55 protein-coding genes and 1 tRNA gene (1 of these 56 cut by a window edge) are annotated in these 55,112 nt (G+C 73.2%); 32 read left to right on the top strand and 24 right to left on the bottom strand.

The genetic code is table 11. The features are described 5' to 3' along the window. On the bottom strand, positions 1–645 hold part of the coding region annotated (locus ACFYT9_RS30830; protein WP_389169033.1) for a homocysteine S-methyltransferase family protein (this coding region is incomplete at its 3' end). 668 nt of the annotated region lie to the left of the window's left edge; 645 of 1,313 annotated nt are visible. Positions 646–899: 254 nt separating this feature from the next. Here ACFYT9_RS30830 and ACFYT9_RS30825 point away from each other — a divergent pair. The 6 genes from ACFYT9_RS30825 (at position 900) to ACFYT9_RS30800 (ending at position 8,275) form a co-directional block, all read left to right on the top strand. Beyond that, entirely contained in the window at positions 900–1,664 is a 765-nt protein-coding gene (locus ACFYT9_RS30825) for an IclR family transcriptional regulator (RefSeq protein ID WP_387274935.1), read from the top strand. Positions 1,665–1,941: 277 nt separating this feature from the next. Beyond that, positions 1,942–2,700, top strand: a complete 759-nt coding sequence (locus ACFYT9_RS30820) for an MIP/aquaporin family protein (protein WP_387274937.1) — start codon at positions 1,942–1,944, stop codon at positions 2,698–2,700. A 79-nt stretch (positions 2,701–2,779) separates the two neighbouring features. Continuing rightward, positions 2,780–4,306, top strand: coding sequence for a glycerol kinase GlpK (gene glpK, locus ACFYT9_RS30815; RefSeq protein WP_376601357.1), 1,527 nt, complete (start codon positions 2,780–2,782; stop codon positions 4,304–4,306). A gap of 16 nt (positions 4,307–4,322) precedes the next feature. Further along, a complete protein-coding gene (locus tag ACFYT9_RS30810) occupies positions 4,323–5,930 on the top strand; it encodes an FAD-dependent oxidoreductase (RefSeq protein WP_387274939.1) in 1,608 nt (535 codons plus the stop codon). A 118-nt stretch (positions 5,931–6,048) separates the two neighbouring features. Further along, positions 6,049–7,110: an LLM class flavin-dependent oxidoreductase gene (locus ACFYT9_RS30805; protein WP_387274941.1), complete on the top strand. Its 1,062-nt coding sequence runs from the start codon at positions 6,049–6,051 to the stop codon at positions 7,108–7,110. A gap of 142 nt (positions 7,111–7,252) precedes the next feature. Beyond that, complete coding sequence (locus ACFYT9_RS30800) at positions 7,253–8,275, top strand: PAC2 family protein (RefSeq protein WP_389169030.1); 1,023 nt, start codon at positions 7,253–7,255, stop codon at positions 8,273–8,275. A 66-nt stretch (positions 8,276–8,341) separates the two neighbouring features. Here ACFYT9_RS30800 and mshC read toward each other — a convergent pair whose 3' ends face one another. The 4 genes from mshC to ACFYT9_RS30780 form a co-directional block, all read right to left on the bottom strand. Continuing rightward, entirely contained in the window at positions 8,342–9,571 is a 1,230-nt protein-coding gene (gene mshC / locus ACFYT9_RS30795; RefSeq protein ID WP_376602180.1) for a cysteine--1-D-myo-inosityl 2-amino-2-deoxy-alpha-D-glucopyranoside ligase, read from the bottom strand. Between the two features lie 158 nt (positions 9,572–9,729). After that, the gene (locus tag ACFYT9_RS30790) at positions 9,730–10,536 is read right to left on the bottom strand and encodes an SCO1664 family protein (RefSeq protein ID WP_387274943.1); all 807 of its coding nucleotides are present in this window, start codon (positions 10,534–10,536) and stop codon (positions 9,730–9,732) included. Continuing rightward, positions 10,533–11,123 (bottom strand): DUF3090 domain-containing protein, encoded by a 591-nt coding sequence (locus ACFYT9_RS30785; protein WP_376602182.1) that lies wholly within the window; start codon positions 11,121–11,123, stop codon positions 10,533–10,535. The genes ACFYT9_RS30790 and ACFYT9_RS30785 overlap by 4 nt, the downstream gene beginning before the upstream one ends. 67 nt (positions 11,124–11,190) lie before the next feature. Further along, positions 11,191–11,880, bottom strand: a complete 690-nt coding sequence (locus tag ACFYT9_RS30780; RefSeq protein WP_376602183.1) for a histidine phosphatase family protein — start codon at positions 11,878–11,880, stop codon at positions 11,191–11,193. Positions 11,881–11,965: 85 nt separating this feature from the next. Here ACFYT9_RS30780 and corA point away from each other — a divergent pair, with 85 nt between their 5' ends. Then, entirely contained in the window at positions 11,966–12,958 is a 993-nt protein-coding gene (gene corA / locus ACFYT9_RS30775) for a magnesium/cobalt transporter CorA (RefSeq protein WP_389169048.1), read from the top strand. Positions 12,959–12,983: 25 nt separating this feature from the next. Here the strand turns inward: corA and ACFYT9_RS30770 are convergent, their stop codons facing one another. After that, a complete protein-coding gene (locus ACFYT9_RS30770) occupies positions 12,984–13,769 on the bottom strand; it encodes a ferritin-like domain-containing protein (protein ID WP_376602184.1) in 786 nt (261 codons plus the stop codon). A 229-nt stretch (positions 13,770–13,998) separates the two neighbouring features. Further along, positions 13,999–15,048 carry an LLM class F420-dependent oxidoreductase gene (locus tag ACFYT9_RS30765; RefSeq protein WP_389169027.1) on the bottom strand — a complete coding sequence of 350 codons (1,050 nt, stop codon included), beginning with the start codon at positions 15,046–15,048 and terminating at the stop codon, positions 13,999–14,001. A 153-nt stretch (positions 15,049–15,201) separates the two neighbouring features. Between ACFYT9_RS30765 and ACFYT9_RS30760 the strand changes: the two genes are divergently transcribed. Then, complete coding sequence (locus tag ACFYT9_RS30760; RefSeq protein WP_376602186.1) at positions 15,202–16,179, top strand: aldo/keto reductase; 978 nt, start codon at positions 15,202–15,204, stop codon at positions 16,177–16,179. Continuing rightward, complete coding sequence (locus ACFYT9_RS30755) at positions 16,176–18,416, top strand: helix-hairpin-helix domain-containing protein (RefSeq protein ID WP_389169025.1); 2,241 nt, start codon at positions 16,176–16,178, stop codon at positions 18,414–18,416. The genes ACFYT9_RS30760 and ACFYT9_RS30755 overlap by 4 nt, the downstream gene beginning before the upstream one ends. A gap of 80 nt (positions 18,417–18,496) precedes the next feature. Here ACFYT9_RS30755 and ACFYT9_RS30750 read toward each other — a convergent pair whose 3' ends face one another. Continuing rightward, entirely contained in the window at positions 18,497–19,186 is a 690-nt protein-coding gene (locus ACFYT9_RS30750) for a hypothetical protein (RefSeq protein ID WP_389169023.1), read from the bottom strand. A gap of 47 nt (positions 19,187–19,233) precedes the next feature. Here ACFYT9_RS30750 and ACFYT9_RS30745 point away from each other — a divergent pair, with 47 nt between their 5' ends. Continuing rightward, a complete protein-coding gene (locus tag ACFYT9_RS30745) occupies positions 19,234–19,422 on the top strand; it encodes a DUF5703 family protein (protein ID WP_376605950.1) in 189 nt (62 codons plus the stop codon). Positions 19,423–19,489: 67 nt separating this feature from the next. Here the strand turns inward: ACFYT9_RS30745 and ACFYT9_RS30740 are convergent, their stop codons facing one another. The 3 genes from ACFYT9_RS30740 to ACFYT9_RS30730 form a co-directional block, all read right to left on the bottom strand. Further along, a complete protein-coding gene (locus tag ACFYT9_RS30740) occupies positions 19,490–20,395 on the bottom strand; it encodes a chaplin (protein ID WP_389169021.1) in 906 nt (301 codons plus the stop codon). Between the two features lie 154 nt (positions 20,396–20,549). After that, positions 20,550–20,783 carry a chaplin ChpH gene (chpH, locus tag ACFYT9_RS30735; RefSeq protein ID WP_015032475.1) on the bottom strand — a complete coding sequence of 78 codons (234 nt, stop codon included), beginning with the start codon at positions 20,781–20,783 and terminating at the stop codon, positions 20,550–20,552. Positions 20,784–20,936: 153 nt separating this feature from the next. Beyond that, complete coding sequence (locus ACFYT9_RS30730) at positions 20,937–22,262, bottom strand: M20/M25/M40 family metallo-hydrolase (protein WP_389169020.1); 1,326 nt, start codon at positions 22,260–22,262, stop codon at positions 20,937–20,939. Between the two features lie 242 nt (positions 22,263–22,504). On the opposite strand from ACFYT9_RS30730, the gene ACFYT9_RS30725 reads away from it, so the two are divergent. Both ACFYT9_RS30725 and ACFYT9_RS30720 read left to right on the top strand, forming a co-directional pair. Beyond that, positions 22,505–22,592: transfer RNA gene (locus ACFYT9_RS30725), tRNA-Leu, on the top strand. A gap of 90 nt (positions 22,593–22,682) precedes the next feature. Further along, entirely contained in the window at positions 22,683–23,594 is a 912-nt protein-coding gene (locus tag ACFYT9_RS30720) for a pseudouridine synthase (protein ID WP_389169018.1), read from the top strand. Here the strand turns inward: ACFYT9_RS30720 and ACFYT9_RS30715 are convergent. From ACFYT9_RS30715 to ACFYT9_RS30700, 4 genes are all read right to left on the bottom strand, one after another. Then, entirely contained in the window at positions 23,578–24,207 is a 630-nt protein-coding gene (locus tag ACFYT9_RS30715) for an MBL fold metallo-hydrolase (RefSeq protein ID WP_376604456.1), read from the bottom strand. The two genes, ACFYT9_RS30720 and ACFYT9_RS30715, sit on opposite strands and share 17 nt — an antisense overlap. Continuing rightward, positions 24,204–25,292, bottom strand: a complete 1,089-nt coding sequence (locus ACFYT9_RS30710) for an S-(hydroxymethyl)mycothiol dehydrogenase (protein ID WP_389169016.1) — start codon at positions 25,290–25,292, stop codon at positions 24,204–24,206. The genes ACFYT9_RS30715 and ACFYT9_RS30710 overlap by 4 nt, the downstream gene beginning before the upstream one ends. Before the next feature lie 137 nt (positions 25,293–25,429). Further along, the gene (locus tag ACFYT9_RS30705) at positions 25,430–26,887 is read right to left on the bottom strand and encodes an amino acid permease (RefSeq protein WP_387274960.1); all 1,458 of its coding nucleotides are present in this window, start codon (positions 26,885–26,887) and stop codon (positions 25,430–25,432) included. A 253-nt stretch (positions 26,888–27,140) separates the two neighbouring features. After that, entirely contained in the window at positions 27,141–27,842 is a 702-nt protein-coding gene (locus ACFYT9_RS30700; protein WP_376604570.1) for a FadR/GntR family transcriptional regulator, read from the bottom strand. Positions 27,843–28,082: 240 nt separating this feature from the next. Between ACFYT9_RS30700 and ACFYT9_RS30695 the strand changes: the two genes are divergently transcribed. Together ACFYT9_RS30695 and ACFYT9_RS30690 are read left to right on the top strand one after the other, a co-directional pair. Next, on the top strand, positions 28,083–28,625 hold the full coding sequence (locus ACFYT9_RS30695; RefSeq protein WP_376604572.1) for a gluconokinase: 543 nt from the start codon (positions 28,083–28,085) through the stop codon (positions 28,623–28,625). Positions 28,626–28,694: 69 nt separating this feature from the next. Then, the gene (locus ACFYT9_RS30690) at positions 28,695–30,092 is read left to right on the top strand and encodes a GntP family permease (RefSeq protein WP_376604574.1); all 1,398 of its coding nucleotides are present in this window, start codon (positions 28,695–28,697) and stop codon (positions 30,090–30,092) included. A gap of 125 nt (positions 30,093–30,217) precedes the next feature. Here ACFYT9_RS30690 and ACFYT9_RS30685 read toward each other — a convergent pair whose 3' ends face one another. Next, a complete protein-coding gene (locus tag ACFYT9_RS30685; RefSeq protein WP_376598154.1) occupies positions 30,218–31,873 on the bottom strand; it encodes an FAD-binding dehydrogenase in 1,656 nt (551 codons plus the stop codon). Positions 31,874–31,967: 94 nt separating this feature from the next. On the opposite strand from ACFYT9_RS30685, the gene ACFYT9_RS30680 reads away from it, so the two are divergent. From ACFYT9_RS30680 to ACFYT9_RS30660, 5 genes are all read left to right on the top strand, one after another. Then, a complete protein-coding gene (locus ACFYT9_RS30680; RefSeq protein WP_389169013.1) occupies positions 31,968–32,600 on the top strand; it encodes a TetR/AcrR family transcriptional regulator in 633 nt (210 codons plus the stop codon). Positions 32,601–32,647: 47 nt separating this feature from the next. Next, positions 32,648–33,412, top strand: coding sequence for a glucose 1-dehydrogenase (locus ACFYT9_RS30675; RefSeq protein WP_387275007.1), 765 nt, complete (start codon positions 32,648–32,650; stop codon positions 33,410–33,412). A 91-nt stretch (positions 33,413–33,503) separates the two neighbouring features. Then, positions 33,504–34,139 (top strand): NUDIX hydrolase, encoded by a 636-nt coding sequence (locus ACFYT9_RS30670; protein WP_387274969.1) that lies wholly within the window; start codon positions 33,504–33,506, stop codon positions 34,137–34,139. Between the two features lie 35 nt (positions 34,140–34,174). Further along, on the top strand, positions 34,175–34,567 hold the full coding sequence (locus ACFYT9_RS30665) for a YidH family protein (RefSeq protein WP_376598149.1): 393 nt from the start codon (positions 34,175–34,177) through the stop codon (positions 34,565–34,567). Further along, positions 34,567–34,896 (top strand): DUF202 domain-containing protein, encoded by a 330-nt coding sequence (locus ACFYT9_RS30660; protein WP_387274973.1) that lies wholly within the window; start codon positions 34,567–34,569, stop codon positions 34,894–34,896. The genes ACFYT9_RS30665 and ACFYT9_RS30660 overlap by 1 nt, the downstream gene beginning before the upstream one ends. Positions 34,897–35,121: 225 nt before the next feature. Here the strand turns inward: ACFYT9_RS30660 and ACFYT9_RS30655 are convergent, their stop codons facing one another. Further along, positions 35,122–36,051, bottom strand: coding sequence for an NADP-dependent oxidoreductase (locus ACFYT9_RS30655; protein ID WP_389169010.1), 930 nt, complete (start codon positions 36,049–36,051; stop codon positions 35,122–35,124). 152 nt (positions 36,052–36,203) lie between these two features. On the opposite strand from ACFYT9_RS30655, the gene ACFYT9_RS30650 reads away from it, so the two are divergent. The 3 genes from ACFYT9_RS30650 to ACFYT9_RS30640 all read left to right on the top strand — a co-directional run bounded on the left by ACFYT9_RS30650 (position 36,204) and on the right by ACFYT9_RS30640 (position 39,541). Then, on the top strand, positions 36,204–37,115 hold the full coding sequence (locus ACFYT9_RS30650) for an MBL fold metallo-hydrolase (RefSeq protein ID WP_387274977.1): 912 nt from the start codon (positions 36,204–36,206) through the stop codon (positions 37,113–37,115). Positions 37,116–37,294: 179 nt separating this feature from the next. Continuing rightward, a complete protein-coding gene (locus ACFYT9_RS30645) occupies positions 37,295–38,320 on the top strand; it encodes a phosphotransferase family protein (RefSeq protein ID WP_376598143.1) in 1,026 nt (341 codons plus the stop codon). A gap of 6 nt (positions 38,321–38,326) precedes the next feature. Continuing rightward, positions 38,327–39,541, top strand: coding sequence for an acyl-CoA dehydrogenase family protein (locus tag ACFYT9_RS30640; protein WP_389169008.1), 1,215 nt, complete (start codon positions 38,327–38,329; stop codon positions 39,539–39,541). Between the two features lie 4 nt (positions 39,542–39,545). Here the strand turns inward: ACFYT9_RS30640 and ACFYT9_RS30635 are convergent, their stop codons facing one another. After that, positions 39,546–40,139, bottom strand: coding sequence for a TetR/AcrR family transcriptional regulator (locus tag ACFYT9_RS30635; protein ID WP_376598139.1), 594 nt, complete (start codon positions 40,137–40,139; stop codon positions 39,546–39,548). Positions 40,140–40,223: 84 nt separating this feature from the next. Further along, on the bottom strand, positions 40,224–41,000 hold the full coding sequence (locus ACFYT9_RS30630) for an SDR family oxidoreductase (RefSeq protein WP_376598137.1): 777 nt from the start codon (positions 40,998–41,000) through the stop codon (positions 40,224–40,226). Positions 41,001–41,197: 197 nt separating this feature from the next. On the opposite strand from ACFYT9_RS30630, the gene ACFYT9_RS30625 reads away from it, so the two are divergent. From ACFYT9_RS30625 to ACFYT9_RS30605, 5 genes are all read left to right on the top strand, one after another. Next, on the top strand, positions 41,198–42,454 hold the full coding sequence (locus ACFYT9_RS30625; protein WP_389169045.1) for an exo-beta-N-acetylmuramidase NamZ domain-containing protein: 1,257 nt from the start codon (positions 41,198–41,200) through the stop codon (positions 42,452–42,454). Between the two features lie 76 nt (positions 42,455–42,530). Continuing rightward, the gene (locus ACFYT9_RS30620) at positions 42,531–43,868 is read left to right on the top strand and encodes an erythromycin esterase family protein (protein WP_389169005.1); all 1,338 of its coding nucleotides are present in this window, start codon (positions 42,531–42,533) and stop codon (positions 43,866–43,868) included. Between the two features lie 155 nt (positions 43,869–44,023). Further along, a complete protein-coding gene (locus ACFYT9_RS30615; protein ID WP_389169044.1) occupies positions 44,024–45,238 on the top strand; it encodes a serine-threonine protein kinase in 1,215 nt (404 codons plus the stop codon). A 129-nt stretch (positions 45,239–45,367) separates the two neighbouring features. Further along, positions 45,368–45,979 carry a hypothetical protein gene (locus ACFYT9_RS30610; RefSeq protein ID WP_387274985.1) on the top strand — a complete coding sequence of 204 codons (612 nt, stop codon included), beginning with the start codon at positions 45,368–45,370 and terminating at the stop codon, positions 45,977–45,979. A gap of 226 nt (positions 45,980–46,205) precedes the next feature. Next, positions 46,206–46,940 carry a 3-keto-5-aminohexanoate cleavage protein gene (locus ACFYT9_RS30605; protein WP_389169003.1) on the top strand — a complete coding sequence of 245 codons (735 nt, stop codon included), beginning with the start codon at positions 46,206–46,208 and terminating at the stop codon, positions 46,938–46,940. On the opposite strand, the gene soxR is transcribed toward ACFYT9_RS30605, so the two are convergent. Continuing rightward, positions 46,941–47,420 (bottom strand): redox-sensitive transcriptional activator SoxR, encoded by a 480-nt coding sequence (gene soxR, locus ACFYT9_RS30600; protein WP_387274987.1) that lies wholly within the window; start codon positions 47,418–47,420, stop codon positions 46,941–46,943. A gap of 106 nt (positions 47,421–47,526) precedes the next feature. Here soxR and ACFYT9_RS30595 point away from each other — a divergent pair, with 106 nt between their 5' ends. After that, positions 47,527–47,988 carry a MaoC family dehydratase gene (locus ACFYT9_RS30595; RefSeq protein ID WP_376598127.1) on the top strand — a complete coding sequence of 154 codons (462 nt, stop codon included), beginning with the start codon at positions 47,527–47,529 and terminating at the stop codon, positions 47,986–47,988. A 61-nt stretch (positions 47,989–48,049) separates the two neighbouring features. Here ACFYT9_RS30595 and ACFYT9_RS30590 read toward each other — a convergent pair whose 3' ends face one another. The 3 genes from ACFYT9_RS30590 to ACFYT9_RS30580 form a co-directional block, all read right to left on the bottom strand. Further along, positions 48,050–48,682 (bottom strand): TetR/AcrR family transcriptional regulator, encoded by a 633-nt coding sequence (locus tag ACFYT9_RS30590; protein ID WP_389169001.1) that lies wholly within the window; start codon positions 48,680–48,682, stop codon positions 48,050–48,052. A 98-nt stretch (positions 48,683–48,780) separates the two neighbouring features. Then, a complete protein-coding gene (locus tag ACFYT9_RS30585) occupies positions 48,781–49,071 on the bottom strand; it encodes a YiaA/YiaB family inner membrane protein (protein ID WP_376598123.1) in 291 nt (96 codons plus the stop codon). Between the two features lie 104 nt (positions 49,072–49,175). Continuing rightward, positions 49,176–50,327: an acyl-CoA dehydrogenase family protein gene (locus ACFYT9_RS30580; RefSeq protein WP_389168999.1), complete on the bottom strand. Its 1,152-nt coding sequence runs from the start codon at positions 50,325–50,327 to the stop codon at positions 49,176–49,178. 99 nt (positions 50,328–50,426) lie between these two features. Between ACFYT9_RS30580 and ACFYT9_RS30575 the strand changes: the two genes are divergently transcribed. From ACFYT9_RS30575 to ACFYT9_RS30565, 3 genes are all read left to right on the top strand, one after another. After that, positions 50,427–51,092: a TetR/AcrR family transcriptional regulator gene (locus tag ACFYT9_RS30575; RefSeq protein ID WP_387274993.1), complete on the top strand. Its 666-nt coding sequence runs from the start codon at positions 50,427–50,429 to the stop codon at positions 51,090–51,092. 18 nt (positions 51,093–51,110) lie between these two features. Continuing rightward, on the top strand, positions 51,111–51,806 hold the full coding sequence (locus ACFYT9_RS30570; RefSeq protein WP_389168998.1) for an ArsR/SmtB family transcription factor: 696 nt from the start codon (positions 51,111–51,113) through the stop codon (positions 51,804–51,806). Positions 51,807–52,163: 357 nt separating this feature from the next. Further along, on the top strand, positions 52,164–53,156 hold the full coding sequence (locus ACFYT9_RS30565) for a DMT family transporter (protein ID WP_387274997.1): 993 nt from the start codon (positions 52,164–52,166) through the stop codon (positions 53,154–53,156). Here ACFYT9_RS30565 and ACFYT9_RS30560 read toward each other — a convergent pair. Next, the gene (locus ACFYT9_RS30560; protein ID WP_389169042.1) at positions 53,106–53,723 is read right to left on the bottom strand and encodes a TetR/AcrR family transcriptional regulator; all 618 of its coding nucleotides are present in this window, start codon (positions 53,721–53,723) and stop codon (positions 53,106–53,108) included. The genes ACFYT9_RS30565 and ACFYT9_RS30560 overlap by 51 nt on opposite strands. Before the next feature lie 330 nt (positions 53,724–54,053). On the opposite strand from ACFYT9_RS30560, the gene ACFYT9_RS30555 reads away from it, so the two are divergent. Then, positions 54,054–54,992: a DMT family transporter gene (locus ACFYT9_RS30555; RefSeq protein WP_389168996.1), complete on the top strand. Its 939-nt coding sequence runs from the start codon at positions 54,054–54,056 to the stop codon at positions 54,990–54,992. The last annotated feature ends 120 nt before the right edge of the window (positions 54,993–55,112 follow it).

The raw sequence follows: 55,112 nt of genomic DNA, 5'->3' as shown, positions 1-55,112 counted from the left end.
GAGCATGGTGCCGGTGGTCTCGACGGTGACGGAGACGATGAGCGGCACGTCGGCGCCGAGCGCTTCGAGGGCGCGGCGGGCGCCGATGACGGAGGCCTTGGTCTGGAGGAGGTCCTGGGTGGTCTCGACGATCAGCGCGTCGGAGCCGCCCGCGAGCAGGCCCTCCGCGTTCTGCTGGTAGGCGTCGCGCAGCACGGTGTACGGGGCGTGGCCGAGGGTCGGCAGCTTGGTGCCGGGGCCGATGGAGCCGAGGACCCAGCGCTGGCGGCCGTCGGCGGCGGTGAACTCGTCCGCGACCTCGCGGGCGACGCGGGCGCCGGCCTCGGAGAGCTCCAGGACGCGGTGGGCGATGTCGTACTCGCCGAGGGCCGCGTGGTTGGCGCCGAAGGTGTTGGTCTCGACGCAGTCGACGCCCGCGGCGAAGTACTCGCGGTGGACGTTGGCGACGATGTCGGGCCGGGTGAGGCTGAGGATCTCGTTGCAGCCCTCGAGGTTCTCGAAGTCCTCCAGGCTGGGCTCCTGCGCCTGCAGCATGGTGCCCATGGCTCCGTCGGCGACGACGACGCGGGTGGCGAGGGCCTCACGGAGGGCGGCGGCGCGGCTCCGGCTGTCGGCGGAGACGGAAGGGGTCGGCAACGAGGCCATGAAGGAGCTCCCTGGGATGCGACGGCTGTCGGCTTTGCACCCTTGGCGCAGGTGCACGGGGTCAGCGTAACCGCGGATCGGCCGGGTGGGCACGGCGTCCCACGTGGCGGACGGCATCCTTTGTGCGAGGACTCCCGGTAAGGCCCCTTCTTCGAGGACACTGTCAGGTGCGAGGCAAGGTCGGCATGGACCGATAGTGTTCAGCATTGTCGAACGTCGGTATGTGTGCGTACGTGAGGGAGAAGGGCCGGGCGATGGCGAAGAACATCCAGTCGCTTGAACGGGCGGCGGCGATGCTGCGACTGCTCGCGGGTGGCGAGCGCCGGCTCGGACTGTCCGACATCGCGTCCTCGCTGGGGCTGGCCAAGGGCACCGCCCACGGGATCCTGCGCACCCTCCAGGCGGAGGGCTTCGTGGAGCAGGACGCGCCCTCGGGCCGGTACCAGCTGGGGGCCGAGCTGCTGCGGCTCGGCAACAGCTACCTGGACGTGCACGAGCTGCGGGCGCGGGCGCTGGTGTGGACGGACGACCTGGCGCGGTCCAGCGGGGAGAGCGTGCACCTGGGGGTGCTGCACCAGTCGGGCGTGCTGATCGTGCACCACGTCTTCCGGCCGGACGACAGCCGGCAGGTCCTGGAGGTGGGGGCGATGCAGCCGCTGCACTCCACGGCGCTGGGCAAGGTGCTGTCGGCGTACGACCCGGTGGCGCACAGCGAGGTCGTGGAGGTGGAGCGGGAGCCGTTCACGCCTCGCACGGTCACGGGGCTCGCGGAGTTCGAGTCGCTGCTGGACATGACACGGGCGCGCGGCTGGGCGGCGGACGTGGAGGAGACCTGGGAGGGCGTGGCGTCGGTGGCGGCACCCATCCACGACCGGCGCCGGATGCCGGTGGGCGCGGTGGCGGTCACCGGGGCGGTGGAGCGGGTCTGTCCGGCCGGGGAGCTGCGCCCGGAGCTGGTGGCGGCGGTGCGGGACTGCGCCCGGGCGGTCTCCCGGGACCTGGGGGCGGGCCGCTTCTGAGCCCGCGCCGAGGGGGCCGGTGACCTGGCCCGTACGGAGAGCGAACCCGTCGGTAACGATCGCGTTATCGGCGGGTTTTTCGTTTCCCAGACCCTTGACGTGCTGTTAACCCCAGGGCAAAACTTCCGTTCATCGGTCGGCATTGTCGAACACCTACCGGCAATACGCGTTAGAGTGTGGCAGTGCCAAGGGCCGTGGACGCCCTCACACGAGGGCGCGGACCACCGGGGCGAACCGGGGTTCGCCATCCCCTGGACGAAGGACAAAGGAGTCGCGGGTGTCCAGCTCCGACATCTTCCTCGGCGAGACCATCGGTACCGCCGTACTCATCCTGCTCGGCGGCGGAGTCTGCGCCGCCGTCACGCTCAAGAGCTCCAAGGCCCGTGGCGCGGGCTGGCTCGCGATCACCTTCGGGTGGGGCTTCGCCGTCATGACGGCGGTCTACATGACCGCTTCCCTCTCGGGAGCCCATCTGAACCCCGCCGTCACCGTCGGCATCGCCGTCAAGGACGGCGCGTGGGGTGACGTGCCCGTCTACATCGCCGGCCAGATGCTGGGCGCGATGATCGGCGCCGCCCTGGTCTGGGTCGCCTACTACGGCCAGTTCCGGGCCCACCTCACCGACCCGGAGACGCTCGGCGAGAAGCCCGCCGAGGGCCCCGGCCCCGTGCTCGGCATCTTCTCCACCGGCCCCGAGATCCGGAACACCTGGCAGAACCTCGCCACCGAGATCATCGGCACGGTCGTGCTCGTCCTCGCCGTGCTCACCCAGGGCCTCAACGACAGCGGCAAGGGCCTCGGCGTCCTCGGCGCCCTGATCACGGCCTTCGTCGTGGTCTCGATCGGCCTCTCGCTGGGCGGCCCGACCGGTTACGCGATCAACCCGGCGCGCGACCTCGGCCCCCGCATCGTGCACGCCCTGCTGCCGCTGCCGAACAAGGGCGGCTCCGACTGGAGCTACGCCTGGATCCCGGTCGCCGGTCCGCTGATCGGTGGAGCCCTCGCGGCGGGTATCTACAACATCGCGTTCGCCTGACCCGTACGCCGTACCCGTCACGCCGAAGAGCACGCCGAAGAGCACGAGCCGTCCTTCCCAGACTTCCCAGGAGCACACCGTGACCGACGCCCACACCGCCGGCCCCTTCATCGCCGCCATCGACCAGGGCACCACCTCGTCCCGCTGCATCGTCTTCGACAAGGACGGCCGGATCGTCTCGGTCGACCAGAAGGAGCACGAGCAGATCTTCCCGAAGCCGGGCTGGGTCGAGCACGACGCCACCGAGATCTGGACCAACGTCCAGGAGGTCGTCGCCGGCGCCATCGACAAGGCCGGCATCACCGCCGCCGACGTCAAGGCCATCGGCATCACCAACCAGCGCGAGACCACGCTGATGTGGGACAAGCACACCGGCGAGCCCGTCCACAACGCGCTCGTCTGGCAGGACACCCGCACCGACGGACTCTGCAAGGAGCTCGGCCGCAACGTCGGCCAGGACCGCTTCCGCCGCGAGACCGGCCTCCCCCTCGCCTCCTACTTCTCCGGCCCGAAGGTCCGCTGGCTGCTCGACAACGTCGAGGGCCTGCGCGAGCGCGCCGAGCGCGGCGACATCCTCTTCGGCACCATGGACTCCTGGGTCATCTGGAACCTCACCGGCGGCACCGAGGGCGGCGTCCACGTCACCGACGTCACCAACGCCTCCCGCACCCTCCTGATGAACCTCCACGAGATGGCCTGGGACGAGCGCATCCTCCAGTCCATCGACATCCCGGCCGCCGTCCTCCCCGAGATCCGCTCCTCCGCCGAGGTGTACGGCACGGTCAAGGGCGGCGTCCTCGACGGCGTCCCGGTCGCCTCCGCACTCGGCGACCAGCAGGCCGCGCTCTTCGGCCAGACCTGTTTCGCCGAGGGCGAGGCCAAGTCGACGTACGGCACCGGCACCTTCATGCTGATGAACACCGGCGACAAGATCATCAACTCCTACAGCGGCCTGCTGACCACGGTCGGCTACCAGATCGGCGACGCCAAGCCGGTCTACGCCCTGGAGGGCTCCATCGCCGTCACCGGCTCGCTCGTCCAGTGGATGCGCGACCAGATGGGCCTGATCAAGTCGGCCGCCGAGATCGAGACCCTGGCCTCCTCCGTCGAGGACAACGGCGGCGCCTACTTCGTGCCCGCCTTCTCCGGCCTCTTCGCCCCGTACTGGCGCTCCGACGCCCGCGGCGTGATCGCCGGCCTCACCCGGTACGTCACCAAGGCGCACATCGCCCGTGCCGTCCTGGAGGCCACCGCCTGGCAGACCCGCGAGATCACCGACGCCATGACGAAGGACTCCGGCGTCGAGCTGACCGCGCTCAAGGTCGACGGCGGCATGACCTCCAACAACCTGCTGATGCAGACCCTCTCGGACTTCCTGGACGCCCCCGTGGTGCGCCCCATGGTCGCCGAGACCACCTGCCTCGGTGCCGCCTACGCCGCCGGCCTCGCCGTCGGCTTCTGGCCGGACACCGACGCGCTGCGCGCCAACTGGCGCCGTGCCGCGGAGTGGACCCCGCGCATGGACGCCGACAAGCGCGACAGCGAGTACAAGAACTGGCTCAAGGCCGTGGAGCGCTCCATGGGCTGGCTCGAAGAAGAGAAGTGACGAGGAGTAGACCGAGATGACCACCCCGCAGACCGTTCCCGCCCTCGGAACCCACCCGGCCGCCGGCTCGCTTCCGACCCGCGCCGAGACCAGAGAGCAGCTTGCCAAGGCGACGTACGACCTCCTGGTCATCGGCGGCGGCATCCTGGGCATCTCCACCGCCTGGCACGCCGCGCAGTCCGGTCTGCGGGTGGCCCTGGTGGACGCCGGCGACTTCGCCGGCGCCACCTCCTCGGCCTCCTCCAAGCTCCTCCACGGCGGCCTGCGCTACCTGCAGACCGGCGCCGTGAAGCTCGTCGCCGAGAACCACTTCGAGCGGCGCGCCGTCTCCCGGCAGGTCGCCCCCCACCTGTCCAACCCGCTCACCTTCTACCTGCCCGTCTACAAGGGCGGCCCGCACGGCGCCGCCAAGCTGGGCGCCGGCGTCTTCGCGTACTCCGCGCTCTCCGCCTTCGGCGACGGCGTCGGCCACCTCCTCTCCCCCGCCAAGGCGGCCCAGGACGTGCCCGAGCTGCGCACCGACAACCTCAAGGCCGTCGCCGTCTACGGCGACGACCAGATGAACGACGCCCGCATGGCGCTCATGACGGTCCGCGCGGCCGTCGACGCCGGAGCCGTCGTCCTCAACCACGCCGAGGTCACCGGGCTCCGCTTCACCAAGGGCCGGGTCACCGGCGCCGAGCTCCGGGACCGCATGTCCGGCGAGGAGTTCGGCGTCACCGCGCGGCTCGTCCTCAACGCCACCGGCCCCTGGGTCGACCACCTGCGCCGGATGGAGGACCCCAACGCGGCCCCCTCGATCCGCCTCTCCAAGGGCGCCCACCTGGTCCTCAAGCGGACCGCCCCGTGGAAGGCCGCGCTCGCCACCCCGATCGACAAGTACCGCATCACCTTCGCCCTCCCCTGGGAGGACATGCTCCTGCTCGGCACCACCGACGAGGCGTACGAGGGCGACCCGGGCGAGGTCGCGGTCACCGAGAAGGACACCGCCCAGATCCTGGACGAGGCCGCCTTCTCCATCCGCGACCAGCAGCTCGACCGCTCCCTGATCACCTACGCCTTCGCCGGTCTGCGGGTGCTCCCGGGCGGTCCCGGCGACACCTCCAAGGCCAAGCGCGAGACCGTGGTCACCGAGGGCCGCGGCGGGATGCTGTCGGTCGCCGGCGGCAAGTGGACCACCTTCCGCCACATCGGCCGCACCATCATGAAGAAGCTGGAGGCGCTGCCCGGCCACCCCCTGGGCGAGGACTACGAGTCGGTCTCCACGCTCCCGAAGCGGCTGCCGCTCCCCGGCATCGCCAACCCGAACGCGGTCGCCCACCGGCTGCTCGTCGACGGCCCGGCCCCCGGCCCCCGGATGGCCGCCGACACCGCCAAGCACCTGGCCACCCACTACGGCTCGCTCTCCTTCGACATCGCCCGGATGGCGAACGAGAACCCCGAGCTGGCCCGCCGGATCCACCCGGACGCCCCGGAGATCTGGGCCCAGGTCGCCTACGCCCGCGACCACGAGTGGGCGGAGACCGCCGACGACGTGCTGCGCCGCCGCACCACCCTGACCATCCGCGGCCTCGCCACCGACGAGATCCGCGCCGGGGTCGACGCGATGCTGCGCGCGAAGTAGCCGCCACGAGCCGAGGGGCGGTCTTCTCCGGGGAGGGAGAGGCCGCCCCTCTCGCGCGCCCGCGCGCGTGCCACGCGGCGGCCACAGCCCCGCAACACTCGGCGCGCAGAGTGGGGGCATGAAGTTTCAGGTGCTCTCCATCGTCCCCCACTCCCCGCACCCGCTGACCGGTGAACTCCCCACCGCGGCCGACCGGCTGGAACAGGTCGTGGCGCTCGGCGAGGCGGCCGAGCGGCTGGGCTTCGACGCCTACGCGATCGGCGAGCGGCACGCCGGACCGTTCCTCTCCTCGGCGCCGTCCGTGCTGCTGGCCGCGCTCGCCGCCCGCACCTCCCGGATCCGGCTCCTCACCGGGGTGACCGTGGTCGCGATCCTCGACCCGGTCCGGGTCGCCGAGGACTTCGCGACCCTCGACCAGCTCTCCCGGGGCCGGCTCGAACTCGTCGTCGGCAAGGGGGCGGAGGCCGGCCACTTCGACCTGTTCGGTCTGGACGAGGAGCGGCAGTGGGAGCTCCAGAAGGAGAAGTACGAACTCCTGCGCAGGCTCTGGACGGAGGAGGGCGTCGACTGGGAGGGCGACTCCCGGCCCCCGCTGCGGAACGTCACCACGATCCCCCGCCCGTACGCCGGTCCGCCGAGGATCTGGCACGGCTCGGCCACCAGCCTGCACTCCCCCGAACTCGCCGCCCGCCACGGCGACCCGCTCTTCACCGCCAACGCGATCCAGCCGCGCGAGGCGTACGCGCGGCTCATCGCCCACTACCGGGAGCGGTTCGAGGCGTACGGGCACGACCCGGCGCACGCGCGCGTGGCGGCCGGTTCGGGCGGGCTGCTGATCGCGGACACCCCCGAGCAGGCCGTACGCCGGTTCAAGGAGCTGTACGAGGCGAAGGTGGCGCAGAGCTTCCGGCCGCACCTGGAGGGCAGGGCCGGCTACAACACCCCCTTCCGGACCGTCGAGGAGGCGATCGCGGACGGCCCGCAGCTGATCGGCTCCCCCGAGCAGATCGCGGAGAAGATCCTCGGCTTCCACGCCCACTACGGCCACGACCTCCAGTCGGTCACGGTGGACGCTTTCGGACAGTCGACGGCCGAACAGACCGAGACCCTGGAGCGGTTCGCCCAGGAGATCGCGCCGGTGCTCAGGAAGGAGGCGCCGAGCACCCTCTGGGAGGTGTGACGCGACCGTGTGCGGGGCCTCGTTCGTGGGTAGTCGATCAGCACCGCACCGGTTCCCGGGCGAGTCCGGGGGCTGCGGACGGACGACCGGAAAGCCGTAAGGTTGGTCCGTACGACACGAACTTCGATGAAGGAGGCGCTGGGTGATCGAGCTCGAGGGGGTACCCGAGCTGATCGACCCGGTCATGGTGGCCGCGTTCGAGGGCTGGAACGACGCCGGCGACGCCGCCTCCACCGCGGTCGCTCATCTGGACCGGGAATGGAAGGGCGAGGTCTTCGCGGCGCTCGACGCCGAGGACTACTACGACTTCCAGGTCAACCGTCCGACGGTGTTCCTGGAGAACGGCGTCCGGAAGATCACCTGGCCCACGACCCGGCTCTCCGTGGTCCGGATCGGCGGAGAGAAGCCGCGCGACCTGGTCCTCGTCCGGGGTATCGAGCCCTCCATGCGCTGGCGCTCCTTCTGCAACGAGCTGCTGGGCTTCGCGCACGAGCTGGGCGTGGAGATGGTGGTGATCCTGGGCGCGCTGCTCGGCGACACCCCGCACACCCGCCCGGTGCCGGTCAGCGGCGTCACCTCCGACCCCGACCTGGCTCGGACGATGGAGCTGGAGGAGACCCGCTACGAGGGCCCGACGGGGATCGTCGGGATCCTCCAGGAGGCGTGCACCCACGCGGGCGTGCCGGCGGTCAGCCTGTGGGCGGCGGTGCCGCATTACGTGTCGCAGCCGCCGAACCCGAAGGCGACCCTGGCGCTGCTGAACCGCCTGGAGGACCTGATCGGGCTGCGGATCCCGCTGGGCGAGCTGCCCGAGGACGCGCGGGCCTGGCAGGTGGGCGTGGACCAGCTGGCGGCGGAGGACAGCGAGGTCGCCGAGTACGTGCAGACGCTGGAGGAGGCCCGGGACACCGCGGAGCTTCCGGAGGCGTCGGGCGAGGCGATCGCCCGCGAGTTCGAGCGCTATCTGCGGCGGCGCGACCCGGGCGCGGGCCCGGCCGGCGCGGGCCCCGGGCTGGCGACGGAGAGCGGGGACACCTCGTACCTGCGCGATCCGGGCAGCGGCCGGGTCCGCCCGCCCAAGCCCGAACCGGAGCGGCCCGAGCCCGAGCCCGAGCCCGAGCCGGAGGCCCCCGAGGATTCCGGCGGGGACGGCGACGAGGACTGAGGGAAGCGAGGAGGGGGACGGCCGGCGGCCGTCCCCCTCCTCTTTCGTCCGTGCCTCCAGGGCTGCCTACAGGGCGACGCCGAGGAGCGCGTCGACCGTGCGGGAGAGGAGTCCGGGGGCGGACTCGTCGGTGCCGCCGTCCGCCTCCTGGCGGGCGGCCCAGCGGTCGACCGCGGCGAGCGCGGCCGGGGTGTCCAGGTCGTCGGAGAGGGCCTCACGGACCTCCTCGACCAGGGCGTCGGCGGACGGGCCGTCGGGACGGGAGACCGCGGCGCGCCAGCGCTCCAGGCGGTCGACGGCGTCCTGGAGGACCTGGTCGGTCCACTCCCAGTCGGCGCGGTAGTGGTGGGCGAGAAGGGCGAGCCGGATGGCGGCCGGGTCGACGCCCTCGCGGCGGAGCGCGGAGACGAAGACCAGGTTGCCCTTGGACTTGGACATCTTCTCGCCGTGCAGCGCCACCATGCCGGCGTGGACGTACGCCTTGGCCATGGGGAACTCGCCGGTGAGGGCCTGCGCGTGCGAGGCCCCCATCTCGTGGTGCGGGAAGATCAGGTCGGAGCCGCCGCCCTGCACGTCGAAGCCCATGCCGAGGTGGTCGAGGGCGATGGCGACGCACTCGATGTGCCAGCCGGGGCGGCCGGGGCCGAGGCTGCCGCCGTCCCAGCTGGGCTCGCCCTCGCGGGCGGCCATCCACAGCATCGGGTCGAGCGGGTTCTTCTTGCCGGGGCGGTCGGGGTCCCCGCCGCGCTCGGCGGAGAGGTGCCGCATGAGCTCGGTGTCGTAGTGCGAGACCTCGCCGAAGTGCGGGTCGGCCTCCACGGAGAAGTAGACGTCGCCGTCGAGCTCGTAGGCCGCGCCGGAGTCCCGGAGCCGCTCCACCAGCGGAATGATCGAGGGTATCGACTCGACCGCGCCGACGTAGTGGCGCGGGGGCAGCATCCGCAGGGCGGTCATGTCCTCGCGGAAGAGGGAGGTCTCCCGCTCGGCGAGGCCGACCCAGTCGATGCCGTCGCGCAGGGCGCGCTCCAGGAGCGGGTCGTCCACGTCCGTGACGTTCTGGACGTAGTGCACCTGCCGCTTGGTGTCGAGCCACACGCGCTGTACGAGGTCGAACGCGTTGTAGGTCGCCGCGTGACCCATGTGGGTCGCGTCGTAGGGCGTGATGCCGCAGACGTAGATACGGGCGACGGGACCGGGGGCGAGGGTCACTCGTCCGCCGGTCGCGGTGTCGTGGATCCGGAGGTCGCGGCCCTTGCCGGGAAGGGCGGGGACCTCGGAAGCGGGCCAGGCATGCATGACCCGAGCGTAACCGGACAGCTGTTTCGGATACGAACCGGATCCGGAATCTTGTCCGATCATGCGCCCTTGCGGGTGAGCGGGGTGTGTGCATACCCCCCAGGGGTCCAGCGGCCTTCCGCGGCCCTGGACCGGATGTGGCCGAAACCGCGCGGTCCCTAGACCGGCGGCCAGGGGATGGCCGGCCACTGGCCGGACGGCTCCGGGTGACGCCCGGAGGCCAGCAGCGCCGCCACCCGCTCCCGTACGGCGGACACCTCGGCGGCCGTGAGCAGTTCCCCCAGCCGGGTGGCGAGGGGGGCTCCGGGGGCCAGCGCGCGGTCCAGGTCGCCCAGCACCTCGGTGGCCTCGGGGGGCAGCTCCTGGCCCGCCCAGCCCCACAGCAGCGTGCGCAGCTTGTCCTCGACGTGGAAGGAGACGCCGTGGTCGATGCCGAACAGCCGGCCGCCGGGGGCGGGCAGCAGGTGGCCGCCCTTGCGGTCGCCGTTGTTCATCACCGCGTCGAGGACGGCGAGCCGGCGAAGGCCGGGCGTGTCGGCGTGGACGAGGAGCGCGGTGCGGCCCTCACCCACCTCGGCGGGGCCGACGGCCTTCCAGCCCTCGCCGGCCTCCTCGTCCTCGGTGAGGGCGAGCAGCCGGGCCTCGGGGTCGGCCTCGACCCAGAGCTGGACCATGCCCTCGCCGTACGGGCCGTCCCGCAGCACCGTGGGCGGTACCAGGCCCCAGCCGGTGGCCTCGGAGAGCTCGTACGCGGCGACCTCGCGCTCGGCGAGGGTGCCGTCGGGGAAGTCCCACAGGGGGCGCTCCCCTGCGACCGGCTTGTAGACGCAGAAGGCTTCGCGGCCCTCGTACGCGACCGTGCAGTAGAGCACCGCGTTGGACGCCTCGCGGACCTGCCCCTTCACGGTCAGCTCACCGCGGGCGAGCAGCTCGGTGTCCGGCGGGAACTCGGGGCTGCTGCTCATGCTCCGCGACGGTATCCGTTCTGGCGGGGGCAGACGTGGCCCTCCGGGTCCAGCGGGAGGCTGCACAGCGGGCACGGCGGGCGGCCCGCGTTGACCACGTCCAGGGCCCGCTTGGCGAACGCGCGTGCCTGGGCGCCGCTGAGGCGGACGCGGAGCATCGGCGGGCCGTTCTCCTCGTCCTGGAGCAGCCGCTCCTCGGCCGCGGCGAGGTCCTCCTCGGAGTCCGCGTCGAGTTCGACGAGGGCCTGGGCCTCGACGATCATGCGCTGTTCCTCGCCGTCCCAGGCGAGCGCCATGGTGCCGACCCGGAACTCCTCCTCGACGGGGGTGTCCAGGGGGGCGGTGTCGGCCGCGTCCGCGGGGGCGACGGCGGGCACCGGGGCGTTGCCCCCGGTACGGCGCAGCACCTCGTCGAGGAGTTCGTCCATGCGCTCGGCGAGCGCGGCGACCTGGGCCTTCTCCAGCGCGACGCTGGTGATCCGGCCGGACGCGGACGCCTGGAGGAAGAACGTCCGGCGGCCAGGCAGCCCGACCGTGCCGGCCACGAAACGCTCCGGCGGGTCGTAGAGGAACACCTGACGGGACACGCTTCCGGCTCCCTTGACTGTCGACTGTCTTACCGCAACGGCGAGTCCACCCTACTGCGCGGGAGGATCACGGTGCGCCCGCACCACCCCCGACCTCGGCCGTCCCACTGGTGTCGGGAGCCTCGCGGGGGGCCAGGGCGGCGAGGTCTCCGGTGTCGCCGAGGCGGACCAGGAAGGGGCGCAGGCGGGTGTAGCGGATGACCGTGAGCGAGCAGGGGTCGACGTGGATGCGCTGGAAGAGGTCGAGGTGGAGCCCGAGCGCGTCGGCGACGAGGGACTTGATGATGTCGCCGTGGGAGCACATGGCGTAGACGGCGTCCTCGCCGTGCTCGGACTCGATCCGGGCGTTCCAGTCGCGCACCGCCTCGACGGCCCTGGACTGCATCGCGCGCATGGACTCGCCTCCGGGGAAGGCGGCGGCGGAGGCGTGCGCCTGGACGACCTCCATCAGCGGTTCGTCGTTGAGCTCCGCGAGCTTGCGGCCCGACCAGTCGCCGTAGTCGCACTCGTTGATCCGCTCCTCGACGTGGAGCGGGAGGTCCGGGCGGGCGTCCAGGAGCGGCTGGAGGGTCTCGCGGCAGCGCTGGAGGGGGCTGGAGACGGCGGCGGCGAGCGGGATGCCGGCGAGGCGGCCGGGCAGGGCGGCGGCCTGGGCGGCGCCGCGCTCGTCGAGCGCCACTCCCGGCGTGCGCCCGGCGAGCAGCCCGGAGGTGTTGGCGGTGGAGCGTCCGTGCCGGACGAGGATCAGCGTGGCCATGCCTGCCAGCCTACGGCGCACGCGCGCGTGTGGGACGGTCCGCGGCGGGTAGGCGGACGTGCGGAACCGGACGTGTGGAGGGAGAATACGGCGCGTGATCGTCGACTCTGCCCTGTACCGCGACGGCCGCCGGACGGAGTGCGGCGGTGACCTCTCGCGGTCCCTGGCCGAGGCGCGTGCCTCCGGGCACGCCTTCCTGTGGGTGGGCCTGTACGAGCCGACGGAGTCCGAGTTCGACCATGTGTCCTCGGAGTTCGCGCTGCATCCGCTGGCGGTCGAGGACGCTCTGAAGGCGCACCAGCGGCCCAAGCTGGAGGTCTACGACGACTCCCTCTTCGTGGTGCTGAAGCCCGTGGTCTACGAGCCGGAGAGCGACCGGGTCTCGTCCGGGGAGCTGATGCTCTTCCTCGGCGACTCCTTCGTGGTGACGGTCCGGCACGGCGAGGGGGCACCCCTGGCGGCCGTGCGCAAGCGTCTGGAGACCCATCCGGAGGTGCTGCGGCACGGGCCGACGGCGGTGCTCTACGCGGTGAGCGACGCGGTGGTGGACCACTACCTGGACGTGGCGGGCGAGCTCCAGGTGGACCTGGAGGAGCTGGAGGCCGACGTCTTCGCCCCGGGCGGTTCGGGGTCGGTGAACACGGCGGAGCGGATCTACACGGCGAAGCGGCAGGTGCTGGAGTTCCGGCGGGCGTCGGGGCCGCTGGCGGCGCCGATGGCCCGGCTGACGGCGGGCGCGGTGCCGTTCGTCAACGAGGAGTCGCAGCCCTTCTTCCGGGACGTCAACGACCATCTGCTGCGGGCCAACGAGCAGGTGGAGGGCTTGGACCGGCTGCTGTCGGACGTGCTGTCGGCGCACCTCGCGCAGATGGGCGTGCGGCAGAACGACGACATGCGCAAGATCTCGGCCTGGGCGGCGATGGCGGCGGTGCCGACGATGGTCGCGGGGATCTACGGCATGAACTTCGACCACATGCCGGAGCTGCACTGGGCGTGGTCGTACCCGGCGGTGATCCTGGTGATGGCCGGGATCGAGCTGGGCCTGTACCGCCTGTTCAAGCGGCGCGGCTGGCTGTGAACCCGCCGCGCCGCCGGTGGCTTCGTCAGAACGCCGGGGCGGGGACGGCGGGGCCGCCGAGGGCGTCGAGCCGTTCGGGCATCCGCAGGCTGATCATCTTGTGCCAGCCGGCGGCGCGCTCGTAGGCGTACACGCCGTGGATGCCCGCGGCGAGGACCGCGCCCTTGGCCTTCGGCCAGTCCAGGATGCGGCCCATGTGGCTCATGACGGCGAGGCTGACGTCGCGGTAGACCTGGATCTCGGCGAGGGCGGACTCGCGCAGGGTGCGCTGGATGAGCCGCCCGTGGCCGGCGCGGGCGAGCCGGAGCAGTTCCTCGTGGCAGTAGGCGAGGTGGTTGTCCTCGTCGTTGCAGATCATGCGGATGGCCTTGCCGAGCTCCGGGTGGTCGCCGAAGTACTTCACGAGGAGCTGCATCTGGGCGGCGGCGCGTTCCTCGGTGACCCTGCTGTGGGCGAGGTAGACGACGACGTCCTCCTCGGTCAGCGGCTCGTCGCGGCGGAGCTTGTCGTGGGCGAGGCCGATGCCGCGCCCCTCCAGGAGCATCGTGTAGTCGGTGTCCGGAGGGACGGGGACGGGTTCGAGGCCGCGCTTGCGCAGCAGGGCGTTGAAGATCCGTCCGTGCTTGTCCTCGTCGGCGCCGTGCCGGGTGATCTTCGGGGTGAGGTCCCGCATGCCGGGCGCGACGAGGGCGGCGATCCGGGCGTTCTCCCAGCCGCCCTGCGACTCGCCGCTGGCGGCGATCGAGCAGAAGAGCCGGAAGGCCTCGTCGTCGTCGATGATTTCCTGGAAAAGGCTCTTGGCCGTGAGCATCGCTGCCACCTCCGTGCGGACGACCGGGCGCTCCGCGGGTCCGGGAGACCGAGTCAAGTGCGCTCCGGGGCGGGGGGCAACAGGAGGACTCCGAGGTATCGGCCGAAAGAGTGAGAGCCGGGGCCGTAACCGGGGGCGCTGTGGCGCGTTGAACGACATGACGGCCGTGGCGGGGAAGACCCCCGAGCCCCCACCACGGCCGCGGAACGTTTCTCCCGCTCCCCTGTGCCTAGGCCAGGTTCGCCCGCTCCAGGGCTTCCACGCCCGCGCGCAGGGCGGTGAGGCGCTCGTCGAGGGTGAAGCCCGCGGGGGCGAGGGTGAGCGTGGTGACGCCGGCCTCCGCGTAGGCGGTCATGCGGTCCGCGATCCGGTCGACGGTGCCGAGCAGGGCGGTCTGGTCGATCAGGGAGCGGGGCACGGCGGCCGCGGCGCCCGTCTTGTCGCCGGCCAGGTACTTGTCCTGGACCTCTGCGGCCTCCTTCTCGTACCCCATGCGCCGGGCGAGCTGGTTGTAGAAGTTCTGCTTGCGGCTGCCCATGCCGCCCACGTAGAGGGCGGTGTACGGGCGGAAGACGTCGGCGAGCGCGTCGACGTCCTCGCCGAGGGCGAGCGGCAGCGTCGGGCAGACGTCGAAGCCGTCCATCGTCAGACCGGCCTTCTCGCGGCCCGCCCGCAGCGGGCGCAGGGCGGTCTCCTCCAGGTGCTCGGCGGAGGGGAAGATCAGCAGGGCGCCGTCGGCGATCTCGCCGGTCTGCTCCAGGTTCTTCGGGCCGATCGCGGCGATGTAGAGCGGGATGTGCTCGCGCTGCGGGTGGACGGTCAGCTTGATCGGCTTGCCGGGGCCGCCGGGCAGCGGCAGCGTCCAGTGCTCGCCCTCGTGGGTCAGCCGCTCGCGGGACATCGCCTTGCGGACGATCTCCACGTACTCGCGGGTGCGGGCGAGCGGCTTGTCGAACTTCACGCCGTACCAGCCCTCGGAGACCTGCGGGCCGGAGACGCCGAGACCGAGCCGGAACCGGCCGCCGGAGAGCGAGTCCAGGGTGGCGGCGGTCATCGCCGTCATGGCCGGCTGGCGCGCCGGAATCTGCATGATCGCCGAGCCGACGTCGATGCGCTCCGTCTTCGCGGCGACCCAGGAGAGCACCGTCGGCGCGTCCGAGCCGTACGCCTCCGCCGCCCAGCACACGTCGTAGCCGAGGCGGTCGGCCTCCTGGGCCACCGCCAGATTGTCGCCGTCCATGCCGGCGCCCCAGTAGCCGAGGTTGATGCCGAGCCGCATGTCCACACACCCCTTACCCATGAGTAACGTCTCTCGGTCCGGACTCTAGCGCGCCCTCCCCGCATCCGTCAGGAGCCGGACGCCACGCCGTCGTCCACAGGTTCTGTCCACAGGGTCTCTCCGCGTGGTGCCCTGGCCAGTAATGTCCCGCCCATGGAGCAGAGGCATCTCGGACGTACCGGCCTGCGCGTCTCGCGCATCGGGCTCGGCACGCTCACCTGGGGGCGGGACACCGACGAGCACGACGCCGCGGAGCAGCTGAAGGTGTTCTGGGACGCGGGCGGCACGCTCGTGGACACCGCCGACGTGTACGGCGGCGGCGAGGCGGAGTACCTGCTCGGGCGGCTCATGGAGCGGCTGGTGCCGCGCCGCGATCTGGTCCTGTCCACCAAGGCCGGCAGCGTCCCGGACCCGGACCGTCGCACCGACGGCTCGCGCGGCCATCTCCTCGCCGCCCTCGACGCCTCCCTGGCCCGGCTCGGCACGGACCACGTGGACCTCTGGCAGCTGCACGCCTACGACCCGTACACGCCGCTGGAGGAATCGCTCCAGGCCCTCGACATCGCGGTACGCAGCGGCCGGGCGCGGTACGCGGGCGTGTCCAACTTCTGCGGCTGGCAGCTCGCCAAGGCGGGCACCTGGCAGCTGACCGGGGACCGCACCCGGCTCGCCGGGGCCCAGCTGGAGTACTCGCTGCTCCAGCGGGGCGTCGAGCGGGAGGTGCTGCCCGCCGCGATCGACCTCGGCATAGGTCTGCTTCCCTCCTCCCCGCTCGGCCGAGGGGTGCTCACCGGCAAGTACCGGAGCGGCACGCCGTCCGACTCCCGGGGCGCGTCGGAGGCGCTCGCGCCGTTCGTGGAGCCGTACCTGGACGAGGCGGCGAGCCGGATCGTGGAGGCGGTCAGCACGGCGGCCGACGGCCTCGCCACGAGCCCGCTGCACGTCGCGCTCGCCTGGGTCAGGGACCGGCCCGGCGTCACCGCCCCGATCGTCGGCGCGCGCACGGCCCGGCAGCTCACGGCCGCGCTGTCGGTGGAGGGCCTTAGTCTTCCTGACGAGATCTGCCGGGCTTTGGACGATGTGTCCGCGCCCGTGCACCGCTATCCGGATCACGACTGGAGCACCTTGTGACCGAGCCTTCCGGGGAGACCGCGCCCGAGGCGTCCGAGGACCTGGCCCACGAGGACGTGGCGCCGTCCGCCGCGCCCGACACGACCGAGGACGACGGGTCCGCCGCGCCCGGGACCGCCGAGGACACCGAGACCGCCGAAACCTCTGAGGGTGCGGGGGCCGTCGAGGACGCCGGGGCCGCCGAGACCCCTGAGGGTGCCGAGAGCGCCGAGGGTGCCGAGGGTGCCGGGACCGCCGAGGGCGGGACGCCGGAGCTGAGCGAGGCGCAGGCGGAGCTGGCGGCCCAGCGGGAGCTGCGGGCCAGGATCGAGGCGCGCAAGGCGGAGAAGGCCGGCACCGTGGCGAGCGGCGCCAAGCTGAGCGGGACGGCCGCCGACCTGCTCGCCGCCGTACGGGCCGTGGAGGGCGGCGCCGCGTCCGGCGGCGCCTTCTTCGAGCCGTCGCCGGAGCCGCCCCGCGCGCCCCGGCCCCCCGAGACCACCGTCCGGCCGCCCGCCCCGGCGGCCCCGCCCGCGCCCACGGCCGGAGCGCTGGCGGGGGTCGGCGAGGTGCTGGCCCGCGGCGGCGCGCCCGAGGCGCTGGCCGGCCAGGTCGCCGCCGCGCTGGGCGAGCGGGCGGGCGAGGCACTGGCCGAGGACCCGTGGCGGCTGCTGTCCGTCGCCGGGGTGCGGCCGGAACAGGCCGACGGCTTCGCGCGGGCACTGCTCGGCGGCGGCTGCGGTCCGGACGATCCGCGCCGGGCCGTCGCCATGACCGTGTGGCTGCTCGACCGGGCCGCCCTCCAGGGCCACACCGCGCTCACCCTGGACGAGGTGCGCGCCGGACTCGCCCGGCATGAGGTCCCCGATCCGGAGAAGGCCGTCGAGACCGCGGTCTCCGAGGGCGCCGTCCTGGTCTTCCAGGAGGAGGAGACCCCCGAGGGCGAGGGGGCGGCGGATACGGAGGACATGGAGGAGACGGGCGAGCCCGCGGAGGGCGACGGCGCCGGTGACGGCCCCGTGGAGCCCCCGCTGCTCGGCCTCGACCGCTACGCGCTCGCCGAGGAGAGCCTCGCGGACGGGCTGGCCCGGCTCGTGCGCACCGTCACCTCCGCGGAGTGGGACGGCGGCGAGCTGGAGCGGGCCGTGGGCGGCCACGGCCTGGTGCTGCACACCGGCGGCGAGGCCGCCCGCGAGGAGCCGCTGGCGCTGGCCGCCGCCGCGCGGGAGCGCGGGCTGCGCGTCCTGGTCACCGTGCACGACCCCGAGCGGCCGGGCGAGGAGGAGCGGGCCGCAGGGACGGTGGTGCCGCTCGCCGCGCTGCTCTCCGGGACGGCCGGCCCCGGCCGGGACGAGGAGGGCGCGCTCGCCCTGGACCTGCTGGTCGTCCTCGACGCCCCGCAGCTGGACGTGGAGACGGGCGCGATGCTCGTCGAGGCCCTGCCGGACGGCTGCCGGCTGGTCCTCAGCGGCGATCCGGGCGTCCTCGGGGCGGCCGGTCCCGGCGCGGTCTTCGCGGACGCGCTCGCGGCCCGGGTCTGCCCCCGGGTGGCCTCCCGCCGCCCCGACCCGGGCCCGCTGGGGGAACTGGTCTCGGGCATCGGCATCGGCGAGCTGAACCAGGTCGAGGCCCCCGGCAAGGAGGTCGTGATCGTCCCGGTGCGGGACGCCGGCGAGGCCGTGCACCGCACCGTCCAGCTGGTCGCCGAATCGGTGCCGCGCGCCTTCGGCCTGACCCCCGAGCAGACCCGGGTGATCACGGTCGGCCACGGCGGCTCGGCCGGGACCCGCGCGCTCAACACGGCCCTCAAGCAGCGGCTGAACCCGGGCCCGGGCCGCTTCGGCGGCTACGACCCCGGCGACCGGGTGGCGTACGCCCCGGTGCCCGGCCGCACGGTGACGGGCACGGTCCTCGGGGCGGACGCCGAGGGGCTGCGGCTGCGCACGGCCGACGGCGAGGTCGTCGTGCCGAAGGAGCGGGTGGAGTCGGCGCTGCGGCACGGCTGGGCGCTGACCGCCCACCAGGCGGCCGGCGCGCGGTGGCCCGCGGTCGTCGCCGTGCTCCCGGGCGACGCGGCGCCGGGGCTGAGCCGGCCGTGGGTCTACACGGCCTTCGGCCGGGCGGAGCGCCATCTTTCGGTGGTGCACGGCGTGGACCAGGCACTGCCCCGAGCGGTGGCCGAGGTCCTCGCCCCGGCGCGGACGACTCGGCTGCGGCCGCTCCTGGCCGGCCTGCTCGCCGCCCCCGGCGAGGAGTGAGGGCACCCGGAGCGGAACCGCCGGAGGGCCGGTGCATCCCCGTGGATGTACCGGCCCTCCGGCGTCCTCCCCGGCGCCTCTCAGCCCTCGGCGCCCCGGCCCTTCCCCACGCCGGCCGCCTCGGCCCCGGCGCGCCCCCCGGGCCCGGGGGCTGCCTCGGACCCTTCGTCGTCGTACTCGTCGTCGAAGACGGCGCTGATGTCGAAGCGACAGACGATCCGCTCCGGGTCGGCCTGCTCGAAGGGGGCGGCGAGCCACTCCCCCGCCTCCGGAAGTTCTCCGGCGGCGGTGACCCAGAGCGTGGAGTCGCCCTCCTCCAGGCCGAACTCCTTGTGGCGGGAGGCGATCTCGTCGGGTTCGTACTCCCCGAAGAGGACCCCGAGCGCGGCGGCGGTGCCGCGGGGTCCGTCCTCGTCGTGGTCGAGGTCGGCGACGCGCCGGGCCTGGGCCACGAGCCGGCGCGGCTCGGCCACGGCGTAGTCCCGGCGGATGAGCACGCTGAGGGCGTGCGGTTCGTCAGGTCCGGCGTAGGGGGGCAGGCCGTCGTCGGCTCCGGGGATCTCGAAGGGGGTCACCTCGTCGTAGCGGTCGTAGAGGAGTTCGTCATAGGTCTCGGCGGCCGCGGCGAGGGCGTTGAACGCCTCGTACACGGCCGTGTCGTCGTCCCCCGTGCGGCGTTCGACCGCCGCGAGGTGGCGGTCCAGTGCGGTCTTGACCGCCTCTGCGGCGGCACGTACCTCGGCAGCGGTGGGCTGCGCAGCATCAGACATGGGACAGACGCTATCCGTACCGGGCCGGTGCCCGCACAATAGATGCGATGCCGGAATACGAATTTGTCGACGTGTACGTGCCGCGCGGCCTCTCCCGCAAGGAGACCGCGCGGCTTCTGACCGACCGAGCCGAGTACGGGCACTGGGAGTTGGACCGACTCACCCTGCGGCGGGACGGCAGCCGCAGAGTGCGGCTGAAGCGGCGCATCATCCGTCAGATCCGCGCGACCTGGTGAAGGACGCGAAAGGGGCCCCGCACCGCGCGGGGCCCCTTCGCTTTCCGGCCGGTCCGGTGCGGTCCGGTCAGGCGCCGCGGCGGGAGCGGCGGTAGACCAGCGAGCCCGCGAGGAGCATGCCCGCCGCGGCCGGCACGATCACACCGAGCGGCGCGGACGACCCGGTCTCGGCGAGGTGGTCCGGCGAGGCCGGCGGCGGCGAGAGCTGCGGGCCGGGGTGGTTCGTGCCCCCGTCCGAGCCGGGCGGCAGACCGGGAGTGCCGGGGGTACCCGGCGTACCGGGGGTGCCAGGGGTACCGGGCGTGCCCGGAGTCCCGGGGGTCCCGGGCGTGCCCGGCGTGCCCGGAGTCCCCGGCGTACCGGGAGTGCCCGGAGTCCCGGGGGTGCCAGGCGTACCGGGGGTTCCAGGAGTGCCAGGCGTACCGGGCGTGCCGGGGGTCTCGGGCTCCTCGCCGTAACCGCCGTCCTCCTCGCCGTAACCGCCGTCCTCCTCGCCGTAACCGCCGTCCTCCTCGCCGTAACCGCCGTCCTCCTCGCCGTATCCGCCGTCCGGGTTCGCGCCGTTCGCGCAGTCGTTGCCGGCCGCCGGGTTGCCGAGGCCGATGCCGGTGACGCTGTTCCCGCACACGTTCACGGGCACGTCGACCGGCACCACCACGGTGTTGCCGGAGGCCACGCCCGGGGAGTCGGTCGCCCGCCCGTGGCCGGAGGAGCCCGGGCCGGCCTGCGCCGGGATGTTCGCGCAGGAGTTGCCCATCGCCGGGTTGAGCACCCCGACGACGTTCACGGTGTTGCCGCAGGCGTTGACCGGCGCGTGGACGGGGACCTGGACGGTGTTGCCGGACGCGACGCCCGGTGAGTTCGCGGATGTGCCGCTCGCCGCGGAATCCGCCTGCGCGATGCCGCCGCCGAGCGCGAGGACGCCGCCGGCCGCCGCGACGGTGATGATGCTCTTGCGCGTGACCTGTCGCATAGCTTGCTTACCTGCCTTCTCGGCATTTCGCCTGATCGGCTTGGGATGAGGGCCACCGGGCCCGTGCCCGGGGCGGAATCGCCACCGGCCCCGGAGTGCATGGCACGCACTCCGGGGCCGGACGGCTCACGCCCTCAAGGGGCGGGGCACAACGTCAGGCGTTGACGCAGGTGTTGCCGAAGGCGGGGTTCAGCAGACCGATCACGGAGACCGTGTTGCCGCAGACGTTCACGGGAACGTGAACCGGGACCTGCACGACGTTGCCCGAGAGGACACCGGGGGAACCGATGGCCGCACCCTGGGCACCCGCGTCGGCGACGGCCATGCCCGCACCCGCGAGAACGAGACCGCCAGTGGCAGCCGCAGCAGCGACGACCTTCTTGATCATTATTCCTCCTAGTTGACAAGTGCGGCCCCAGCCGCGGACCGCAACACCTGTAACGAGGGGGAATGGAGGGGGCTACGAGCCCCCGGGGTCATTCACTCTTTCCGGTCAGTCCCAAACGCGCGGCCGAATTCGGCGGCGCGGCCGGCCGCCCGGTCAGCAGGCGTCGATGAAGCGGTCCAGGACGCGGACGCCGAACTTCAGGCCGTCGACCGGGACGCGCTCGTCCACGCCGTGGAACATGCCGGCGAAGTCCAGCTCCGGCGGCAGCTGGAGCGGGGCGAAGCCGAAGCAGCGGATGCCGAGGTCGTCGAAGGACTTGGCGTCGGTGCCGCCGGAGAGCATGTACGGGACGGCGCGGGCGATCGGGTCCTCGGCGCGCAGGGCGACCTGCATGGCGTCCACCAGGGCGCCGTCGAAGCTGGTCTCCAGGGCCTTGTCGCCGTGGACGTCCTCGCGCTTCACCCGGGGGCCGAGGATCCGGTCGAGGTCGGCCAGGAACTCCTGCTCGTAGCCGGGGAGGAAGCGGCCGTCGACGTGGGCGGTGGCCTGCCCGGGGATCACGTTCACCTTGTAGCCGGCGCCGAGCATGGTCGGGGCGGCGGAGTTGCGCAGGGTGGCGCCGACCATCTTGGCGATGCCGCCGAGCTTGGCCAGGGTGGCGTCCATGTCCTCGGGGTCGAGCGGGGTGCCGAGGGCGTCGGACAGTGCGTCGAGGAAGCTGCGGACGGTCTTGGTGACGCGGACCGGCCACTGGTGGCGGCCGAGCCGGCCGACGGCCTCGCACAGCTCCGTGATGGCGTTGTCGGAGTTGGTCATCGAGCCGTGGCCCGCCGTGCCCTCGACGGTGAGCCGCATCCAGTGCATGCCCTTCTGGGCGGTCTCGACCAGATAGAGGCGCAGGTTCTCGTTGACCGTGAAGGAGAAGCCGCCGACCTCGCCGATCGCCTCGGTGACGCCGTCGAAGAGGTCGCGGTGCTTGTCGACGAGGTGGCGGGCGCCGTAGGTGCCGCCGGCCTCCTCGTCGGCGAGGAAGGCGAGGACGATGTCGCGCGGGGGCTTGCGGCCGCTGCGCAGCCGGTCGCGGACGACCGCGAGGGTCATCGCGTCCATGTCCTTCATGTCGACGGCGCCGCGGCCCCAGACGCAGCCGTCGGCGATCTCTCCCGAGAAGGGGTGGTGGGTCCAGTCCTCGGCGTTGGCCGGGACGACGTCGGTGTGCCCGTGGATGAGCAGCGCGGGCCTGGACGGGTCCTCGCCCTCGATGCGGGCGACGGTGGAGGCGCGGCCCTTGTGCGACTCGATGATCTTCGGGTCGAGGCCCACCTCGGCGAGCTTCTCGGCGACGTACTCGGCGGCCGCCCGCTCGCCGGGGCCGGAGTGGTCGCCGTAGTTGCTGGTGTCGATGCGGATGAGGTCCCGGCAGAGGTCGACGACCTCGTCCTCACCCGAGACGGTCCGGCCGGTGTTCGACTCGCTCACGCTGCTTCCTCCCACGACGTGCCCCACATGCTTGCTGGTGGTCGTCCCCATCCTCCCGCGCCCCCGCCCCGGCGGCGCAAGGGCGTCCACCGTCCGACACACCCCCGACACATGCCGAGACGGGGATTCCGGAGGGGCGGGAGGGGCCGGTGGGGCGGGTGAGGGGGTGGTGATGGGCCACCCCGAATGTTTGCTATGGTTTTCCTCGTCGGAACGGCCCAGGGCCGCGAGACACACACCCTGTCCGGGTGGCGGAATGGCAGACGCGCTAGCTTGAGGTGCTAGTGCCCTTTATCGGGCGTGGGGGTTCAAGTCCCCCCTCGGACACCAGAAGAAGTCCCGGTCGAGTCCTCTCGACCGGGACTTTCGCGTGGGCGGATCCCGGTACGACGGTGAGGCGGAGCGGTGCGGAGGAAGCGGGTGCCGGCCGCGCCGCTGGCGCAGCGGGACGGGATCGATCCGGTGCGGCTGCGGCTGCCGGAGGACCCGGAGGGACTCTGGCCGACCGTGGGGGCCCATCTGCTCGGGCGGTACGGGGGCGCGGTGGGCGCGGAGCGGGTCGCCGCGATGCTGGACGCGGGGCGGTTCGTCGGGGCCGACGGGCGGGCGGCTGCGGCCTCGGAGCCGTACGAGCCCGGGCGGTGGCTGTGGTTCCACCGGGATCTGGCGCCCGAGGCTCGGGTGCCGTTCGAGATCGGGGTGGTGTACCGCGACGAGCGGATCCTGGTCGTGGACAAGCCGCACTTCCTGGCGACGACCCCGCGCGGGCGGCACGTGACGGAGACGGCGGTGGCGCGGCTGCGGGCCGGGCTCGGGCTGCCGGCGCTCCAGCCGGCGCACCGGCTCGACCGGCTGACGGCGGGCCTGCTGCTGTTCGTGGTGCGGGCCGAGGACCGGGGGGCGTACCAGCTGCTGTTCAAGGAGCGGCGGGTGCGCAAGGAGTACGAGGCGGTGGCGGCGTACGACCCGGGGGTGGCGCTGCCGGTGACGGTGCGGAGCCGGATCGAGAAGGAGCGCGGGGTGCCGGCCGCGCGGGAGGTTCCGGGTGAGCCGAACGCGGTGAGCCGGATCGAGCTGGTGGAGCGGCTGGGGGCGTTCGGGCGGTACCGGCTGCTGCCGGAGACCGGGAAGACGCATCAGCTGCGGGTGCACATGAACGCGCTGGGGCTGCCGATCCTGGACGATCCGCTCTACCCGGTGGTGCGTGAGGACGGGCCGGAGGACTACCGGCGGCCGCTGCGGCTGCTGGCGCGGACGCTGGAGTTCACCGACCCGTTCTCGGGCGAGGAGCGGCGGTTCGGGAGCCGCCTGTCGCTCAGTGGCCCCGGCTGATCCATTCCTCCAGGTGCGGGGCCTCCTCGGCGATGGTGGTGGAGTCGCCGTGGCCGGTGCGGACGACCGTGTCCGGCGGGAGGGTCAGGAGCTTCCCGCGGATCGAGTCGACGATCGTGGGAAAGTCAGAGAAGGACCGGCCGGTGGCGCCGGGGCCGCCCTGGAAGAGGGTGTCGCCGGTGAAGACGGTGCCCAGGTCGGGGGCGTACAGGCAGACCGCCCCGGGGGCGTGGCCGGGGGTGTGGAGGACCTTCAGGTCGGTGCCGGCGATGGTGAGGACCTGCCCGTCGGCGAGTTCTCCGTCGGGGCTGTGGTCGGGGTGGGTGAGCTTCCACAGCGGCTGGTCGGCGGGGTGGAGCAGGACGCGGGCGCCGGTGGCGGCGGCGAGCGCGGGGGCGGCGCCGACGTGGTCGTCGTGGGCGTGGGTGCAGACGATGGCGCGCAGGGTGCGGCCGTCGAGGGCGGCGAGGATCGCGTCGGCGTCGTGGGCGGCGTCGATGACGATCGCCTCGGTGTCGTCGCCGACGATCCAGACGTTGTTGTCGACGTCCCAGGTGCCGCCGTCGAGGCTGAAGGTGCCGGAGGTGACCAGGTGGTCGATGCGGGCGGTCATCGGAACACCACCACCGAGCGCAGCACGTCGCCCTCGTGCATGCGGGCGAAGGCCTTCTCGACCTCGTCGAGGGCGATGGTCTCGGTGACGAAGGCGCCGAGGTCGATGCGGCCCTGCCGGTGCAGGTCGATGAGCATCGGGAAGTCGCGGGACGGCAGGCAGTCCCCGTACCAGGAGGACTTGAGGGAGCCGCCGCGGCCGAAGACGTCGAGGAGCGGCAGTTCGAGCCGCATCTCCGGGGTGGGGACGCCGACGAGGACGACGGTGCCGGCGAGGTCGCGGGCGTAGAAGGCCTGCTTGTACGTCTCCGGGCGGCCGACGGCCTCGATGACGACGTCGGCGCCGAAGCCGCCGGTGAGCTCGCGGATCGCCTCGACGGGGTCGGCGGTACGGGAGTCGACGGTGTCGGTGGCTCCCATCTCCTTCGCCTTGGCCAGTTTCCGCTCGTCGATGTCGACGGCGATGATCTTCGCGGCTCCGGCGAGGCGGGCGCCGACGATCGCGGCGTCGCCGACGCCTCCGCAGCCGATGACGGCGACGGTGTCGCCGCGGGAGACGTTCCCGGTGTTGATCGCGGCGCCGATGCCGGCCATCACGCCGCAGCCGAGGAGGCCGGCGATCTCGGGGGCGACGGCGGGGTCGACCTTGGTGCACTGGCCGGAGGCGACGAGGGTCTTCTCGGCGAAGGCGCCGATGCCGAGGGCCGGGGAGAGCTCGGTGCCGTCGAGGAGGGTCATCCTCTGCGTGGCGTTGTGGGTGTCGAAGCAGTACCAGGGACGCCCGCGGCGGCAGGCGCGGCACTGGCCGCAGACGGCCCGCCAGTTGAGGATCACGTAGTCGCCGGGGGCGACGTCGGTGACGCCCTCGCCGACGGACTCGACGATTCCGGCCGCCTCGTGGCCGAGGAGGAAGGGGAAGTCGTCGTTGATCCCGCCCTGCTTGTAGTGCAGGTCGGTGTGGCAGACCCCGCACGCCTGGATCCTGACGACGGCCTCACCGGGGCCGGGATCGGGGATCACGATGGTCTCGACACGGACCGGTTCGTTCCTGCCGGGGGCGATGACCCCCTGGACGTGCTGCGGCATCGCGAACTTCCCTTCCTCCGACTGGATCTTGTAAGCCTCCTGCGTACCACTATCTCCCGATAAAAGGCGAGACCCCCGCAGGCCGTGCCTGCGGGGGTCTCGCCGCTCCCGTGGGGGGAGTTCGGGGGCGGGCCGGGTCAGTCCCGCTCGCCGGCGGTCTCGCGGACCCGGCGGCGGACCAGGAACCAGCCGCCGACGAGGGCCGCGGCGATCAGCGGCAGGCAGTTCACGGTGGTGCGGCCGATGCCGCCGTCCATCCACATCAGCACGACGACGGAGGCGAGGAAGACCAGGGTCACGATCTGGGTGTACGGGGCCCAGGGCAGCCGGTAGGCGGGGCGGACGAGCCGGCCCTGCTCGGCGCGGCGGACGAAGAGCAGCGAGCAGACCATGATCATGGCCCAGGTGCCGATGATGCCGATGGAGGCGAAGTTCAGCACCAGCTCGAAGGCGTCCTCGGGCATCACGAAGTTGAGCAGGACGCCGGCGACGCCGAAGCCGGCGGTGAGCAGGATGCCGCCGTAGGGCACGCCGCCCTTGTTCATGACGCCGGTGAACTTCGGCGCGGAGCCGGACAGCGACATGGAGCGCAGGATGCGGCCGGTGGAGTACAGGCCGGAGTTGAGGCTGGAGAGGGCCGCGGTGAGGACGACGAGGTTCATCACGCCGGCGGCGCCGGGGATCCCCAGCTTGTCGAAGACGGTGACGAAGGGGCTCTGGTCGCCGGAGTAGGCGGTGTACGGGAGGATCAGCGCGAGCAGGACGACGGAGCCGACGTAGAAGAGGCCGACGCGCCACATGATCGAGTTGATCGCCTTCGGCATGATCTTCTCGGGGTTCTCGGTCTCGCCGGCGGCGACGCCGCAGAGCTCGACGGAGGCGTAGGCGAAGACGACGCCCTGGATGAGCAGGAGCATCGGCATCATGCCGTTGGGGAAGATGCCGCCGTTGTCGGTGATGTTGGCCAGGCCCGGGGTGGAGCCGCCGACGTCGTGCGAGGTCGCGATGAGGAAGATGCCGACCAGCATGAAGATCACGAGGGCGGCGACCTTGACGATGGCGAACCAGAACTCCATCTCGCCGAAGTACTTCACCGAGATGAGGTTGGCGGCCAGCACGATCGCGAGGGCGATCAGGGCGAGGATCCACTGCGGGACGTCGCTGAACATCGACCAGAAGTGGGCGTAGGTGGCCGCGGCGGTGATGTCGGCGACGGCGGTGGTCGACCAGTTGAGGAAGTAGAGCCAGCCGGCCGTGTAGGCGCCCTTCTCGCCCATGAACTCGCGGGCGTAGGAGACGAACGCGCCGGAGGACGGGCGGTAGAGCACGAGCTCGCCGAGGGCCCGGACCACGAAGAAGGCGAAGACGCCGCAGACCGCGTACGCGATGAAGAGCGAGGGGCCGGCGCTGGCCATCCGGCCGCCGGCGCCGAGGAAGAGCCCCGTGCCGATGGCACCGCCGATGGCGATCATGTTGATGTGCCGGGACTTGAGGTCCTTGCGGTATCCGGCGTCGCCGGCGTCGACGTGGGGGGAGGCGGGCGTGTTCGCCGGTGCGGCGGACAGCGGCTCGGCCGCGGTGACGCGGTCACTCATGGAGTTGTTCGCCTTCGTGAGGGGGTGGGGGCTGTGCGGTCCCGGCCATGGCCCGGGGTCCCTTCGTGGGGGTCGCCCCGGCACGGCCAGCCGACATCCTCACGGCAAGGCCCGCTCACTGACTGTGAGCGAATTCACTGAACGCCCGGATTTGAGCTAGTTCAGAGCTTACGCAGCGCTGTACGGCGTACGACCGGCGCGCGGCGGGCGGGCGGCGTCACGGGGTACGAGCTGCACCGGCGCGCGGGCGCCGTCACGGGGCGAGGACGTCCAGCTCCTTGAGCGCGCCGACGGCGATCTCGCGGGTCAGCGCCTCCGCCCGGGTCGCGTCCCGCTCCCGTACGGCCTCGGCCACCTGGACGTGGAGGGTGACGGCGGCCGGGTCGGGGTCCTCGAACATCACGTGGTGGTGGGTGCGGCCGGTGAGGACCTCGGCGACGACGTCGCCGAGCCGGGCGAACATCTCGTTGCCCGAGGCGTTGAGGACGACCCGGTGGAAGGCGATGTCGTGGACGAGGTACGCCTCCAGCTGCCTGCCGCGCGAGGTGGCGACCATCCCGAGAGCCTGCTCGGTGAGCTCGCGGCACTGGGCCGGCGTGGCGTTCAGGGCGGCGAGGCCGGCCGCCACGGGCTCGACGGCGGAGCGGAGCACGGTGAGCGAGCGGAGCTGGCGGGGACGGTCGGCGCCGGCGAGGCGCCAGCGGATGACCTGGGGGTCGTACACGTTCCAGCTCGCGGTCGGGAGCACCGTGACCCCGACCCGGCGTCGTGACTCCACCAGGTGCATCGACTCCAGGACGCGGACGACCTCGCGGACGACGGTGCGGGAGACGTCGAAGTTCTGGGCGAGCTCGTCGGTGCGCAGCACCGTGCCGGGCGGGTACTCCCCCGCGGTGATGGCCAGGCCCAGGGTGGCGAGCACGTGCGAGTGGAGCCCCTGGGCCGATGTCGTCATGGTGCTCAGCCTATGCGGGGCCGGGCCGGTGATCACACCGGAGCGGGGCGGAGAAGCGGGGCGGGGTTTGGCGGAGAAGGAGGCCGGGGTGGGGCGGAGAGGCGGGCCGGGGCGGACGCGTACCCACGCCCGGGACTTAAAAGTATGACTTTTATGTCACAGACTCTTGAATACGTCGTACTCAATAGGTTTCATGGCGCTCGACGGATCGATGTCGAAGAAGACAGCGAGGCACCCCCCATGCGCTCCACCCCCCACTCCGCCGCTCCCCCGGTCGTCGTCGTCATGGGCGTCGCCGGGACCGGCAAGACCACGATCGGCCCGCTGGTCGCCGAGGCCCTCGGCCTGCCGTACGCGGAGGGCGACGACTTCCACCCGGCGGCGAACGTGGCCAAGATGTCGGCCGGCGTGCCGCTGGACGACTCCGACCGGGAGCCGTGGCTCGACGCCATCGGCGCCTGGGCGCACGGCCGGGCCGGGCTCGGCGGGGTGGTGAGCAGCTCCGCGCTGAAGCGGATCTACCGGGACCGGCTGCGCGCGGCCGCACCCGGGGTCGTCTTCCTCCATCTGACGGGCGACCGGGAGCTGATCGAGGGCCGGATGGCGGCCCGCAAGGGTCACTTCATGCCCACCGCGCTACTCGACTCGCAGTTCGCCACCCTCCAGCCGCTGGAGGAGGACGAGGCGGGCGTCGCGGTCGACGTGTCCGGCACCCCGGAGGAGATCGCCGCCCGGGCGGTGGCGGCGCTGCGCGCCTTCAGCCGGCCCGTTCCGCTCTTCTGATCCCTTTCCTCCTCCCCCCCGTTCCGTCCCCCTTCCTGCCTTCCCCCCTCAACTCCCAAGGGACCCACCGTGACCAGTCTCAGCGTCGAGATGCTGGCAGCGGACGCCGCCGAACCGATCACCTCGGCGGGCAACGCACAGCTGGGCATCGCCGTGCTCGCCGGCATCGCCGTCATCGTCCTGCTCATCACCAAGTTCAAGCTGCACGCGTTCCTGGCGCTGACCATCGGCTCGCTCGCGCTCGGCGCGTTCGCCGGGGCACCGCTCGCGGACACCATCAAGGCGTTCAGCACCGGCCTCGGCAACACCGTGGCGGGCGTCGGCGTGCTCATCGCGCTCGGCGCGATCCTCGGCAAGCTGCTCGCCGACTCCGGCGGCGCCGACCAGATCGTCGACACGATCCTGGCGAAGGCGAGCAGGCGCTCGATGCCGTGGGCGATGGTGCTGATCGCCTCGGTGATCGGTCTGCCGCTCTTCTTCGAGGTCGGCATCGTGCTGCTGATCCCGGTGGTCCTGATGGTCGCCAAGCGGGGCAACTACTCCCTGATGCGGATCGGCATCCCGGCCCTCGCCGGCCTCTCCGTGATGCACGGGCTCATCCCGCCGCACCCCGGTCCGCTCGTCGCGATCGACGCCGTCGGCGCCAACCTCGGCGTCACCCTCGCCCTCGGCCTCGTCGTCGCGATCCCGACCGTGATCATCGCGGGTCCGGTCTTCTCCCGGTACGCGGCCCGCTGGGTGGACATCCAGGCGCCCGAGCACATGATCCCGACGCGCCCCTCCGAGGACCTGGAGAAGCGCCCCGGCTTCGGCGTCACCGTCGCCACCGTCATGCTGCCGGTCGTCCTCATGCTGGTGAAGGCGCTCGTCGACATCGTGGTCGACGACCCCGAGAACGCGGTGCAGAAGGTCACCGACGTCATCGGCTCGCCGCTGATCGCGCTGCTCGCCGCCGTCATAGTGGCCCTGTTCACGCTCGGCCGCGCGGCCGGCTTCACCAAGGAGCGGCTCTCCTCCACGGTCGAGAAGTCCCTCGCCCCGATCGCGGGCGTGCTGCTGATCGTCGGAGCGGGCGGCGGCTTCAAGCAGACGCTGATCGACATCGGCGTCGGCCAGATGATCCTCGACTTCTCCAGGGACTGGTCGATCCCCGCCCTGCTCCTCGCCTGGCTGATCGCCGTCGCCATCCGGCTCGCGACGGGCTCCGCCACCGTCGCGACGATCTCGGCGGCCGGTCTGGTGGCCCCGCTGGCCGCGGGCATGTCGACGGGTGAGACGGCGCTCCTGGTGCTGGCGATCGGCGCCGGTTCGCTCTTCTTCAGCCATGTCAACGACGCCGGTTTCTGGCTGGTGAAGGAGTACTTCGGCATGAGCGTCGGCCAGACGATCAAGACCTGGTCGGTGATGGAGACCATCATCTCGGTGGTGGCCCTGGTGTTCGTGCTGCTTCTGTCGCTGGTGATGTAGCGGACGGCCGGCGAAGGGCCCGGACCCCGGAGCGCGTGCGCGCTGCGGGGCCCGGGCCTTTCGTTTGCCTGGGCTGCCGGTCCGCGCCGGGCGGGCGAGACCCGACGGGAATGGTCAGACAGGCCCTACGCCGTGGCCTCGGCCGCGGCTCGTCCGGCCGCGCGGCCGGAGAAGATGCAGCCGCCGAGGAAGGTGCCTTCGAGGGAGCGGTATCCGTGGACGCCGCCGCCGCCGAAGCCGGCGGCCTCGCCGGCCGCGTACAGGCCGGGAAGGGGCTCGCCGGTGGCGGTGAGGACGCGGGAGGAGAGGTCGGTCTGGAGGCCGCCGAGGGACTTGCGGGTGAGGATGTTGAGGCGGACGGCGATCAGCGGGCCGGCCTTGGGGTCGAGGATGCGGTGCGGGGCGGCGGTGCGGATCAGGCGGTCGCCGAGGTAGCTGCGGGCGCCGCGGATCGCGGTGATCTGGAGGTCCTTGGTGAAGGGGTTGGCGATCTCCCGGTCGCGGGCGGTGATCTCGCGGCGCAGCGCCGCCTCGTCGACGAGGTCCCGGCCGGTGATCCGGTTCATGCCGCGGACCAGGGCTCCGAGGTCGTCCTCGACGACGAAGTCGGCGCCCTTGTCCATGAACGCCTGGACGGGGCCGGGGACGTCGGCGCGGGCGCGGCCGAGGACGTCGCGGACGGACTTGCCGGTGAGGTCGGGGTTCTGCTCGGAGCCGGAGAGGGCGAACTCCTTGCCGATGATCCGCTTGTCGAGCACGAACCAGGTGTGGTCGTGGCCGGTCCTCATGATGTGTTCGAGGGTGCCGAGCGTGTCGAAGCCGGGGAAGAGCGGCACCGGGAGCCGCTTGCCGGTGGCGTCGAGCCAGAGGGAGGAGGGGCCGGGCAGGATGCGGATGCCGTGGCGGGCCCAGATGGGATCCCAGTTCTCGATGCCCTCGGTGTAGTGCCACATCCGGTCGCGGTTGACGTGGTGGGCGCCCGCCTTCTCCGCGATGCCGAGCATCAGGCCGTCGACGTGGGCGGGGACGCCGGAGAGCAGCTTGGCGGGCGGGGTGCCGAGACGGGCGGGCCACTGGGAGCGGACCAGGTCGTGGTTGCCGCCGATGCCGCCGCTGGTGACGATCACCGCCTGGGCCCGCAGTTCGAAGGAGCCCGTCGCGGTCCTGCCGCTGGCGGTGCCGCGCTCGGCGTCGGAGGGCTCCAGGACCTCGCCGGAGACCGTGTCGAGGGCGCCGCCGGTACGGCCCAGGGAGGTGACGCGATGGCGGAAGCGGAAGGTCACGAGGCCCCGGGCGACGCCCTCGCGGACCTTCGCCTCGAAGGGGGCGACGAGGCCGGGGCCCGTACCCCAGGTGATGTGGAAGCGGGGGACGGAGTTTCCGTGCCCGGTGGCGTCGTATCCGCCGCGCTCGGCCCACCCGACGACCGGGAAGAACCGCACCCCGCGCGCGTGGAGCCAGGAACGCTTCTCGCCGGCCGCGAAGTCGACGTACGCCTCCGCCCAGCGGCGGGCCCACTCGTCCTCGGGGCGGTCGAAGCCGGCGGTGCCCGTCCAGTCCTGGAGGGCGAGCGCGTGGCTGTCCTTGATGCGCAGCCGGCGCTGTTCGGGCGAGTCGACGAGGAAGAGCCCGCCGAAGGACCAGTGGGCCTGGCCCCCGAGGGACTGTTCGGGCTCCTGGTCGAGGAGGATCACGGACCGGCCGGCGTCGACCAGTTCGGCGGTGGCGACGAGACCGGCGAGGCCGGCCCCGATCACGATCACATCGGCGTCGTAGGACATGGACCGCATCTTGGATACACGGATGTATCGAGTCAACCGTCCGGGACCCCGGGAGCCCCTCCCGTTTTCTAATGTCGAGCATTAATATGGATGCATGGCAAGGACGTCAGGACCCGAGACCCGGGAGAAGCTGATCCACGCGGCGGAGGAACTCTTCGCCGCCCAGGGCGTCGACGGCGCGCAGCTGCGGGACATCACCCGGCTCGCCGGACAGGCCAACCCCTCCGCCGTCCAGTACCACTTCGGCTCCCGCGCCGGACTCCTGGACGCGGTCATGGCCGGCCGGCTGTCCCGTACCGAGCGGGTGCTCGTCGCCCTGCCGCCGGTCGCCGAGGACGCGGGCGTACGCGAGCTGATCACCGCCCTCGTCACCGCCGAGGCGAGCGAACTGGACACCGAGCGGGGCCGCCGCTGCCTGCGGGTCTCCGCGCAGCTCAGCCACGAGAGCGGAGTCCGCGCCCGCACCCCGCACCCCACCCTCGCCGGCACCGCCTACTGGGCGCTGATCGAGCGGATCGCCGGGCGCCTCGCCGACGACGGGCTGCCCGAGCCGCTGCTCCTGGAGCGGCTGGACCTCGCCCTCACCGTGGTCGGCGCGGCGCTCGCCGACCGGGCCCGGCAGTACCTCGACGGGGCGGAGCCGCTCACCGACCGGCCGCTCTTCCTCGCCGACCTCGTCGAGACCACCACCGCGCTGCTCCGGGCCGCACAGCCCCGGAGGACCTGATGAACGGCACCACCCCGATGCCGCGCACCACTCTGGAAGGAACCCCCATGAACGACCTCACCGGCAAGACCGTCCTCATCACCGGCGGCGCGCGCGGCCTGGGCGCCGAGGCGGCCCGCCAGGCCGTCGCCGCCGGGGCGAACGTGGTCGTCACCGACGTCCTCGACGAGGACGGCGCCGCGACCGCCGCGAGCCTCGGCGAGCGCGCCCGCTTCTTCCACCACGACGTCACCTCCGAGGAGGAGTGGGCGGCCGCCGTCGCGTACGCCGTCGCCGAGTTCGGCGGTCTGCACGGCCTGGTGAACAACGCCGGCATCTCCACCGGCGCCCTCCTGGAGACCGAGAGCGTCGAGCACTTCCGCAAGGTCCTCGACATCAACCTCACCGGTGTCTTCATCGGCATGAAGGCCGCCGTACCGGCGATGCGGGAGGCCGGCGGCGGCTCCATCGTCAACATCTCCTCGGCGGCCGGCCTGATGGGCCTCGCGCTGACCGCCGGCTACGGCGCCTCCAAGTGGGGCGTGCGCGGCCTCACCAAGATCGGCGCGGTGGAGCTCGGCACCTCGCGGATCCGCGTCAACTCCGTCCACCCGGGCATGACCTACACCCCGATGACCGCCTCGGTCGGCATCCAGCGCGGCGAGGGCATGTACCCGAACACGCCGATGGGCCGGGTCGGCGAAGCCGACGAGATCGCCGGCGCGGTCGTCTTCCTGCTCTCGGACGCCGCCTCGTACGTGACCGGCGCCGAGCTCGCCGTGGACGGCGGCTGGACCACCGGCCCGACCGTCAAGTACGTCATGGGGCAGTGAGGTCCTGAGGTCGTGAGGTCGCCGCGGGGCCGGGTCGCGCGGGCCGTTCCCGGCGTCCGGTACCCGCGGTCCGGCTGGTTTCATGGGGCGCATGAGCGCTTCCGATGAAGTACGGGACGAGATCCTGGCCGGCGTACGCGACGAGGAGCCGGCCGACGTACGGGACGAGGTCTTGGCCGGCGTACGGGACGAGAAGCCGGCCGACGTACGGGACGAGGTCCTGGACGTCGTCGACGAGCAGGACCGGGTGATCGGGCAGGCGCCGCGCGGCGAGGTGTACGCGCGGGGCCTGATCCACCGCTGCACCTTCATCCGGGTGCGCGACGCCGAGGGGCGGGTCTTCGTCCACCGCAGGACGCCGACGAAGCTGGTCTTCCCGTCGATGTACGACCTGTTCGTCGGCGGGGTCGTCGGCGCCGGCGAGTCCTACGACGACGCCGCGCTGCGCGAGGCCGAGGAGGAGCTGGGCGTCTCCGGGCTGCCCCGCCCCCACTTCCTGCACAGGTTCCTGTACGACTCCGGGGGCGTGGCCGGGAAGTGGTGGTCGGCCGTGTACGAGGTCCGCTGCGACCTGCCTGTGCGGCCGCAGGCCGAGGAGGTGGCCTGGCACGCCTTCCTGACCGAGGAGGAGCTGAGCGAGCGGCTGCCGGGCGCGGCCGGGGCGTGGGAATGGGTGCCGGACGGGCTCGCCGCGTACGAGCGGCTGGTGGCGGACGGGAGTTGGTAGGGGTCGGCCGCCGGAGCCCCGATTAGAGTGCCGGGGTGAGGAAATCCATGCAGAGTCTTCGGCTGTGGTTCGCGCCCCGGAGGATCCGGGACGAGGGCGACACCCCCGACTACCGCTTCTCCCTCGCCAACGAGCGGACCTTCCTCGCCTGGATCCGCACCGCCCTCGCGCTCATCGGCGGCGGCTTCGCCGTCGACCAGTTCCTGCCGGACCTCCGCTGGGCGGTCCGGGTCGGACTCGCCCTCGCGCTGCTCGCCGCCGGCGTGCTGTGCGCCCTGCGCGCCGTGAACCACTGGATCCGCTGCGAACGCGCCATGCGCCGGGGAGAGGACCTGCCGGTCTCCCGCTTCCCCGCCGTCCTGAGCCTCACCGTGGCGGTCGTCGCGGTCGCGATGGTGGTGCTCGTGGTCTTCGGCCGGGCCGGGTAGTGGCCGGCGGCCCCGGGCCCCTGGACGAGGCCCGCGATCCCGGGCTCCAGCCCGAGCGGACCCGGCTCGCCTGGCGACGCACGACGCTGTCCTGGACGGTCGTGGCCGTGCTCGGCATCAAGCTGGCCCTCATGGACGACGCCACGGCTGCCGGACTGACCGGTCTCGCCCTCGCCGCGCTGCTGTGGATCGGCTTCCTCGCCGTCGCCCACCGCCGGATCCGCTCCCTGGACACCGCCCGGCCACGGGTTCTGTCGGTGCGGGGCGCGCTGCTGGCGGCGGGGTGCACGGTGGCGTTGGCGGTGTGCGGGGCGGCGCTGATCTGGTGATCGTGGATCTTGGATATTGGGGCCAGGATCCAAGATCCAGGAGCGTGGATCCAAGATCCTGGAGATTGGATCCACGAGCGCGGAGCCTGGATCCAGGATGTTGGATCCAGGATGTTGGATCTTGGATCCACGCTCCTGAATCCAGGGGATTGCGTCCGAGATATCGGATCCAGAATCCGGGTTGCTGGATCCAGGATCCAGAATCCAGTCGCGTCACGGTTGCAGCTACGGAACCGTCACCACGACCTTCCCCTGAAGCCCGCCCTCCGCGTTGGCGCGCTGTGCGTCGGCCGCGCGTTCCAGCGGGAAGGTTCTCGCGACGCGGACGTCGAGGACGCCTTCGTCGGCGAGGTCGGCGAGGGCGTTCAGGTCGGCGGCGTCCGGGCGGACCCAGAAGTAGCGGCCGCCGAGGGCGAGGGCCTCGCCGTCGGCGATGGAGGCGAGCCGGCCGCCGGGAGCAAGCAGCTTGGCCGCGTACTGGAGGAAGGGGCCGCCGAGGGTGTCGAGGAGCGCGTCCACGCCGTCGGGGGCGAGTTCCCTGACCTGGCGGGTGAAGGTGTCCTCGTCGAGGAGGACCGGTTCCGCGCCGAGGGCGGTCACCCGCTCCCGTCCGGACTCACGGGCGGCGCCGAGGACCCGGCAGCCGAGGTGCCGGGCGATCTGCACGGCCATGGAGCCGACGCCGCCGGCCGCCGCCAGCACCAGCACCGTCTCCCCCGGTCGTACCGAGAGCGCGGTGTGCAGGGCCTGGTAGGCGGTGAGGCCGGCGAGGGGCAGCCCGGCGGCCTCCTCGAAGGAGTACGTGCGGGGTTTGCGGCCCAGGGTGCGGACCGGCGCGGCGACGTACTCGGCGAAGGTGCCGTGGGAGAGGACGTCCTCGCGGACGTACCCCATGACCTCGTCGCCCGCGGCCCACTCGGTGACGGAGACGCCCGGCCGGACGACGACACCGGAGACGTCCCAGCCGGGGACGACCGGGAAGACGGCGTCGATCATGCCGTCGAGGTAGCCGGCCTGCGCCTTCCAGTCGACCGGGTTGACCGCCGCCGCCCTGACCTGGACCAGGACCTCGTCGGGCCCCACCTTCGGGTCGGGCAGTTCGCCGTACTCCAGGACCTCGGGGCCGCCGTACCGGCGGTAGCTGATCGCCTTCATGGATCCGACCCTCGACGGGGGCGGGGGCGCGCGCAAGCCGGGCGGGGCAGGCCGGGCGACGGGAGCGGCTCCGGTCCCCGGAACGGGCCCGCCGGGGGCGCCGCCGGTGGCAGGCTTCCCCTGTCTCGTCGATCTTCTCCCCGGGGAGCCCTGTGCCTGCCACCGACCCGTACGTGGTCACGCTCGCGCCGCACGTCCACGCCTATGTCCAGCCCGACGGAGGCTGGTGCCTGAACAACGCCGGCTTCCTCGGTGACGCGGGCGAGTCCCTGCTCGTCGACACCACCGCCACCGAGCGGCGCGCCCTGCTGCTGCGCGAGGCGGTGCTCGCCGCCGGGCTGCCCCTGCCGCGCACGGTCGTGAACACCCATCACCACGGCGACCACACCTACGGCAACGGTGTCTTCCGCCCCGAGGCGCGGATCGTCGGGCACGAGAACTGCCGCTCCGAGCAGCTGGGCGCCGGGCACCAGCTGCACCTGCTGTGGCCGCAGACCGATTTCGGCCGGGTCGAGATCACCCCGCCCGACCTCACGTACCACGACCGGATGACGGTGTACGCGGGCGGGATCGAGGTGCGGTTGGTGCACCCGGGTCCCGCGCACACCACCGGCGACTCGATCGCGCACCTGCCGGAGCAGGGCGTGGTCTTCACCGGTGACCTGGTCTTCGAGGGCGGGACGCCGTTCCTGCCGATGGGCTCCCTGGCCGGTTCGCTGCGCGCGCTCGACGTGCTGCGGTCGTTGGACGCGGAGCGGGTGGTGCCCGGGCACGGGCCGGTGACGGACCCGGGCGCCTTCGACGCCACCGAGCGGTATCTGAGGTGGGTGGCGGAGCTGGCCGCCGAGGGGCACGCGAAGGGGGACCCGCCGCTGGAGACCGCGCGCCGGGCGGAGCTCGGCGAGTTCGCCGCGTGGCGGGAGAGCGAACGGCTGGTGGCCAACCTGCACCGCGCGTACGCGGAGCTGGACGGGCTCCCGGAGGGGCACCCGCTCGACCCGGTGGCGGTCTTCGGCGACATGGCGGCGATGAACGGCGGGGTGCCGGTGGCCTGCCACGCCTGAGCCGCGCGGGAGGGCCGGCTGACGCACCGCGGGCGAGGGCCCCTGTCGGTGGCGGGGGTGAACGGTGGGGGGACCCAGGAAGGAGCTTGGGTCCCCCCGGTGTTTCCGGGAGACCCCTGGACGACATACCGACTGGTCGGTCATCATGAATGCCGACCGACCTACCGGAGGTACGCCCGATGAGCCACACCGCCCCACCGCCCGGCCTCGACCCCGAGCGCCTGCGCCGCCACCTGGACCGCGAGCGGCCGGGGCTGGTCGCCGGACCCCTCGAAGCCCGGCTGATCGAGGGCGGCCGCTCCAACCTCACGTACGCCGTGACCGACGGCACCGGCCGCTGGGTGGTGCGCCGCCCGCCGCTCGGGCACGTGCTGGCCACCGCGCACGACATGAAGCGGGAGCACCGGGTCATCAGCGCCCTCGGCGGGACCTCCGTGCCGGTGCCGGGCACGGTGCTGCTCTGCGAGGACGAGGAGGTGCTGGGCGCGCCCTTCTACGTGATGGAGTTCGTCGAGGGCACCCCGTACCGCTCGGCCTCCCAGCTGGCCCCGCTGGGACCGGAGCGCACCCGCTCCGCCGTCCTCGGCCTGGTCGACACGCTCGTCGACCTGCACGCGGTGGAGCCGGAGGCCGTCGGCCTCGGCGACTTCGGGCGGCCGGAGGGCTTCCTCGACCGGCAGCTGCGCCGCTGGGGCAAGCAGCTCGCCGCCTCACGGGGCCGCGAGCTGCCCGGCATCGAGGAGCTGCACGCCGCCCTCGGCCGCGCGCTGCCCGACTCTCCGGCGCCCACGGTGGTGCACGGCGACTACCGGCTCGACAACGCCCTCGTCGGGGCCGACGACCGGATCACCGCCGTCCTCGACTGGGAGATGTCCACGCTCGGCGACCCGCTGACCGACCTGGGCCTCCTCGTCATGTACAGCACCCCGCTGGACCTGCCCGGCTCGCCGATCTCGACCACCGCGACCGCCGCCGGCCACCCGGCCGCCGCCGAGCTGGTCGAGCGGTACGCCGCCCGTTCCGGCCGGGACGTCTCCGCCCTCTCCTGGTACACGGCCTTCGCCTGGTTCAAGCTCGCCGTGATCCTGGAGGGCATCCACTACCGCTACACCCTCGGGCAGACCGTCGGCGCCGGCTTCGACCGCATCGGCGACCTCGTCCCCGTCTTCATCGAGCACGGCCTGACCACCCTTCAGGAGGGCTGAACCGCCATGGACTTCTCCTACGACGCCCGCACCGAGGAGCTGCGCTCCCGGCTGCTCGCCTTCATGGACGAGCACGTGTACCCCGCCGAGGCCGTCGCGCACGAGCAGCGGACCGGGCTCGCCTCCCCGTGGGACGAGCCGCCGGTGGTGGGCGAGCTGAAGGCCGAGGCCAAGCGGCAGGGCCTGTGGAACCTCTTCCTCCCGGACGAGGAGTACGGGGCGGGGCTGACCAACCTCCAGTACGCGCCGCTCGCCGAGATCACCGGCCGCAGCCCGCAGCTCGCCCCGACCGCCCTCAACTGCGCGGCCCCGGACACCGGGAACATGGAGCTGCTGGCCCAGTTCGCCGACGAGGCGCAGAAGAAGCAGTGGCTGGAGCCGCTGCTCGCGGGCGACATCCGGTCCGCGTTCGCGATGACCGAACCCGACGTGGCCTCCTCGGACGCGACCAACATCGAGACCCGCATCCGCCGGGACGGGGACGCGTACGTGATCGACGGGCGCAAGTGGTACATCTCCGGGGCCATGAACCCCGACTGCGCCATCTTCATCGTCATGGGCAAGACCGACCCGGACGGGTCGGACCCCCGCCGCCAGCAGTCGATGATCCTGGTCCCGCGCGACACCCCGGGCGTCGAGGTGCGCCGGGCGATGCAGGTGTACGGCTACGAGGACCACTACCACGGCGGCCACGCCGAGGTGGTCTTCCACGGGGTGCGGGTCCCGGCCGCGAACCTGATCGGCGAGGAGGGCGGCGGCTTCGCCATCGCCCAGGCCCGGCTCGGCCCCGGCCGCATCCACCACTGCATGCGGCTGATCGGCATGGCGGAGCGGGCCGTGGAACTGATGTGCCGGCGCGCCGTCTCCCGTACCGCCTTCGGCAAGACCCTCGCCCAGCAGGGCGTGGTGCAGAACTGGATCGCGGACGCGCGGGTGACCATCGAGCAGCTGCGGCTGCTGGTCCTCAAGACGGCCTGGCTGATGGACACCGTCGGCAACAAGGGCGCCCACACCGAGATCCAGGCCATCAAGATCGCCACCCCGCGCGCGGTGGTGGACATCATCGACAAGGCGGTGCAGGCGCACGGCGCCGGCGGCGTCTCGCAGGACTTCCCGCTCGCCGAGCTGTGGGCGGCGGCCAGGACCCTGCGGCTCGCGGACGGACCGGACGAGGTGCACCAGCGGTCGCTGGCCCGCCGCGAGCTGAAGCGCTACCTCTGACGGCTCACGGGCGCAGGGCCCGCAGCAGGAGGTCGGCCAGGTGGTCGGCGACCTGCTGCGGGGTCAGCGGGCCGTCCGGGCGGTACCACGTGGACAGGTGGTGCACGGAGCCGAAGTGGTAGTCCACGACGAGGTCGGCGGGCGTGGCGGAGGAGAAGACGCCCGCCCGCTGACCTTCTTCGATCAGGGCGCGGAAGCGCTCGTGGTAGCGGCGGCGCTCGGCGCGGACCTGCTTGTTCTTCTCCGGGCTCAGGTGGTGCATGGAGCGGAAGAAGATCGAGGCGTCGTCGAGGTTCTCGATGGTGGTGACGACGACGTCGGCGGCGGCGGAGCGCAGGCGCTCCTCGACGGGCGCGTCGGAGTCCGCGAAGTCGTCGAGCCGCTCCTGCTGAAGGCGGAGCACGCGCGCGTAGACCTCCTGGAGGAGGTCCTCCTTGGATCCGAAGTAGTGGTAGAGGGCGCCCTTGGTGACGCCCGCCGCCTCGACGATCTCCTGTACGGAGGTGCGGTCGTAACCCTGCTCCGCGAAGAGCCGGGTGGCGGCGGCGAGGAGCCTCTGGGGGACGGGTGAGCCGTCCCCGTCCGTCGTCCTGGCCATGCTCCGCCGCCTTCCGTTCCGCTGCCCCGTCCCTGGTGTACGGGGTCCGTCGTCGGTAGATCTTCCCATCCGCCGCCGGGTGCGCTACCGCGCGCCCGCCTCCCAGTGCCGCTGGAGCTTGTTCATGCCGCCGAGCCAGCGCTCGGGGTCCTCGGCGCGGTTCCGGTAGAAGTCGGCGACCTCCGGGTGCGGCAGGACGAGGAAGCGGTCCTCGGCGATGGCGTCGAGGAGGGCGTCGGCGACCGTCTCGGGCTCGACGGCGGTCGGGACCAGGACGAGGTCGCCGGCCGAGCCGGTGGCGGCGAGCATGTCGGTGCGGACGCCCTGCGGGCAGATGGCGTGGACCTTCAGTCCGCGGTGGCGGTAGGTGAGCGAGAGCCACTCGGCGAAGGCGTGGGCACCGTGCTTGGAGACGCTGTACGGGGCCGCGCCGATCATGGTGAGCAGGCCGGCGGCGGAGACGGTGGAGACGAAGCGGCCGGTACCGCGCTCCAGCCAGTCGGGGAGCAGGGCGCGGGCGGCGCGGACGTGGGCCATGACGTTGACGTCCCAGGCGGCGGCCCAGACGTCCTCGTCGGCGAAGGCGTCGCCGGCGGAGGCGAGTCCGGCGTTGGCGCACCAGACGTCGACGGTGCCGCCGAGGGCGTCGCGGGCTTCCTCGACGATCGCGGAGGCGTCGCCGGGGACGGCGAGGGCGCCGATCTCCTCGGCGACGGCCTTGGCGCGGACGGCGTCGAGGTCGTTGACGACGACGCGGGCGCCTTCGGCGGCGAAGCGCCGGGCGAGGGCGGCGCCGATGCCGCCGCCCGCTCCGGTGACGACGACGCCGGCACCCCGGAGTTCGCGCGTGTCCGCGTTCATGGACCCTCCAGCTGGTTCGGTCGGTTCACGGTTCCGGTGTCAGTTCCGGTGACAGTTCCGAGTGACACCGGGCAGACTAACCGGTCGGTATGGACTGGTGGAAGACTCGGAGGGCGGCGGCTCGCCGCCGGTGCACGCCTCGTTCCCCATGGGCGTCAGGAGCGCTAGCCTGCGTGCCCATGTCACGCATGAGGCGGATGAAGCTGTCGCGTCGGGATCTGCTGGCGGCCGGAGGGGCGCTGACCGCGGGAGGGGCGCTCGCCGCGACGGCCTCCCCAGCCGCGGCGGGCCCAGGGCGGGGGCACGCGCGCGTACGGACCGGATTCGAGCGGCTGGCGGCGGACGGGTACGCCCTGCTGGCCGGGGAGCGGGTCGGCGTCGTCACCAACCCGACCGGGATCACCCGGGACGCCCGGCACCTGGTGGACGTGATGCACGCCGACGAACGGGTGGATCTGGTGGCCGTCTTCGGCCCCGAGCACGGCTTCCGGGGCACCGCGCAGGCGGGTGGTTCGGAGGGCCGGTACGACGACCCGGCGACCGGCCTGCCGGTCTACGACACGTACCTGAAGAGCGGGCAGCCGCTGGCGGACGTCTTCACGGCCTCCGGCGTCGACACCGTCGTCTTCGACATCCAGGACGCGGGCGCCCGCTTCTACACGTACATCTGGACCCTGTACGACTGCATGGTGGCGGCCGAGCTGGCCGGGAAGCGGTTCGTGGTCCTGGACCGGCCGAACCCGGTGAGCGGCCGGGCGGCCCTCGGCCCGGTCCTGGACCGGGCCTTCGCCACCTTCGTCGGGCGCGAGCCGATCGCCCAGGCGCATGGGATGACGGTGGCGGAGCTGGCGCTCCTGTTCAACGCCGAGTTCCTGGCCCGGCCGGTGGAGCTGGAGACGGTCCGGATGACGGGCTGGCGGCGGTCGGACTTCTTCGACGCCACGGGCCTGCCGTGGGTGCCGCCGAGCCCGAACATGCCGACCCCGGAGACGGCGCTCGTCTACTCCGGCACCTGCCTCTTCGAGGGGACCAACCTGTCCGAGGGCCGGGGCACCACCCGCCCCTTCGAACTCCTCGGCGCGGAGGGCGTGGACCGCCGCTGGGCGGAGGCGGCGAACGCGCTGGACCTGCCCGGGGTCCGCTTCCGCGAGGCGTACTTCGCCCCGACCTTCTCCAAGTTCCAGGGCCGTACGGTGGGCGGCGTCCAGCTCCACGTCCACGACCGCGAGTCCTTCGACCCGGTCCGCACCGGCATCGCGCTCCTGGTCACCGCCCGCTCCTCCTGGTCCGGCTTCGCCTGGCGCCCCGACCACTGGATCGACAAGCTCACCGGCTCCACGCGCGTGCGTACCCTCGTCGACGCCGGCGCCGGGACCGACGAGGTCGTGGGCGCCTGGTCCGAGGACCTGGCGGCCTTCCGGGCGGTGCGGCGGCGGCATCTGCTCTACCGCTGACGGGGGTTCTCCCCCGTACGGGAACGGGGGCCTCCGGGATGTCCCGGCGGCCGCGGCGGCGGAGAGGCTGAACCTCATGAAGCTCTCCTTACTCCGCCGCCTGCCCGTCGCCGGGCTCCTCGCGGCCGTCTGCCTGGCCTCCGTCGCCCCCGGCGCCGCCGCGACCGGCGGGGCGGCGCCCGGCGCGGGCCCCGTCCGTGAACTCGCCCGCTCCGCCGCACCCCTGGACGACCCGCGGGCCCTCGACCGGCTGATCGGACCGGCCCGGGTCGTCGGCGTCGGCGAGGCCACCCACAGCTCCTCCGAGTTCTTCACGACGAAGGCCCGGATCTTCGAACACCTCGTGGAGGAGCGCGGGTTCACCACCTTCGCGCTGGAGGCCAACTGGTCCACGGGGCTCCTCGTCGACCGGTGGGTGACGACCGGAGAGGGCGACATCGAGCGGATCATGCGGGACGAGTTCCAGGAGTCGTACCGGCTCTGGAACACCGAGGAGTACCTCGACCTCTTCCGCTGGATGCGCCGCCACAACGTGGCTCACCCGGACCGCCAGGTGCGCTTCATGGGCAACGACCTCGGGTACGCGGGTCCCGGCCTCTTCGACACCGTCACCGCCTACGTGGCCGCGAACCACCCGGACCTGCTCCCCCGCTTCCGGGAGCTCTACCGGGAATCCCGGCCCAACGGCGGGGTGGAGGCGTGGATGAAGGGGTACCTGGCCCGGCCGCTCGCCGAGCGGCGGGCGATGGCCGCGGACGTGAACCGGGCCGTGAGCCTCCTGGAGGAGCGGCGGCCGGCCTCCGGCGCGGCGGCGCGCGAGGCGCGCCTGTGGGCGGTGCAGCACGCCCGGGCCATCGCTCAGGTCGGCACCGAGTACGCCCACGACGCCGACACCCCCGAGGGGGTCGCGGCGGCCATGCTCTACCGGGACCGGGTCATGGCCGAGAACACCGCGTGGTGGCAGCGGCACACCGGCGACCGGATGGTGCTCTCGGCGCACAACGGGCACCTGTCGTACGAGACGATGAAGCCGGACCAGTACCCGCGGACGCAGGGGGCGTTCCTGCGGGACCTGCTCGGCCGGGGATACGTGGCGATCGGCGCCTCCTTCGGGCGGGGCTCGTTCAACGCGCACGACACCGAGGCCCCCGGGGAGCCCCTGCGGGTGTTCACCGTGGGCCCGCAGGGTCCCGGCAGCGCCGCGTACACGCTGGACCGGGTCCGGCCCGCCCCCTTCCTGCTGGATCTGCGGCGTACCGGCCCGGCGGCGCGGGCCTGGCTCGCGGAGCCCCGGGAGGTCCGGCACATCGGGACCGCCTATCCGTGGCCGGGCACGACACCCGGGGTCCGGCTGTCCGCCGCGTACGACGGGCTGATCCACTTCCCGGTGGTCACGGCGGGGCGGCTGCGCTGAGGCGCCTCCGGCCGCCGGGCTCTGACGGCGGCCGGAGGTCTGACCGTGGCCGGACGTCTGACGGTGGCCGGATCCGGGCATGCTGCCCAGGGGTTGCGGGACGCGGACCCCTGGGCGCTTCCTCGACGGGGAGGGACGGGCGGGCCGTGAGCGGGATGAGTGTGGATCCGTACCGGGAGATCGTCTTCGACAGGGACGGGGACGGTCCGGCCGGACAGGCGGCCGAGCTGGTCGCGCTGGCGCGGCGGGGGGTGACGGATCTGGTGGTGTTCGCCCACGGCTGGAACAACTCGCCGTCCGGGGCGACCCGGCTGTACTCGGACTTCTTCGCGCCGTTCCCGGAGCTGCTGGCCCCGGGGGTGGAGGCGGGGTACGCGGGCGTGGTCTGGCCCTCGATGATGTTCACGGACGAGCCGGTGCCGGACTTCCGGGCGCTGGTGACGACGCTGCCGGAGAAGGAGCGGACGATCGTCCGGCTCACCGAGCTGGTGGCACTGGCGCCGGCCGAGGAGGCCGCGTTCGCGGAGTTCGGGGCGCTGCTGCGGGAGCTCGCGGACGGGGGCGGGGGCGGGGACAGGGGCGGGGACGGCCTCGCCGGGGACCGCGCGGTGCCGGACTTCCTGCTGGCGGATCCGGTGGAGACCTGTGCCGTGTTCACCGGGGCGCTGGCGGGCGCGGCGCCGGAGGCGGTGCTCGGGGGCGGGCTGGGAGGGCTGTGGAGGGGAGGCCGGGAGGCGCTGCGGCAGGCCACGTACTACGTGATGAAGAAGCGGGCCGGGCACGTGGGCGAGCGGGGGCTCGGGCCCCTGCTCGCCGAGGTGGCGCGGGCCGCGCCGGGCCTGCGGGTGCATCTGGTGGGGCACAGCATGGGCGCGCGGCTCGTGGCCTACGGGCTCCGGGGCCTGCCGGGGGCGCTGCGGCCGGTCCGTTCGATGACGCTGCTCCAGGGCGCCTTCTCGCACTACGCGTTCGCGGCCCGGCTGCCGCACGACCCGGGCCGGTCGGGGGCACTGAACGACATGCAGTTGCGGGTGCGGGGACCGGTGGTGGCCTGCCACTCGCGGCACGACACGGCGCTCGGGGTCCTGTATCCGCTGGCCTCCCGGGCCGCCCGGGACTCCGCCTCGCTGACGGAGTCCCCGGCGCGGCTCGTGGCGCGTGACCCGCGGTGGGGGGCGATCGGCTGGGACGGCGTCCACGGGGTGCCGGGGGCGACTCGGCGGACGCTTGCGACGGTGTTGCGGGACGGGGTTCCGGCCTCCGGCTGTGTGAGTGTGGACGCGGCGGACGTGGTCCGCTCGCACAGTGACATCCGGCGGCCGGAGCTGGCCGGGGTGGTGGTCTCGGCGGCCCGGATCGGCCGCCGGTAGGCCCCGCGCCGGTGGCGAGTTCCCGCCAAGGAGCGGGGTGTTCCGGGTCCGGGCGGAACACGACGGCGCCGTCGTTCGTCCCTCTGATACTGCGGATGCGCGAAGGACCAGCGACGGAGGTGGCGAGTGATGGCCGGTTTCCGGAGTCTCGCGAGACAGGTGCGCGATCAGGGGTGCGACACGGCACTGCGCAGGTATTCGCTGCGCAAGTGCCTGGAGCGGTTCGCCCCCTACGGGCACCGGGCGACCTGGGACCACCTGTGCCGGAGGCACGGGTTCGGACCCGACGACCGGGAGCTCGATCCGGCGCGGCTGGTGGCCGCCCTGGAGGAGCTGGAGGAGGCACGGACGGTCTGGCTGGCGTACGAGGAGGAGTTCGCCGCCCGGCGCCGGCGCGAGAAGCACGGCGGGTTGCGCGCCCTGCGGGCGCTGGACGACTGGCACCGGGACGTGTGGGGTGGCAACGGGGTGGTGCGGTGCGGCGACCCGGCCCTCCACCCGACGGATCCGCTGCCCGAGGTGGTGCGGCGGCTGGTCACGGCCCTGGAGGACAACCCGGGCGAGGCGTGTCCGGTCTGCTCGGGTGCGCGGATCGCGTGGGGCGACGGCGCCGGTGACGCGCACTGGTACGGCCCGGTGTGCGCGGACTGCGGCGTCGAGGTCCCCCGTGCCGTCCTCACTCCCGATGCCCTGGCCCGCGCCCGCGAGGTACGCGGCCGCCCACTGGTCCCGGCGGCGTGACCCTGCCGCGGGACGCCCGACCGCGGGCGGTGCGGCCGGGGGGCGTACGGCCGCCAGGGGCGCGGCCGGGGGTCGTACGGCTGCGGGAGGCGGGGCCGGAGGTCGTACGGCCGCCAGGGGCGCGGCCGGGGGGCGTACGGCTGCGGGCGGCGCGGGTGGAGGCCGAACCGCTGAAGGCGGTGCGGCCGGATGCCGTACGGCTGCGAGCGGCGCCGAACGGTGCGGGGTGGCCGGGGAGGTCGGCGGCGTGACGCGGTCGGCGGCCGTGCGGCTGCAAGCGGCCCTGAACGGTTCGCGGGGGCCCGGGGAGTCGGCGGCGGTGCCGCGTGATCCGGTGGCGCTCGCGGAGGCCGCGGCGGAGGCGGTGGCGGCGGGAGCCGCCGAGGTGCGGATCCGGCCACGGACGCCCTGCGGCGGTGGTTCGCTGTCGCCCCGCGTGGTGGGGCCCGCGCTGGCGGCGGTGCGGGAGCACACCCGCGTGCCGGTGTCGGTGCCGGTGGACGCGTGGGCCGAGCCCGATCCGCGGCGGCGGGTGGCGCGGGTCCGGTCCTGGGAACTCCTGCCGGAGCTCGCGTGCGTGGCCTGGCACGAGCCGGGCGCCGAGGAGAGCGCCGCGGCGCTGCTCGCGCGCGGGGTGGCGGTGGAGGCGGGGTTGCGGGCGGGCACCGCGGGCCCCGCCCTGTTCGCCCGCTCACCGCTGGCGGCCCGGGTGCTGCGGATCGTCGCCGAGGTTCCGGAGGCCGGTGCCGGGCCGTGGGTCCGTGCCCTGCGCGCCGGGCACGGCGAGGTACCCGTCCTGCCCTGCGGGACCGGTGCGTCGGCCTGGCCCGCGCTGCGGCTGGCCCGGCGGCTGGCCACGGCCGGCCGGATCGGCCTGGAGGACACCCTCCTGCTGCCGGACGGCACCCGCGCGCGTTCCACGGCGGAGCAGATACGGGCCGCGCTGTCGGACGGCTTCTAGCTAGGAGTCCTCCCCCTGGCTCTCGCGGCGCAGCGGCAGCAGACGGGAGCCGGCCATGCGGGCGCCGAAGGCGTCGTCCGGGTTGGACAGGACGCAGGTCTCCAGGGAGAGGCAGCCGCAGCCGATGCAGTCCGTCAGGTGGTCGCGGAGCCGGCCGAGCTGCTTGATGCGGTCGTCGAGTTCGGCCCGCCAGGCGGCGGAGAGCCGGGACCAGTCCTCGCGGGTCGGGGTGCGCTCCTCGGGCAGTTCGGAGAGGGCGTCGCGGATGGTGGCGAGGGGGATGCCGACGCGCTGGGCGGCGCGGATGAAGGCGACTCTGCGCAGCGCGTCGCGGCCGTAGCGGCGCTGGTTGCCGGCGGTGCGGCGGCTGCCGATGAGCCCCTTGGCCTCGTAGAAGTGGAGGGCGGAGACGGCCGCGCCGCTGCGGGCGGAGAGCTGGCCGACGGTGAGCTCGTGGATCTTCTCTGGAATCTGCGGCACCCCGCGAACCCTACTGGTCCGTTGACAGCGCGACCCCCACCCCACATGCTGAGCAAGCGCTTAGACACAAACCGTTGGGTATGTCGTACGAGAAGGGACCAGGGACATGGCCGAGCCGAGGATCTTCACCTCCGCCGAGGAGCTGCGCGCGGGGGTCGGCGAGCAGCTGGGGCACAGCGACTGGCTGGAGATCGACCAGAAGCGGATCGACCTCTTCGCCGACGCCACCGGCGACCACCAGTGGATCCACGTGGACCCGGAGCGCGCCGCGTCCGGTCCCTTCGGCTCGACCATCGCGCACGGCTATCTGACCCTCTCCCTGCTGCCGCTCTTCGTGCCGCAGGTGCTGCGGGTGGAGGGCATGAAGATGGGCCTCAACTACGGCACGGAGAAGGTGCGCTTCCCCGCGCCGGTGCCGGTCGGTTCACGGCTGCGCGCCACTGCCGTACTCACGAAGGTGGAGGAGGCCGGCGGCGGGGTGCAGGTCACCGCGAAGGTGACCGTGGAGCGCGAGGGCGGCGACAAGCCAGTCTGCGTCGCCGAGTCGGTCTCGCGCTACTACTTCTGAGCAGCGCTTCCCCGGACCGCTCCGGAGCAGTGCTTCTTCCCCGCACCGCCTCTTCCACGCACTACTTCTGAGCCCGGTACCCCACCATGCGGAGCACGAGGTCGGCGTAGAAGGCGCCGACCTCGTCGGGCGTCCGGCGGCCCTGGACGTTGAACCAGCGGGCCACGTCGATGCAGAGGGAGAGGACGGCGACGGTGGTGCCGGCCGGGTCCGCCACGTCGAACTCGCCGGCCGCCACGCCCTGCTCGATGATCCGGCGCACGGTCGCCTCGGTCTCCCGGCGGAGCTCCACGATCTCGGCGCGGTGCTCGGGGCCGAGCGCGTCCAGCTCGTACTGGACGACCCGGGCGGTGGTGTGGCGCTCGGCGTGCCAGCGGACGAAGGAGCGGACGGCGTCGGCGAGCCGGTCGGACGCGGCGCCGTCCCGCAGCTCGGCGGCCCGGAGGATCTCCAGGGCCCGGTCGTGACCGATGCGGCTGATCCGGTGGAGCAGCTCTTCCTTGGTCTTGTAGTGGATGTAGAGCGCGGCCGGGCTCATCCCGGCACGGCCGGCGATGTCCCGGGTGGTGGTGGCGTGGTACCCGCGCTCGGCGAACGCCTCGACGGCCGCGACCAGCAGCCTCCGGGCGGCCTCGGGCGCGACCTCGCCCCAGGTCACGTCCTCGCCGCCGGGCGTCTGCTCCGCCGTGCTCATCCCACACTCCTCCTCGGACCGGTCAGGACGAACACCATACAACGAAGCTGAGCAAGCGCTTAGAGATCGCGGACGCGCTCCGCACGTGCGGACGGCGCTCAGAGCTTCTGCTGGAAGGGGTCGTGCTCGGCGAGGAGCTTCTCCAGGCGGGCCTGGTCCACCCGGCTGACGATCCGCTCGGACTCCTGCCGGTCGCGGACCACCTTGGCGAGCGTGAAGGCGGAAGTGGTGAGGTAGAGGACGGAGACCGCCATGAAGGCGCGTACCCAGGCGCTCGCCTCCAGCTGGTAGATCCCGATCGCGACGGCGGCGAGGGCGATCGCGAAGGAGATGACGGCCTGCGCGTGGTAGGCGTTGGTGTTCTGCTGCTTGACCTGTGACTCGCTCATGCCCACAGCATCGGGCGGATGTGGCCGGCGCCACATCCGCCCGGATACTCAGGACGGTACTCAGCCCGGCGGCGCAGAGGGCTCACCGCCTGCCCGCCCGGGGATCAGAAGGCCGAGACTCCGGTGAGCGCCCGCCCGATGATGAGCTTCTGGATCTGACTGGTGCCCTCGTAGAGGGTCATCACGCGCGCGTCCCTCAGCAGCTTCCCGACGGGGTACTCGTCGATGTAACCGTAGCCGCCGAAGACCTGGAGGGCGTTGTTCGCGGAGCGGACGGCGGCCTCGGAGGCGAACAGCTTGGCCTTCGAAGCGGCGGTGGCGAAGTCCTCGCCCCGGTCGATCAGATCGGCGACCCGCCAGGTCAGCAGCCGGGCCGCGTCCACGTCGACGGCGATGTCGCTGATGAGTTCCTGCACGAGCTGGTACGAGGCGATGGGCTTGCCGAACTGCTCGCGCTCCCCCGCGTACCGCACGGCCGCGTCGAGCGCGGCCTGGGCGATGCCGACACAGCCGGCCGCGACCGACATACGGCCCTTGGCGAGGGCGGACATGGCGACCGAGAAGCCCTTCCCCTCGGGGCCGAGCATCGCGGAGGCCGGGACGCGGACGCCTTCGAGGGAGAGTTCGGCGGTGGCCTGGCCGCGCAGGCCGAGCTTGCCGTGGATGGTGTGGCGCGTGAGGCCCGGGGCGTCCGCGGGGACGAGGAAGGCGGAGACTCCCTTGTGGCCGGGGGTGTCGTTCGTCCGCGCGAAGAGCAGGACGACGTCGGCCCAGGTGCCGTTGGTGATGAACATCTTGGAGCCGTCGATCACGTAGTCGTCGCCGTCGCGCACCGCGCGGGTGGCCAGGTTGCCCGCGTCGGAGCCGGTACCGGGCTCGGTGAGGCCGAAGCAGCCGAGGGCGTCGCCGGAGGCGAGCCGGGGCAGCCAGGCCCGCTTCTGCTCCTCGGTGCCCCAGGAGGCGATGGTCTTGGCGACCAGGCCGAGGGAGACGGAGACGATCCCGCGCACGGAGGAGTCGCCGCGTCCGAGCTCCTCCGTGACGAGGCAGTACGCGAGGTGGTCGCCACCCGAACCCCCGTACTCCTCCGGGATGGTGAGCCCGAGGAAGCCGACGGAGCCGAGCTTCTTCACCAGGCCCCGGTCGACGCTCTCGGCCTGGTCCCACTCGACGACGTACGGCGCCACCTCACGGGCGACGAAGTCGGCCGCCAGCCGCCGTACGGCCTCCTGCTCCCCGCTCAGTCCCAGATCCACCGCGACGCCACCTCACCCGCTCCGCCCGGTGTGCACCGAGCACCCTCACCCTTTAATTACCACTGCTAGTTTTCTTGGTACGGGCCTACTATGTGCGCCATGGCCCGACCGCGCAAGCCCCTGCTCAGCCGAGACCGCATCGTCGAGACGGCGGGCGCGCTCGTCGACGCGGAGGGCCTCGCCGCCCTGTCGACCCGGCGGCTCGCGGCCGAGCTCGGGGTGAGCGGGCCCTCGCTCTACAACCACTTCCGCACCAAGGACGAGATCCTGGACGCGGTCGCGGACGCGGTGAGCGCCAAGATCGACCTGTCGATGTTCGAGCCGGACGACCCCCGCGACTGGCGCACGGCCCTGCACGACTGGGCACTCTCCTACCGGGCCGCCCTCGCCGACCACCCGCACATCGTCCCCGTCCTGGCCCAGGGGCCCGGCCGCCGCCCGGCGGGCCTCAAGGTCGCCGACGCGGTCTTCGGCGCGATGGTCCGGGCCGGCTGGCCGCCCGCCCAGGCCACCCACATCGGCGCCCTGATGCGGTACTTCGTCACCGGCTCGGCCCTCGGCTCCTTCGCGCGGGGCTTCGTCGACGACGAGACGGCGTACGACCCCGCCGACTACCCCCACCTCGGCCAGGCGCACCGCCTCGCGGAGCACCGCGAGAAGGTCGACGAGGGCGCCTTCGCCACCGGCCTGCGCGCCCTGCTCGACGGCCTGGGCGCGCAGTACGCCGCCCTGGGCGCTCACGTTTCGGGCGGGACCGAAGCGTGAGCGGGGGATGCTGGGTCCATGGGAGCCAGTGATCTCGCCGCTTTCGCGGCGCTCTTCGCGGAGGAGAGCCGGGCAGCGATGCTGCTCGCCCTGCTCGACGGACGGGCCTGGACGGCCGGTGAACTCGCCCGGCACGCGCGCGTGGCACCGTCCACCGCGACCGAGCACCTGGGGAAGCTCGTCGCGGGAGGGGTGCTCACCGAGGAGCGGCAGGGCCGGCACCGGTACGTACGGCTCGCCGGGCCCGGAATCGCGCACCTCGTGGAGGAGCTGGCCGCCCTCGCGGGTCCGGGCGCGGACGAGCCGCCCCGGTCGCTGGCGGCGGTGAACGCCGGGCGGGCGATGGCCCGGGGCCGTACCTGCTACGACCATCTCGCCGGGCGGCTCGGCACCGCCGTCACGGACGCGCTGACCGCGCGCGGACTGCTGCGGCAGGACACCGGGTTCGCGCTCACGGACCGGGGCCTGGAGTGGTTCGCGGGCCTCGGCATCCCCCTCGCGACCACAGGACGGCGGCCCCTCGCGCGCGGCTGCCTGGACTGGACCGAACGCCGGCCCCACCTCGCGGGGCTCGCCGGAGCGGCGCTCTGCGCGCACGCGCTGGACACCGGCTGGTGCGTACGGATCGGGTCCGGACGCGCGGTGAAGGTCACCCCGGCCGGCGAACGGGCACTGTGGCGGGAGCTCGGCATCGCGGCGGACGCGCTGCGGTGAGGCGGCCTGGGGTGGGGGGCGGAGCGAGCTCCGTCGGGCGGGCGGCGACTCGCGGATCCGGCTGGGGCATGGGTGGGGCGGGGGAGCCGGGGGGCTCGGGGGCTGGGGGCTGGGGGGGGCTGGAGGCTGCGGCTGCGGATGACGGGGCCCGGGGCGCGAGGGAGCGGGTGCGCGAGGGAGGTGTGGATGCTGCTCAGGGCTAGCCCGGGGGTAAGGGGCTAGGCCGGGGTACGGGGCGAGCCCCGGGCGCGGGGCGAGAGACCGGGGGCGGGGGCGAGCCCGAGGTACGGGGCCGGCCCGGGGCTCGGGGGCGATATTGCGGTGTGGGCCGAAGGGTGCGCGTCCTACCTTCGGGGCATGCCGAAATCCGACGCCTCAGCTCCCGCCTCCCCCGGATCTTCCTCCACCCCCACCCCCGCCTCCGCGCGGCTCGCGCTCGTCGCCGCCGGGGTCACCGTCGTCCTGTGGGCGTCCGCCTTCGTCTCCATCCGCAGCGCGGGGGCCGCGTACTCCCCCGGCGCGCTCGCGCTCGGGCGGCTGCTCGCCGGGGCGCTGGTCCTCGGGGTCGTCCTCCTGGTCCGGCGGGAGGGGCTGCCGCCCCGGGCCGCCTGGCCGGGGATCCTCGTCTCCGGGCTGCTCTGGTTCGGGGTGTACATGGTGGCGCTGAACTGGGGCGAGCAGGAGGTGGACGCCGGGACGGCCGCGATGCTCGTCAACGTCGGCCCGATCCTGATCGCCCTGCTCGGCGCCCGCTTCCTGGGCGAGACGCTGCCGCCGCGACTGCTGGCCGGCATGGCGGTCTCCTTCGCCGGCGCGGTCGCCGTGGGCCTGTCGATGTCCGGCGAGGACGGGCACGCCTCGGTGCTGGGCGTCGCGCTCTGCCTGCTGGCTGCCGTGGCGTACGCGGGCGGGGTCGTCGCCCAGAAGCCGGCACTGGCCCGCGCGAGCGCGCTCCAGGTGACGACCTTCGGCTGCGCCATCGGCGCGGTCGCCTGCCTGCCGTTCGCGGGACAGCTCGTGACCGAGGCGGCGCGGGCACCGCTGTCGGCGACCGCGAACATGGTCTACCTCGGCGTGTTCCCGACCGCGCTCGCCTTCACGACCTGGGCGTACGCGCTGGCGCGGACGACCGCGGGGCGGATGGGCGCTACCACGTACGCCGTGCCCGCCCTGGTGGTCCTGATGGCCTGGGCCCTGCTGGGCGAGCTGCCCGGGGCGCTGACCCTGGTGGGCGGCGCGCTGTGCCTGGCAGGGGTCGCGGTCTCCCGGTCCCGCCCGCGCGCGTCCGCGTCGCCGGAGTCAGGAGCGGGCGGTGGCCGGAAGGAGGCCGCGGGCGAACGCCGCCAGTGACGCACCGATCCGCTCCACGGGGAGCCCGAGTTCGTGTCGCTGGAAGGCGAACAGTTCGGGCGCGAGCGGGGCGAGCACGGTGTCGACGAGGGCGTCGGGGTCCTCGGCGCCGTGGGCGACGAGCAGGGTCCGGACGTGGACGCGCCAGAAGCCGTACGCACCGGTCCTGAAGCGTTCGGGGCCGGTCTCCGCGCCGAGGGCCAGCGGCAGGTGTCTCTCCAGGAGGTCGAGCATCGCGAGGTAGAACGCGGCGAGACGCTCCCCCGCGGGCGCTCCGGGGCCCAACGGCGGAGGGCCTTGGACGAGTTGCCCCTGGAGCAGGCGCTCGTGGGTGTCGAGCAGGGCCACCGCGACCGAGGCCGGATCGGGGAAGCTGCGGTAGAGCGTGGCGCGGCCGACACCGGCGGCCTTGGCGATGCGGTCCATGGTGATCGTCCGGGGATCGCCCTCGGCGAAGAGCCGCTCGGCGGCGGCGAGGATCTGGGCGCGGTTCCGCTCGGCGTCGGCCCGGCGGCGCGGACCGGAGGCCGGGCGCGCACCCGGGGCATGGAGGGCGCTGCCGATCAGGAGTTCGCCCGGCGCGACCAGGTCGCCCGTGGGCAGGGAGTCCCCCGCTGCCCCGAGCGCCTCGATCAGTTCGCGCTCGGCGCGGGAGGGGCGGTCGGCGCGGGAGGGGCGGTCCGCCGAGGGGTAGGCCGTCTCGTTCACCGGCCGCACCGGGTCGGGATCCGCACCGCGCCGCTTGTGGTCGCTCATGGTCCGACCCTACTTCCCTTTCACCCAAACGGACACCTTGTCCACTTGAGCATGCACGTGGCACTCTAAATGGACACGACGTCCGCTTGTGAGCATTCGTCGTTGCTCCGTCCTGTTCAGGAGTCCCCGAGGAGTTCCCCGATGCACACCGCACTGCTCGCCGTCGCCCTGCTCGTCGGCTGCCTCCTGGCCGTCCAGGCGTCGGCGAACCTCCAGCTCAACGCCGCCGTCGGCACTCCGTACGGCGCCTCGACCCTCCAACTCGGCCTCGCCACCGCCCTGCTGACGGCCCTGGCGCTCGCCGCCGGCACGCTGGGAGCGCTGGGCGCGCTTCCGGACGTGCCGCCCTGGCTACTGCTCGGGGGGCTGGCCAGTCCGCTCTACATCACGAGCGGCATCCTGCTCTTCCCCCGGCTCGGCGCCCTGGCGAGCGTCGGACTCTTCGTCACCGGCCAGATGTTCGCCTCGCTCGCCCTCGACCTCTTCGGGCTGTTCGGACTGGAGCGGCAGGGACTCGGCCCCGGCATCGCCCTCGGTGCCGCCGCCGTGCTCGCCGGCATCGTCGTGATCATCCGGGGCGGGGGCGGGACGGCGCAGGCCGGCTCCCCCGGCCTCCCCCTCGCCGCCCGTGCGGGCTGGATCGCCCTCGGGATCGTCGCGGGCGGGGTCCTGCCGGTACAGGGGGCGGTCAACGCCCAGCTGCGGGAACGGCTCCACGCGCCGCTCACCGTGGCGGTCATCAGCTTCGCCGTCGCGACCTTCACGATCGCCGTCGTCCTGCTGGTGCTCCGGGCCGCCCGGCGGACCCCGGCCCCGCGCGTCGCCCCGCTGCGGAAGATGCCCTGGTGGGGGTGGATCGGCGGGGCCTGCGCCGCCGCCTACGTGACGGGCACCTTCCTTCTCATACCCGCCATCGGCGCGGCCGTGACGATCGCGCTCACGGTGACCGGCCAGCAGCTGACCTCGGCCCTCATCGACCACAGGGGACTCTTCCGGCTGCCCAGACGTCCGCTCACCCGGCCGCGCGCGCTCGGACTCGCACTGCTGCTCGCCGGCTCCCTCGCCATTCAGCTCGCCTGAGCCCTGAACCGCCCCACCACCGGTCCGGTCACCATCGCCGTTCCCTCCCGGCGGCCTCCCCTGGAGGTCCGTCCCGCCGCCGGGCGGGCCGGACCGGGACCTGGCCGGGCGGCGGTACGG

Source organism: Streptomyces sp. NPDC004435, assembly GCF_042873895.1.
GTDB lineage: Bacteria > Actinomycetota > Actinomycetes > Streptomycetales > Streptomycetaceae > Streptomyces.
The sequence above is the reverse complement of the archived record's forward strand: the minus strand, read 5'-3'. Positions and strand labels throughout refer to the sequence as shown.

Excerpts from the sequence above, each read along its gene's own strand:
- ACFYT9_RS30825 (WP_387274935.1), top strand. The coding sequence starts at position 900 with ATGGCGAAGAACATCCAGTCGCTTGAACGGGCGGCGGCGATGCTGCGA.
- ACFYT9_RS30810 (WP_387274939.1), top strand. The coding sequence starts at position 4,323 with ATGACCACCCCGCAGACCGTTCCCGCCCTCGGAACCCACCCGGCCGCC.
- ACFYT9_RS30805 (WP_387274941.1), top strand. The coding sequence starts at position 6,049 with ATGAAGTTTCAGGTGCTCTCCATCGTCCCCCACTCCCCGCACCCGCTG.
- mshC (WP_376602180.1), bottom strand. The coding sequence starts at position 9,571 with ATGCATGCCTGGCCCGCTTCCGAGGTCCCCGCCCTTCCCGGCAAGGGC.
- ACFYT9_RS30790 (WP_387274943.1), bottom strand. The coding sequence starts at position 10,536 with ATGAGCAGCAGCCCCGAGTTCCCGCCGGACACCGAGCTGCTCGCCCGC.
- ACFYT9_RS30780 (WP_376602183.1), bottom strand. The coding sequence starts at position 11,880 with ATGGCCACGCTGATCCTCGTCCGGCACGGACGCTCCACCGCCAACACC.
- ACFYT9_RS30770 (WP_376602184.1), bottom strand. The coding sequence starts at position 13,769 with ATGCTCACGGCCAAGAGCCTTTTCCAGGAAATCATCGACGACGACGAG.
- ACFYT9_RS30765 (WP_389169027.1), bottom strand. The coding sequence starts at position 15,048 with ATGCGGCTCGGCATCAACCTCGGCTACTGGGGCGCCGGCATGGACGGC.
- ACFYT9_RS30760 (WP_376602186.1), top strand. The coding sequence starts at position 15,202 with ATGGAGCAGAGGCATCTCGGACGTACCGGCCTGCGCGTCTCGCGCATC.
- ACFYT9_RS30750 (WP_389169023.1), bottom strand. The coding sequence starts at position 19,186 with ATGTCTGATGCTGCGCAGCCCACCGCTGCCGAGGTACGTGCCGCCGCA.
- ACFYT9_RS30745 (WP_376605950.1), top strand. The coding sequence starts at position 19,234 with ATGCCGGAATACGAATTTGTCGACGTGTACGTGCCGCGCGGCCTCTCC.
- ACFYT9_RS30740 (WP_389169021.1), bottom strand. The coding sequence starts at position 20,395 with ATGCGACAGGTCACGCGCAAGAGCATCATCACCGTCGCGGCGGCCGGC.
- chpH (WP_015032475.1), bottom strand. The coding sequence starts at position 20,783 with ATGATCAAGAAGGTCGTCGCTGCTGCGGCTGCCACTGGCGGTCTCGTT.
- ACFYT9_RS30715 (WP_376604456.1), bottom strand. The coding sequence starts at position 24,207 with ATGACCGCCCGCATCGACCACCTGGTCACCTCCGGCACCTTCAGCCTC.
- ACFYT9_RS30710 (WP_389169016.1), bottom strand. The coding sequence starts at position 25,292 with ATGCCGCAGCACGTCCAGGGGGTCATCGCCCCCGGCAGGAACGAACCG.
- ACFYT9_RS30705 (WP_387274960.1), bottom strand. The coding sequence starts at position 26,887 with ATGAGTGACCGCGTCACCGCGGCCGAGCCGCTGTCCGCCGCACCGGCG.
- ACFYT9_RS30700 (WP_376604570.1), bottom strand. The coding sequence starts at position 27,842 with ATGACGACATCGGCCCAGGGGCTCCACTCGCACGTGCTCGCCACCCTG.
- ACFYT9_RS30695 (WP_376604572.1), top strand. The coding sequence starts at position 28,083 with ATGCGCTCCACCCCCCACTCCGCCGCTCCCCCGGTCGTCGTCGTCATG.
- ACFYT9_RS30685 (WP_376598154.1), bottom strand. The coding sequence starts at position 31,873 with ATGTCCTACGACGCCGATGTGATCGTGATCGGGGCCGGCCTCGCCGGT.
- ACFYT9_RS30680 (WP_389169013.1), top strand. The coding sequence starts at position 31,968 with ATGGCAAGGACGTCAGGACCCGAGACCCGGGAGAAGCTGATCCACGCG.
- ACFYT9_RS30675 (WP_387275007.1), top strand. The coding sequence starts at position 32,648 with ATGAACGACCTCACCGGCAAGACCGTCCTCATCACCGGCGGCGCGCGC.
- ACFYT9_RS30670 (WP_387274969.1), top strand. The coding sequence starts at position 33,504 with ATGAGCGCTTCCGATGAAGTACGGGACGAGATCCTGGCCGGCGTACGC.
- ACFYT9_RS30655 (WP_389169010.1), bottom strand. The coding sequence starts at position 36,051 with ATGAAGGCGATCAGCTACCGCCGGTACGGCGGCCCCGAGGTCCTGGAG.
- ACFYT9_RS30645 (WP_376598143.1), top strand. The coding sequence starts at position 37,295 with ATGAGCCACACCGCCCCACCGCCCGGCCTCGACCCCGAGCGCCTGCGC.
- ACFYT9_RS30640 (WP_389169008.1), top strand. The coding sequence starts at position 38,327 with ATGGACTTCTCCTACGACGCCCGCACCGAGGAGCTGCGCTCCCGGCTG.
- ACFYT9_RS30635 (WP_376598139.1), bottom strand. The coding sequence starts at position 40,139 with ATGGCCAGGACGACGGACGGGGACGGCTCACCCGTCCCCCAGAGGCTC.
- ACFYT9_RS30630 (WP_376598137.1), bottom strand. The coding sequence starts at position 41,000 with ATGAACGCGGACACGCGCGAACTCCGGGGTGCCGGCGTCGTCGTCACC.
- ACFYT9_RS30625 (WP_389169045.1), top strand. The coding sequence starts at position 41,198 with ATGAAGCTGTCGCGTCGGGATCTGCTGGCGGCCGGAGGGGCGCTGACC.
- ACFYT9_RS30620 (WP_389169005.1), top strand. The coding sequence starts at position 42,531 with ATGAAGCTCTCCTTACTCCGCCGCCTGCCCGTCGCCGGGCTCCTCGCG.
- ACFYT9_RS30615 (WP_389169044.1), top strand. The coding sequence starts at position 44,024 with ATGAGTGTGGATCCGTACCGGGAGATCGTCTTCGACAGGGACGGGGAC.
- ACFYT9_RS30610 (WP_387274985.1), top strand. The coding sequence starts at position 45,368 with ATGGCCGGTTTCCGGAGTCTCGCGAGACAGGTGCGCGATCAGGGGTGC.
- ACFYT9_RS30595 (WP_376598127.1), top strand. The coding sequence starts at position 47,527 with ATGGCCGAGCCGAGGATCTTCACCTCCGCCGAGGAGCTGCGCGCGGGG.
- ACFYT9_RS30590 (WP_389169001.1), bottom strand. The coding sequence starts at position 48,682 with ATGAGCACGGCGGAGCAGACGCCCGGCGGCGAGGACGTGACCTGGGGC.
- ACFYT9_RS30585 (WP_376598123.1), bottom strand. The coding sequence starts at position 49,071 with ATGAGCGAGTCACAGGTCAAGCAGCAGAACACCAACGCCTACCACGCG.
- ACFYT9_RS30575 (WP_387274993.1), top strand. The coding sequence starts at position 50,427 with ATGGCCCGACCGCGCAAGCCCCTGCTCAGCCGAGACCGCATCGTCGAG.
- ACFYT9_RS30570 (WP_389168998.1), top strand. The coding sequence starts at position 51,111 with ATGGGAGCCAGTGATCTCGCCGCTTTCGCGGCGCTCTTCGCGGAGGAG.
- ACFYT9_RS30565 (WP_387274997.1), top strand. The coding sequence starts at position 52,164 with ATGCCGAAATCCGACGCCTCAGCTCCCGCCTCCCCCGGATCTTCCTCC.
- ACFYT9_RS30555 (WP_389168996.1), top strand. The coding sequence starts at position 54,054 with ATGCACACCGCACTGCTCGCCGTCGCCCTGCTCGTCGGCTGCCTCCTG.